Here is a 53705-nt window from a genome sequence, read left to right as displayed (position 1 = left end):
ACTTTGTCTAAAGTTGCAAATGATAAACAAGCTAAAATTGGTTGTAAAGGAGGTAATAAGTTTTGGTATGGTTATAAAAAACATGTTAGCGTTGATATTCAATCAGGGATGATTAATAAGGTTGCAGTTACCACTGCAAATGTTACTGATAGCAAAGGTTTTAAACATGTTATGCCACACTCCGGTGCTACATATGTAGATAAAGCATATTGTACAAAGCCTGTCAAAGATGCAGCCACTAGGAAAGGAGTGCATCTTTGTGCTGTAAAGAAAAATAACATGCAAGATAAGAATTTTGACCTTGATAAATATTATACAAAAATTAGAGCACCTTTTGAAAGAGTATTTTCACAAGATAATAAACGTGTCAGATATATTGGTATTATCAAAATTCAATTCTCTGAATTTATGAAGGCTATATGTTTTAATTTAAAACGATTAACCGTTTTAACGGGTAGCTAATATTATCATAGATAACACATAGATAGTAACAAAATTTCTACTAATTTTGTATATACTGACCAAAATTTATCTTAAATTTAAACACAAATTTTTCCAAAAAAATATCCTTCCTGTAATTCTCTGCTTAATTCCTTATCTCTCAACACTTCCAAAATGGAAAGATAAAGAAATCAATGAAACAGTTGCTTTACCAAAACAACCTAAAATAGGTTATAATATTGGTACCAGCGTCTTGACGGAAAAAGATAACGTAAGTGTTCTACTAGAATATAACTGCCACTTACAGAAGAAATATCAAAGCCATCAAGATTTTATAAAGTTAAAAATTAATTTGTGATTTGTGAAGGTACTGTTACAAATATAGAAGAGAAGTAATATAAGGATAGGAAAGAAATTTAAGAGTATGTCAAGAAGTCTGTGTAAGTGTTGTATTTCTTCATATTTCAAAACTTGCAACTGAAGGGTTAAAACCTTGATTACTCTCTGTGTTTCCCATTTGATATTTTTAAAAAAACAACGAATCGTACGGAATGGCTCCCCGGGCCGGACTCGAACCAGCGACCGAACGGTTAACAGCCGTTTGCTCTACCACTGAGCTACCGAGGAATAAGTGGAAGTATCTAAAAATTTTTAGATAACTTCTTATAACAAATCTTTATTATAACGTCTAGCGTTTTCTTTATATAAAATAAAAAAAGTTTACTCATCCCCAATTTTCAACGCTGCGATAAAAGCAGATTGCGGGATTTCGATATTGCCGTACTGTCTCATTCTCTTTTTACCTGCTTTTTGCTTCTCAAGAAGCTTACGTTTACGACTTATATCACCGCCGTAACATTTGGATAAAACGTCTTTACGTAAAGCTTTAATAGTCTCACGAGCAATAATACGGCTACCGATACTTGCTTGAATTGCTATATCAATCTGCTGCCTTGGAATTAAATCCTTTAACCTTACGCATAATGCCCTACCCCTCTGCTCGGCACGTGAACGATGTACGATTGTGGACAGTGCATCAACCGCCTCTGCGTTAACCAAAATCCCAAGCTTAACAAGTTCAGAAGATTCATAAACATCCATTTGCCATTCAAAACTTGCATAACCTTTAGAACAGCTTTTTAAACGATCGTAGAAATCGTAAACTATCTCATTTAGCGGTAACTTATAAATTATTTTAGCTCTATTTGCTATATAGCTATGATCGAGCTGCACACCTCTTTTTTCCGTACAAAGTGATAATACTGTACCTAAAAACTCATCAGGTACCATTATAGTTGCTTTAATCCAAGGTTCTTCCATCGATTCGATTTTTTGCAAATCAGGCAAATCTGCAGGATTATGAATCTCTAAGCTTTCGCCGTCCCGCATATGGATTTTATACACCACGCTTGGAGCGGTAGTGATTAAATCTAAATCGAATTCCCTACTTAAACGCTCTTGGATTATCTCTAAATGTAGCAACCCTAAAAAACCGCACCTAAATCCTACTCCAAGGGCTGAAGAGCTTTCCATTTCGTACTCAAAGCTGGCATCATTAAGACGTAATTTAGCTAGCGAATCCTTTAGATGTTCAAACTCTGCACTATCTGTTGGATAAAGCCCACAAAACACCACCGGCAAATTTGGTTTAAAGCCCGGCAGAGCTTGCTCACAAGGTTTCTTCTCATCAGTTATAGTATCTCCGACTTTACAATCCGCTACTTGCTTTATAGAAGCAGTAAAGAAACCGATTTCGCCTGCATGTAAAACATCCGAAATATGTTTTTTTGGAGTAAAATATCCAACATTCTCGACTGTATAAACCGAGTTAGTAGCCATCATTTTAATACGCATATTCTTACGTAGAGTTCCATCAATAATGCGTACCAAGATAACCACGCCGAGATATGGGTCATACCAACTATCAACAAGTAAAGATTTCAAAATATCAGAACTACTTTCTTTTGGTGGAGGTAATTTTTTTACTATTGCCTCTAAAACTAAATCAATACCTATACCGCTTTTTGCCGAAATCAATACAGCCTCACTTGCATCGATCCCGATTATATCCTCTATCTGCTGCTTAACCTGTTCAGGCTCTGACGCCGGTAGGTCAATCTTGTTAAGTACCGGTACAATCTCATGATCATTCTCAATTGCCTGATAAACATTGGCAAGAGTTTGTGCCTCTACTCCTTGCGTACTATCAACTACTAATAACGACCCTTCACAAGCAGCAAGTGACCTACTAACTTCATAAGCAAAATCAACATGCCCCGGAGTATCCATCAAATTCAAGTAGTAAGTATTACCGTCTTTAGCCTTATATACAAGCCGCACGGTTTGTGCTTTTATAGTTATACCTCTCTCTTTTTCGATATCCATCGAATCTAGCACTTGCTGACTCATTTCCCTAGCCTGAAGCCCGCCACAATGCTCAATTAACCTATCGGCTAACGTAGATTTACCGTGATCGATATGAGCGATTATTGAGAAGTTCCTTATATATTTTTGATTATTCATAATTATTGTGATATAATTTGTATTTGTTTATTGTCTGTCATCCCGCGACTTGATCGCAGGATCTCAGGACACAAGCTGCGATACAAGATCCCGTGGTCAAGCCACGGGATGACACTAAACCACGATAATATATAACAAAATCGAAATTTATAACAGGAAAAAATAATGCGAGCTGAAATAGAAAATTACGTAAAAAAAATTGAGCAGTCTTTAGAACTACTTTGGAGGTCACTTTGACGTTGAAGCATCAACTGAAAGACTGAAAGAGTTAGAAGAGTTAACAGCCGATCCGAGCTTATGGAATGACCAAACTAAAGCACAAACATTACTGCGAGAAAAAAATAATTTGGAAGAAAAACTAAATGCCTTTAATAAACTCAAATCTAATTTAAAAGACGCTTTAGAACTTGAAGAAATGGCTGAAGCCGAAAACGATTTAGAAACACTTTTACAAGTTGAACAGGACTTTAAAAGCTTAAGCATAATTGCTGCCAAATTCGAAACGGAATGCTTGTTTTCAGGTGAAGCAGACGGTAATAATTGCTTTTTAGAGATTAATGCCGGAGCCGGAGGAACTGAAAGTCATGACTGGGCATCTATTATGATGCGTATGTATTTGCGTTTTGCCGAAAGACTCGGCTTTAAAATCGAAATAATCAATATGATTAACGGCGAAGAAGCAGGCATTAAATCATGCACGATTAGGATAATAGGCAAGCGAGCTTACGGCTGGTTTAAGACCGAAGCTGGTGTTCACAGATTAGTGCGTATTTCCCCGTTTAATGCTGCAGGTAAAAGAATGACTAGCTTTGCAAGTAGCTGGGTATACCCCGAAATTGACGATAATATAGCAATTACTATCGAGGATAAAGATTTAAGAATCGATACTTTTAGAGCATCTGGAGCAGGCGGGCAGCACGTTAATACTACCGATTCTGCCGTACGTATCACCCATATACCGACAAATACGGTGACACAATGCCAAAGCGATAGATCACAGCATAAAAATAAGGCTCAAGCTATGAAGATGCTTCAAGCAAAACTCTATGAGCTTGAAATGCAGAAACGCACAGACAGCGTTAACGAGCAGAATGCCGCCAAAACCGATAATAGCTGGGGACATCAAATTAGGTCATATGTTTTACAGCCTTATCAGATGGTAAAAGATTTACGTACAGATTATGAAACTTCTGATACTAAAGGAGTGCTTGACGGCGACCTTGAAGAATTTGTTTCCGCAAGCCTTGCTATGAATGCGGGTGGTAAGAGATAGTTAAAATCAATGAGTAATATTTTAAATAATCAATCGTATACTGATTTAATTAAAAATTTAAAACAAGAAATTAGCAAAGCTCGTATTAGAGCCCATTTAGCAGTTAATAAAGAATTGATAGTTCTTTATTGGAATATAGGAAAATTAATTTTAGAACGTCAGAATAAAGAGAAATGGGGTTCAAAAGTTATTCAAAATATTTCTGATGATTTGCGTAAAGAGTTTCCTGAAATGAAAGGATTATCATATCAAAACCTTTCTTATATGCGTCAGTTTTTTGCAGAATATAATAATGACCAAATTCTCCAACAAGCGGTTGGAGAAATCCCATGGAGTCATAATATTTATATTTTTTCAAAACTAAAAAATATAAATCAAAGAATTTGGTATGCACAACAAACCATCGAAAATGGTTGGTCAAGAAATGTATTATCCTTACAAATTAAAAGTAATTTATATGAAAGGTCAGCAAAAGGTATAAATAACTTTTCTAATACTTTACCTGAGCTACAGTCTGATTTAGCAAGATCGATTATAAAAGACCCGTATAATTTAGAATTTTTAGATATTCAAGGTAAAATAATAGAACGAGATTTAGAAAATAAATTGATAAATAATATTAAAAACTTTTTATTAGAACTAGGACAAGGTTTTGCATTTGTTGGCAATCAATATCATATAGAACTTGAGGGAGAAGATTATTATTTGGATTTAGTTTTTTATCACATAAAACTCAAATGTTATGTTGTTATTGAATTAAAAACCGGTAAGTTTAAGGCAGAATATGCCGGCAAACTAAATTTTTATCTTAATTTAATGGATCACAAAATTAAAGATAATTCGGATAATCCTACAATTGGGTTAATTTTGTGCGAAGAAAAACAAGGTATTACCGTAGAATACGCTATAGAAGGCATCCAAAAACCAATAGGAGTATCACAATTTAAGCTTACAGAAACATTACCTAAAAAGCTTGAAAAATTCCTGCCTACCCCTCAAGAGCTAGCAAAGCTAAAAAGCGAATAAATTACTAAAAGTTATTTTTTTGCTATCATGGTCAAGATGTGATATGACCTTTTCATATTTCAACCTTATTATTTTTATCACAATATGAAAAACTGCAAAAATTTTAACGTAGCTATTTCTATAATTATTATAGGGATAGTCTCAGTTCTAGGGTTTCAAAATTACCAAAAATATTCTCAAGATAAACATTTTGAGCAAATAATTAGCAATTTAAATAATCTAGAGTTTGATCCTGCTAATGAAAAAATCCGCAAGAATTTTATCTCTGAAATACAAAATATTTATACAATCGAAAATCCTGAAATAGATAAGAATATAAAATATGTATGGGTTTTATCGGCAAGATATTCTTATACAAAAATACCGATTAATTCTGATGCTCAAAATATAGGAGATGCAGATAAAGAAGACGGTTATAATAGAATGAGGCTTGGCATAGAGATTGCAAGAGAAGTTGCAGCTAAAAAACTTGATAAGCAAATATCTAGTCTAACATCTGAAGAATTACAAAAATACGGACCGATGATTTTGTTTAATGGCGGAGCTTATGATAATAGCTTACTAAAAGAAGCACTTGATAAAAATATTATTACCGATTATCCAAAAGAAAATTTTTATATATTCACTTTACCTGAGGGACAGGTTAATACAGGCGGACAATTTAAAACTTTATATAAAGAACATGAAAACGGTAATATCGACTTAAGTAACGCTGAAATTGCTATTATTACTCATGCTTATCATTTAACAGGTATTTTGATGACAAACCAAATTTTGACTTTTTCTTTACTCACAACACTAAACCTATAATTTTCTTAGTCGATCGAAAATTTGAAGCCTCAGGAGTAGATAATGAACTAAAGCAGGAGCTAATAAAATTACCTAGCTATATAGAAAAAAGTTTTGTTTCAGAAAAATTAAATGCTAATATTTAGCAATGCTTGATTAATCAATTACTATCTCTCTTGCTTCTTGTTCTTTAATCTCAATGCGAGGTAGAATAATAGTAAGTATTCCATTCTTAAGACTTGAAGAGATATTTGCCTGGTCTACATCTTCATACAATGATATTACATAATTAAAATTTTTATTCATGTAATTATCTGAATCATCAGCTTTATTTTTTTCTTCTATATTCCCTGTAATAAATAATTTATTGCCGTTCACTTTAACCTTAATTTGACTTTTATCAAAGCCAGGTACTTCCATACTAATAATATATTGCTTATCTTTAGTAATAAAATTGCTTTTTATGCTATTAGATTCATAAAGCGGCAATCTATTTTTAAATAAATTATCAATATTTGTAATTTGATTATCTATTAAATCCGCCACTTGACGCAAAGGCGTCGCATGACCGGTGTCATAATTATTATTAGCCATTGCAATATTATTAGATAAAATAATAGCTGCTATAGACGGAATATATAATTTTGCACTCTTTAACATAAAATTACCTTTACATTTATTGCTTATATATTTAAATATATAAAATTATCTACTCAAAATTCAAGTCTTACATTTCCATAATTTGCTAAAAGTACGCTGCCCAAAATAAAAGCTAATAATTCCCGAAAAAATAGTTTGATCTTCTATACTCCATAATATATCTAGATACTCCACTAGCAGAGCAGAACTTTTTAACGATTTATATTGAACATATTTAACACCTCCATACATTGCAAAGAAACTATAAGCAAGCACCGGTCTTACCGAACCGTTTAAAGCATCAACCCAGCTAACACCTGTTTTATAGGTAGAGTAAAGAGAATATTGCTCTGCCATTTCTTATAATATGGTAAGCTCTGTAAAAGTTTTTGTTATTAGCAATTTGACGATCTAAAATATTTATCTCATATTTTTTGTCGTTAATATCTTTGTATATTTTTAAAATTTCAGGAATGATAGAACTAATAAAGCCTGTAATCGCTGCAAATAAAGTAATCATAAATACCTATCTATATAATTTAGGATAAGTATAGCAAAGATAAGTCATCATACTAAGAGAGGAACGTTATTGCATGGATACCCAAGTCGTCATGAGCTAAGCGACTGAAGGCGTTATTGCATGGACCTGTAAAATCTACTCGATGTCATTCCAGCGTGGATCGGAAAAACCCACCGTGTCACCCCGTGACTTGCTAACTAGGTCCATAAAAACAATAAAAAATACTAATAATTTTAGTATTTTTAACTGGATCCCGTGGTCAAGCCACAGGATGACAGAGGTGAAATTGATCCACGCAACAAGGCTTTCTCGCAATGACGATTTTTGAACTACTTTAAATTAGACCAAATGCGGTTTTTCGCAATATAGAAAAAGATAGTAAACACTACCAAAAACATCATAACTTTAAGACCCATAGATTTACGATGTTCCATTTCCGGCTCAGCTGCCCATTGTAGGAATACCGCAACATCATGCGACATCTGCTCTACACTTGCATTAGTACCGTCCATATAGGTTACCTGCCCGTCTGTAAGAGGCGGCGGCATTGCTATTTGCTCACCTGGGAAATACGGATTATAATGAGCCCCTTGCATTAACTTAAAATCTGCCGGCGGTTCGGTATAACCGGTAAGCAACGAATATATATAATTAGCCTCGTCATGCCGTGCTTTTATTATTAAAGATAAATCAGGAGGATGTGCTCCGTTATTAGCTGCCCTTGCTGCTTGTTCATTAGGGTAAGGAGGTACAAAACGATCGGATGGAAGAGCTGGACGGTCAAACATCTCACCATCATCATTTGGACCGTCTTTTACCGTATAGCCTTTGGCAATCTCTTTTATCTCATCATCCGAAAAGCCAATATCTTTCAAGTTACGGTAATATAAATTGTTTAAACCGTGGCAAACGCTACAAACTTCTTTATAGACCTGAAAACCTCTTTGTGCTGCTTCACGATTAACTGTGCCAAATACGCCGTCAAACGACCATTTCATCTTTTTTGGATGTAATGCTTCTTCACCTGCAAGACTCAAGCTAGAGGTTACTAATATGATGATAGAAATAAGTAGTTTAATTTTCATAGTGTTTAAAAATTTTAATTCAATCGTCCAGGTAAGAATATATTAATGTAAATAATATTGTTATTGATAAAATAGTATTTGTAAAAAAACGATGTTGATTACGATATAATATTTTTAGATTTAATTTTTTATCCCAACTTGTAGTGTTATTAAAAATAAAATATTTATAAGAAAAAAAATTTGCTAATTCTCCTATTAATGGTATTCCTAATCCTAATCCCTTTAATAAAATAATTATTTCACGCCAAAGTAATTTGAAAAAATTTGGACGTTTGTTATTATTATTTAATATTTTTACTCCTAATAATAATTTACCTATTGTACTACCTGTTAAATAAAGCAAAAAAGCATTAATAAATATTGAATAAAAATGAAATATTATGCCAAAAATTATTATATTTATTATAAAAAAAGTAAAAGAATGGTTTCCAGATCCTAAAATCCTACTCATAAAAGCTGGTATAAAAATAGATTGTAGAATTTTACCTTTTGTATAGAATATTAAAAACACTATTATTACTGTATTTATATTATAGTCTATTATTCTTGCTGCCTATCTTCGCCAAGCATGTAAAGCTGTTACTTTTTCAGGAATTTCCCAATTTGTTGATTGCATATATTGTTTGTTATTTTTTATGCTATGTTTTTTTAAGTATTACAATGTCATTCTTACAAGGTCTTGTTGCGTGGTTTTATGTCATTCCCGCATAGGCGGGAATCCGGCATAAAGCACATTAGGTGTCACCCCGTGGTCAAGCCACGGGGTCCAGAAAAAAACTAACAAAGATTGGATACCGCGATCAAGTCGCGGTATGACAATTATTACCGGATTCCCGCCGTTGCTGGAATGACATAGAACTACCTGCTCGCAATGACGATTAGCATGACAGTATTACAACTCCTCCGGTAGCGGTAGCGGCTTTTCATATTTACCGATCAGCGGCAGAGCTAATAAGAAATGGAAGAAGTAATAACAAGCAGCAAAGCGGCTAATTGTAATATACGGCTCTTCTGCCGGCTGTCCGCCTAAATAACCGAGTAATAAACAATCTGCCATAAATATCCAAAAAGCAATTCGGTATATCGGTCTATAATTGCCGCTTCTAACTTTTGAGGTATCAAGCCACGGTAATAAAAATAAAACGAATATACTCCCGAACATTAATAATACGCCGCCAAGCTTAGAAGGTACGGCTCTAAGAATCGCATAAAACGGCAGAAAATACCATTCAGGTACGATATGAGCAGGCGTAACTAAAGGATTTGCCGGAACGTAATTATCGGGATGTCCTAAATAATTAGGTTCGTAAAAAATAAAATAAGCGAATATTATGAAATAAACTCCGAAACCGACAAAATCCTTTACGGTATAATAAGGGTGGAAAGGAATAGTATCTTTATGGCTTTTAACGTCGATACCTTTCGGATTATTTGAACCATGCTGATGCAGAGCTACTAAATGCAGCATCACAAGAGCAACAATAATAAACGGCAATAAATAATGCAGTGAAAAGAATCTATTTAATGTTGGGTTATCAACGGAAAAACCGCCCCAAAGCCAAGTAACTATGGATTCTCCTATTAGCGGAATAGCCGAGAATAAATTAGTAATTACCGTAGCACCCCAGTAGCTCATCTGCCCCCAAGGAAGCACATAACCCATAAAGGCAGTAGCCATCATAGTTAGAAAAATGATAATACCGATATGCCAAAGCAGTTCTCTCGGTGCTTTATAAGAGCCGTAATACAAACCTCTTGCTATGTGTAAGTATACGGCAGCAAAAAACATCGATGCACCTACCGCATGAGTATAACGCAGTAACCAGCCGTAATTTACATTACGCATAATCCTCTCGACGCTATCGAAAGCATGATCTACATGAGGTGTATAGTGCATCGCAAGTATAACACCGGTGATTATCTGAATCACCAACGCAATACCGGCAATAGAGCCTAAATTCCATAAATAGCTAAGATTTTTTGGAGTCTGATAATGACTAAAATGCTTTAGGAAAGAGAAAATAGGTAGGCGATAATCTATCCATTCTATAATAGCATTGGGCTTTTTAGGGGTAATATCTTCATTCATAAATAACTACCCAATTCTAATTTTTTTGTCGCTAATAAAACTATAAGGCGGCACTGCTAAATTTAAAGGAGCAGGACCTCTTCTAACCCTACCTGAAGAATCATATTGTGAGCCATGGCACGGACAGAACCATCCATCATATTCACCTTGATTAGCAAGCGGCACACAACCTAAATGCGTGCAAATCCCGATTGTTACAAGCCAATTATCATGACCTGCTTTCACACGTGCTTCATCAGTCTCAGGATCAATAAGCTCCGACATCTTTACGGCTCTTGCTTCAGCTATTTTATCAGGAGTACGGTTTGTGATAAAAACCGGTTTACCTTGCCATTTAACCGTAACTGTTTGCCCTACCGCAATATTTGATAGATCAACCTCAATTGATGATAAAGCAAGCACGTCTGCGGAAGGATTTAAGGAATCAATGAGAGGCCAAAGCGTACACACAGCCCCGACTGCTGCAACACTACTAGCCGTTAGAACCATAAAATCACGACGTGTAGTTTGTTTGTTTTTATTATCTTCAGTATCCGACATATAATATTAAAGTGACATAAATTAACGATTATTATTACTACCGCTTTGGGTATTATTAAGATTATTTGGATTTTCTAGTTCTTCATAAGGGTTTATTATAGGAGGTTCAGCGTCTGCAGCACTATCTGCTTGTTTTTGCGTAAGCTTATTTATTTCATCTTCTAACACTTTTGCTCCTGTTCCTTCTTCATGCTTATATTCTCCAGGATTACTTAAGCAATTCCAAAAACTAACTAAATGATTCCAATTAGGACCGAGTTTTGTAGTACAATTTTGAGCAACTGCTTTAGTTGTATCTAATATCTCGACTGTAGTTTCAGTAAAATAATCTATAAACCCAATTTTTTTTAAGCCCAATACTGTATAATATAAAGTAATCAAGGAAGCAACTGCTATAATTAAATACCATTTAGTGATAATAGACCACAGAAAAAATCCCATAGGATTTGCTGCAATTAACCTTCGTAAAGCCTGCCACATATATTTTTCTCAAAAAAATTTATTAATAATATTCATCTTTATTTTATATCACTACATTAGTAAAAATAAAGCAAAATCACGTAATATTATAAATATTTTTAATTAAATAGGAACTCAAGAAGAATGAAATCGGTAAAAATACTAAATTAATTCCTATCATAATAAAAATTAATTGTAAGTTATTATCTTGTAATATTAAGCCCGTCATTATAATATTCGGAATTAATAACGGCATGATAAACGTACCGACAAAGTTAGCATTCTTCTTAAAATAACATTGCATGCTACCGGATAAAACTACTAAACTACTTGATAAAACTAACATCATCCATACGCTAATAAAGAAAAACATTACCTCAAATAAAGTTTGGTCGAAAAAAATATAGATAATAGGCAAGGTTAAAATCATCCCTATAGTACTACTGATAAATATAGCAAAAAATTTAGCTAATATGATTTTTTCATGACTAACAATTGATAATAATAACTCTAAGCTTCCGTCTTCCAAATCAGATTTAAATATAACAGCAGAAAAACCGATTAATGAAATTAATAAACAAATTACCGAAAAAATTAAACCGAATTTGTTAATATCCCTTTCACTGTTAATTAAAACAGTACTAATTATGCAAAATAAAAAAAATATAACTATATATTTAATTATATTATTAATGCGATTCTGCACTATAAATTCACGCTTAATTAATACAAATAGATTATTCATGATTAAATAAATTATATATTAAGTACATTATTGCAGAAACAGTTAAACCTATTCCTATTTCAACAATAACTATAGAGATATGCTGAGCAAGTAGCTTATCATCTATAAAATTTGTTAGTGAATAATAATTTAAATAATTATCATTAAAAAATAGTGATATTGTTCCTACAATTGCATATATTGCTACACCTAAAACAGCAATAGAAATTAGCACGTTAGGAGGAAAATATCTGCTTAATTTTCGATTACCGTAAACTAAATCATAAGCAATAAGGCTAGATGCAAATATAACACCTGCTTGAAACCCACCACCCGGCGAAGACTCACCGTTAAGCTGAATATATATACTATATAAAATTATATAAGGTATTATAAAACTAGTGATATATTTTATTATTATTGTCATGCCATGGCTTGACCACGGCATCCAGTCTTTTTTTATTTTTTTCTTGATACCGTGGAGGTGCCACGGTATGACATCCTCCCTTGAAAATATCAACAACACAGCAATTCCTGCAATTAAAATTACGCTAGTTTCACCTAAAGTATCATAAGCGCGGTAGCTTGCAAGAATAGCCGCAACAAAAGAAGATACACCTATATCTCTAGAGGTATTTTCGAGATAATATTTACTTGAATACATATGAATAGGAGCATTATCATCACCGTAATTCGGTAATTCTAAACCCATATAAGCAAGAGTTACTACAAACAATAAACATATTAAACTTGCGGGAACAATATTAGTTCTCTCAATATTCTTTAAATCAGGAGGTAATTTACGTAACAAATTCAAATATACGCATGTTGATAAGCAAGCTCCAAGTGCTGCCTCGGTCATTGCGACATCAGGAGCATCCATAATAAGATAAGATACACCGATTAATAAGCTAAATATTGACGCAGCAATAACTGCATTTAGTAAATCTTTAGCAAAAATTATTTTTATTGAGATTAAAATCAATAAAAAAGCAATTAAGTTAAGTAGATAATTGCCGAGATCAAAATTTAAAGCTGTTTTCATTAGTTTTACAAGGGGTTAACTGTATAGTCTAATGTCATTCCCGCGGAAGCGGGAATCCAGTCTTTTTTAATTTTTTTCTGGATTCCTGCTTTCTAAAGGATGACATTGAAAGCAAAGATGCTTTACCGAGTGCATGGGTTGCTACTGGATTTAGTAGGAAAATCAATAAAGCCGCTAAAATTAATTTACCGGAGTTAACAATATCTGCTTCAATGCACGCAAAACCTATTAAGCAAACAGGCACTCCAAAACTCTCAATAACACTTGCTGCATGTAATTTAGTATAAAAATCAGGAAATCTAAAAAAACCGATTATCCCTGAAAATATAGCAAATAATCCAATAATTACTAATAATATTCCGATATAGTATAGTGTCATTTTTGTTATTTTTTTGTTATGTTATCGTTGTCATCCCGTGGCTTGACCTATAGTACCGGACAATTTTTGTTCTATGTCATTCCTGCGTAGGCGGGAATCCAGTAAAATAAGGCTTTTAAAAAAAAGCTTTATTTTACAAAAACTATGTAATAAAAAATCTTTAATTTTAAAGATTTTTTAGTCTGGATCCCCGCTTTCGCGGGGATGATATCGGGATCTTTTAAAAAAATTTCCGGTACTATGGGCTTGACCACGGGATGACATCTCAATCCAAGAGGTGACAATAATTCATTCACCTTGAGCCAAGCTATACCCTGCCACACCATCAAACTCAAATAAATTCTCTACTTTGATAAAATCAATATTTGCTTTGCCTAAAGCTTCAAGCAACCTTGTTATATCTAAATGCTTTATTTCCGTGCCGTCTTTATTCATAAAACGACAACACCAATGATCGGAAATAGTTTCAAACCTTGTATCACGAGGCCATAATTTTAGCCCTTTTGACGAGATTGTTTTTAACTCAACATTACCAAGATCAAGCTTATTAATTTTATCAGCTATATCGTGAGCGGAAGATACATTCATATTCACAAATATATCCGTACCGACCAATTTCTTAACTTCGTTAGTATTAATTTTATAATCTATATTACTTTCTTGTTTCTCGGCAATCAACGGATAATCTGCTTTAGGTAGCTTTGTCGGTATTTGTCCTAATCTTTTCGTTACTTCTTCAGCAAATTCTTTTGTACCGACTTTTTTACTAGAATTCTGCTCATTATATATATCGGCTGTATGAACTCCATCCTCTATAGTTTTCTTCCAAGCATTTTCGATTAAACTAGCAATATCACCCTGCCCTATATGTACTAGCATCATTATTGCAGCATTTAAAAGCCCTGACGGATTAGCGATATCTTTACCCGCAATATCGGGAGCACTTCCATGTACCGCTTCAAACATCGCATAATGTTGTCCGATATTTGCAGAACCGGCAAGCCCCACAGACCCTGAAATTTCAGCAGCTACGTCGGATATGATATCACCGTATAAATTAGAAGTTACGATAACGTCAAATATTTCCGGTTTGGTAGCAAGCCTTGCAGTCCCGATATCGATAATATAATGCTCATTATTAATTTGCGGATATTCTTTTGCAATCTCATTAAATACTTTATGAAAAACCCCATCGGAAAATTTCATAATATTATCTTTACTTAAGCACGTGACTTTTTTGCGGTTATTTTTTACCGCATATTCAAAAGCATATCTAATAATTTTTTTACAACCAGTATGACTTATCAACTTCATTGATTCATACATATTATGCGTTTGGCGGTATTCTATGCCTGCATATAAATCTTCCTCATTCTCACGTATAATAGTTAGGTTCAAATTTGGATGTAAGGTTCTAGTAAAAGGATGAAACAAAACAGAAGGACGAATATTAGCAAAAAGCTGTAATGTTTTACGAATCGTGACGTTTAAACTTTTATATCCTCCACCTTGCGGAGTAGTAATCGGGGCTTTAAGTATAATGCCGGTACGTTGTATCGATTCCCAACTTTCTTCACTTATGCCTGAAGTATAATGCTTCTTGTAAAGCTTTTCACCTACTTCAATGGTTTCTAAGCGAATACAAGCCTCGGCTTTACGTAATATATAAAGCACCGCCTCCATTATTTCAGGTCCTATTCCATCCCCGTATGCGATTGTAATCGATGTAAATTCTGCCATATTAAATACTCTTGTTAAATACATAGTGTTGTTGCGTGGCTCGGTAAAATACACTGTGTCACCTAGTTCGCTTGACCACGGGGTCTAAAAAAATTAAAAAAGACTGGATACCGTGGCGGGGCCACGGTATAACAAAGAATACGTTTCCTAAACCATACAACACAATTAATAGTTTATCGTTACTTCTTTTAATCTCTCATTCAACATAAAAGTCACTTCGGAAGTTATATTCAAATTATTTTTGGCATATAAGACTTGAGCACTTGGAATTACCAAATTAAGGTTATATTTCTCGGCAAGTTCACTAATTATTGTAATAGTTGTTTCGTGGACTCTACTCATAGCCTCAGCATGTGCTTGTTCAAGCTTTGTTTTCTTAATCTGAATTTCTTTTCTAACGTGGCTAACTTTTGCATTAAATTCGTTTACTTTATGCTCAAATTCGGTTTCACTTAAATTAGAACGCTCATTTAATAATTTCTCTTCCAGCGGTTTAAATTCTGCTTCTTTTGCAGCAATATCCTCTTGGATTCTATGGTTAAGCTTTTCGATTTTATTACGCAAATCTTTTATAGCAATCGAACCTTCCAATATAGATTGTACATCAGCAACAGCTACTCTAACTTTGAAATTATCTTCTTTAATTGGTATATTTTGTGCTTTTGCTATTACTGAGAAATTTATGAATATACATAAACATAATATTCGGTATATCATCCTTGATCCTTTTAGATTAAACGGTGTCGGTTAGGATTGTCATCCCGTGGCGGGGCCGGTCTTGTTGCATGGCTCGATTTTCCTCCTGTCATCCCGTGATTTATTCACGGGATCCAGTTAAAAATATCAATAATATTGATATTTTTAGTTGTTTTTCTGGATACCGTGGTCAAGCCACGGGATGACATCGAGGGCATTTTTTGAGCCATGCAACAACGCCGGTGGGGCCACGGTATGACACCTAATCCAAGAATAAATAACATCAAGTGATTTGTCTATCATTAAAAACTTAACTGTTACCTAACGTTGGCACATTCCCCTCTCCCGATGGTGTATACTCCTCGCTATTCAAATAATAATCATTAGAACAAGGGTCAAATGGAATAGTTTTTATTGTCTCTTGCCTTACATCTTCTTCACTAAGAAGATGTTCAGTATCAAGACGATCTAACTCAACATAAATTTCATGTTGTTCATTGAATTTATATAAAAAATTACAAGCTTGATGAATATGCTCTTTTCCTTTGTTCTCAACCAAAACTGCTTTAACTCTATAGTCTTTTGCAGCATTAACATGTTTAATATCATCATCCATGAAAAATACGTTTTTTTATTAGTTACTCCGGTATTATTAATTATTTCTCTTATATATTCTTTTTTAGTACAATTTTGTATTTCTTGAAAATTATTAGAAGGTAAACCTGATTTTATATGTATATTTTTTACTATTTCTTTGTCTAATAATTGCTCTAATGCATATTTTACGGCATTGGGATAATCATTAAACGATGCTATAGCTATTTTATGACCGGATGATATGATGTTTTTAAAAAGACGTACTAATTGCTCTTCATTTTTCCAACCTAAGTTTTCATTATCTAAAAAATTTTCCATCAGCTCTATAGTGAATTTTTGTTCAAGCCTAGCCATTTCTTTAGAACGTTCGTCATCTGATCTAAAAAAGCGATTTTGTATATTACGTGCTATTAAACCTCCTAATCGCTGTCCTATATAATTATACGAATGCCCCTTAACTAAAGTTCCGTCAAAATCAAATATAAATAGTGCTATATTATCGTTCATTAATTTCTCTTATTTTAAAGTTTAAAAATTCTTAGTAATTTTTATTCTATAGTTAAATCAATTAGTTTTATTCCAATTTTTGGTATTTTAGTATATAATACGGAAAACTATTGTAAACTTGTGAGAATTTTTTAAAGATGACATCTATTCGTAATATAGCAATTATTGCCCACGTTGATCATGGGAAAACTACGCTTGTTGATAATATGCTTAAACAAAGCGGAACATTTAGAGCTAACCAAGCAGTAGCCGAGCGTGCTATGGATTCTAACGATCTTGAACGTGAGCGTGGAATAACAATACTAGCCAAATGCACTGCTCTTATGTGGAACGATATCCGTATTAATATCGTTGATACACCTGGACATGCTGATTTTGGCGGTGAAGTAGAACGCATATTAAGCATGGTTGACGGTGTTGCGTTACTTGTCGACGCTTCTGAAGGACCAATGCCGCAAACAAAATTCGTGCTTTCTAAAGCTTTAAATCTCGGCTTAAAACCTATCGTTGTTATTAATAAAATCGATAGAGATGACCAAAGAATTAAAGAAGTTATCGACGAAGTATTCGAGCTATTTGTGGCACTCGAAGCAAATAACGATCAGCTTGATTTCCCTATAGTTTACGCCTCAGGCAGAGCAGGAAAAGCTTCTTTAACATTTGATAATAAAATTAATCCTTTAGACAATTTAGCAGAGGATCTAGCACCGCTGTTTGATCTCATAGTAAAACATGTACCAAAACCCGCAGCTAACGATAAAGCACCGTTTTCTATGCTTGTTACTACTAGAGAATATAATTCTTTCTTCGGTAGGGTTTTAACGGGGCGTGTACAAAGCGGTACTGTTAAAATCAATCAAAACGTAAAAGTATTAAATCGTGAGAATAAAGTACTTGAAACCGGACGTATCACTAAAATATTAGCATTTAGAGGTTTAGAGAGAATCGCTATAGATGAGGCTACAGCCGGCGATATTATTGCCGTAGCAGGCGTCGAAAATGCCAACGTTGCCGATACTATTTGTTCACCTGAAGTAACCGAATCTGTACCGTCTCTACCTATTGACCCCCCAACTTTATCCATGACTTTTAGCGTTAATGACTCACCGCTTGCAGGAAGTGAAGGGACAAAAGTTACATCAAGCTTGATTGGAGCTAGGTTAATGCGTGAGCTTGAGAGCAACGTCGCACTAAAAGTTACCGAAGCTGCTGAAAAAAATGCTTTCCAAGTTGCAGGACGAGGAGAATTACAGCTTGGTATCTTAATCGAAACTATGCGTCGTGAAGGGTTTGAGCTATCTATCAGTAGACCAGAAGTATTATTCCAAACCGACGAGAAAGGTAATAAACAAGAACCGATGGAAGAAATTCAAGTTGACGTTGATGATGATTATGTCGGAGTGGTCGTAAAATCTTTAGCACTTAGAAAAGCCGAAATGATTGATATGAGACCGTCAGGCGGAGGTAAAAGCCGTGTTACGTTTATCGGGCCTTCTAGAGGGTTAATCGGCTATCACAGTCAGTTTTTAACCGAAACACGAGGCACGGGGATTATGAATCGTATTTTCCACGGATATGCCGATTATAAAGGAGCTATCGAGGGAAGACGCAATGGCGTACTTATCTCTAACGGTGACGGGGCAGCAGTTGCATATGCTCTATGGAATCTAGAAGAAAGGGGAAAAATGTTTATAAACCCTAGCGATAAAGTGTATAGAGGCATGATTATCGGCGAACATAATCGTGATAATGATTTAGAGGTAAATCCGCTAAAAACAAAGCAACTAAGCAACGTTAGAGCATCAGGTAAAGATGAGGCTATAAGACTAACGCCGCCGATGCTTTTAACTCTAGAGCAGGCAATCAGCTATATACAGGATGACGAAAGGGTTGAAGTAACACCGAAATCTATTCGTCTGCGTAAGGCTCTACTTGACCCTAACGACCGAAAAAGAGCTGCGAAGTAATTTACTGTCATTCCTAAATGTTTTAAGTTGTTGCATAGCTCAGTCTCACTACTGTCACCCCGTGGCTTGACCACGGGGTCCAGTTTAAAATACTAAAACTATGTGTAATGCTATCGAATCTATACTGGCAAAATAAAATGACAAAGTTAGTTAGAGATTTAATTCCAAAAATTATCTTAGAATCAGGCAGAATACCGGTTACTCATATTGCTGAATCATATGAGTATAAAGAATTATTAAAAAATAAACTACTAGAAGAAGTAGAGGAATTTTTACAAGATGAGTATATGGAAGAAGTAGCTGACATATTAGAAGTACTTGAAGCAATATGCAATATTAATGACTATAAACTAAAAGATATATTAAAAATCAAAAAACAAAAAAAGAAAGTTAATGGTGGTTTTAATAATAAGATAGTTTTAGAAAAAATAACTAATTAGCTAGTATTATGAGTTATATTCTAGAGATTGTAAAAATAAAATAATAATTAAGTTTAAGAATATTTATGTTTACTATTCTAAAACCCAAATACCGTACATTATTCTATAAAGATCTTTAATATTTAATCCATTATGTGGAAGTTTTTCATACTCTTTTAAAATATTTTGTCTAACTTCTTCTAAATTTTTTGGTTGCAATATTTTAGTATGTTCGTTACTGGTATAGGAATCTTGCACTATCTCTTCAACTACTATTTGTGGGCAGCTTGGACAATATTTTTCATATTCTATGTCGTCTAAATCACAATTCTCTCTTGCACACCACCAATCCACTGTACATTTTATTTGTTTAGAATATTCTAGCCAGTTAAAATACCAATGAATGTTATTGTAAGATATTTTAACTTCAATATTACCACGACGAGTTAAAAAAATCTCATTTTTAGATCTAAAAATGATTTTTCTTTTGTTGAAAATATATTTTGCATTTCCATTTGCATAAGATATACCAATTAATTATTTCGTATCAAACATATCAGGAAAGCTTAATTTTTGAATTTTAATCATAACAACTAGGTTTATTTTATCAAATATGTAACTTCTATATCAATTTTGAAGTTATTTTCTAGATCCCGTGGTCAAGCCACGGGATGACAGAGGTGAAATTGATCCACGCAACAATGCCTCGCGGGGATGACATAAATATCCCTAAACACTATAATAACAAACCTTTTTAACGGCTTCTATTACATCACTCTCGCTCGGCAGAGCTAATTTTTCTAAATTAATGGCATAAGGAAGCGGTACGTCTTTACCGCTGACAATCTCTATCGGTGCATCTAAATAATCAAATGCTTCTTTCATAACGATAGAGGCTATACTTGCTCCAACGCCGGCAAAAAACCAACCTTCTTCTACTATAACTAAACGATTAGTTTTTTTCACTGATTCTATTATTGTATCCGTATCAAGCTGTTTAATAGTGCGAAGATCAATAACTTCACAATCAATATTATCATTCTGCAAAACATTTGCAGCATCTAGGGCAAGTTTTACTTGAATCGAGAAAGTTACTATAGTGACACTAATACCTTCTCTTAAAATTTTTGCCTGACCAAAAGGTATAGGCTCGATTGTGTCCGGTACTTCAAAACTATGACCGTACAAAATCTCGTTTTCTAAAAAAATAACCGGATTATCATCTCTAATGGCCGTAAGCATCAGCCCTTTATGATCTTCGGCACTATAAGGGGCCACCACTTTTAACCCTGGAACATGAGAATAACAAGCTGTATAATTTTGGCTATGTTGTGCCGCTACTCTACTTGCCGCTCCGTTTGGTCCTCTAAATACTATCGGACATTTGACCTGCCCACCTGACATGTAATGCGTTTTTGCAGCTGAATTTACTATATGATCAAAGGCTTGCATAGCAAAGTTAAAGGTCATAAACTCCACAATCGGACGAAGTCCTGCAAAAGCTGCTCCAACTGCAAGCCCTGCAAAACCATATTCCGTTATCGGTGTATCAATTACCCTCTTAGGACCAAATTGCTCTAGTAATCCTTGAGTTACCTTATAAGCTCCTTGATATTCTGCAACTTCCTCGCCTATGACAAAAACCTTGTCGTCTCTTATCATCTCTTCTTGCATCGCATCACGCAATGCTTCACGTACCGTTATTTGCATTTTTCTTTTTTATTTGAATTAAAGTTTGTATCATTCCTATAGTGCCTATGTCATTCCCGCGTGAACCGAAAAATCCGTTCGGTGTCATCTAGTAGCTTGACCACGGTATCCAAAAAACAATAAAAATACTAATAATTTTAGTATTTTTAACCGGATCCCGCTACAAGTGAGCTAGGATGACAACAATGGTGGTTACTGGATACCGTGGTCAAGCCACGGGATGACAAATATTCGTATACAACTCCCCCTCATCAGGGAGTGGTGAGTTTTCTGAAAATTCTACTGCTTCTTTTACAATTTCTTTTACCGACTGTTCTATTTCTTTTAAATCTGCTTCAGTTGCATATTTATTATCGAGTATCGTTTTTCTTATTATCACTAGCGGATCACGTTCTTTATATTGTTCAACTTCTTCTTTACTACGATATTTTGCCGGATCAGACATCGAATGCCCACGATAACGATAAGTTTTTACCTCCAATATTAACGGAAAGCTATTTTCTCTAACATATTCTGCTGCTTGTTTAGCTCCATTATACATTTCTTCAAAATCCATACCGTCTAGCTGAAATCCTTTAATCCCAAATGATTCTCCTTTCTTATATAAATCACGCATAAAGGTAGAACGTGCTACAGACGTCCCCATCGAATATTCGTTATTTTCAATAATATAAACTACAGGTAAACCCCATAAAGCAGCCATATTAAAGGCTTCATATACTTGACCTTGATTAACCGCACCATCACCTAAAAAAGTAAAACAAATATTATTCGTACCATTATATTTCTCAGCAAAAGCAAGCCCTGTGCCTATAGGCACTTGAGCTCCGACTATACCGTGTCCACCGTAAAATTTGTTCGGTACGTCAAATAAATGCATCGAACCACCCTTACCTTTCGAGCAGCCTGTAGCTCGCCCCATAAGCTCGGCAAGAACATATTTAGGCCCTGTTCCTGCTAAAATAATATGAGCATGGTCACGATAGCTAGTAATTGTACTATCTCCTTTTTGTTTAACCATATCTACCGCAGAAATTACTGCTTCTTGTCCTATATATAAATGACAAAAACCGCCTATTTCTCCCATACCGTATAACTGCCCGCATTTCTCTTCAAAACGACGCAGTAGTAGCATATCTTTAAAGCTTTTTATATATTCTTCCTTTATCGGCTTATATTTTCTTGAGCTTATATTCACTAATTACTCCTTAAAACTATTGTCATCCCGTGGCTTTTTATGTCATTCCCGCGTAGTGTTGTTGCATGGATCAGTTTTACCTCTGTCAAGCCACGGGGTGACACAGTAGGTTTTACCCACTTCCGCGGGAATGACATCCAAAGTCACAAAATACGGTACATGATCCGAAGGTGGAGGCCAATCGCGTGCTTCTGGTAGTAAATGCATAGAAAATAATGCATCTTTTAAATTATCGCTAACCCAAATATGATCAAGCCTTCTACCTCTGTTAGATTTTTTCCAATCTATATTTCTATAGCTCCACCAAGTATAGAATTTTTCATCAAACGGAACAAAATGTCTACTACTGTCAATAAAACCTAACGAGTTTTGTAGCTCTACCAATAACGAGCGTTCAATATCGGTATGACTGATAACATTTCTCAACTGCTTACTAGACCATACATCATGTTCTAGCGGTGCAATATTCAAGTCCCCAACAATGATAATTTTATCGTTTTTAGTACGGTTAATAGTTAACCATTCCTGCATTAACCTTACATATTCGAGCTTATGCTTAAATTTTAAGTTTACCTCTATATCAGGTATATCACCACCGGCAGGAACATAAAAATTATGTATTTCTATATCATTAACTATAGCTGCTATATGCCTTTTATCACTATTATATAATTCCAAAGAAAAAACATTATTCAAAGGAAATTTTGAAATAATAGCAACACCGTTATATGATTTTTGTCCTGCATATATTACATGTTCATAGCCTATATTTTTAATAACTTCAAGAGGAAATAGCGAATCATCTACTTTTGTTTCCTGAAGTAAAATAATATCCGGTTGATGCTCATGTGCTAATTTTCTTAATAAATCGATCCGCAGACGCAATGAATTAATATTCCAAGTAACTATCTTCATTAGACTTGTTGTATAACCTCCTTCTAAAGGTAATTTGTATGTCAATCCGGTAACTCACATCCTCACGTACTAAATGTACGCTGCGGCGATAAGCGCTTCCGTGTTTCCTTCAAATTTCTCTTTATAAGATAGGTTATACAACAAGTCTATTTAATTCTTTATAGCTGCCCCTATTATTGCATCTCTGAAATAAATTATTCCAAGTTGATTTAAAGGATTTTTCATGTCAATTTTATCTTTTTCTTCTTCAGGAATTTTAATCATAGTATTGCTGAGTATAGCAAAATAAAGATTATCAGGCAAAACATATCCTGCTTCACTTTGTATTCCAAGGGCTTTTCCGGTATAATGAATCATTAAATGCTTAGAATCGAGATCCGTAAGGAAAATACCGTAACCCATATAAGACTTACGCCCTTCTATATCTTTTGCTAAAAAATATTTAGTAGTCATAAGTTTATACGACTTCTTAGAAAGAATTTTTCCTTCATTTTATGCCCTATACCATTTAATAAGATCAACCGGTGTTGATATTATACCGCCGTCAGCACAAGGAACTGCTAAAAAATCAGCAGTTACAGGAGTAAATATAGGTTTATTACTATTATTAGGCGTTAAAAAATATCTTACCGGATAATTAGAACTAATAACGTTCTTTTGGATTCTAGCGGCTTCACTATATGAAGCAAAGCTAGTAGATTTCATATTAAGAGGTTTAAAAAATTCATCATAAAAAAAGTTAGCTAAATCTTTTTTAGCCACCTTTTCGATAATCATACCGAGTATAACAAAATTAGTATTACTATATTTAAAAATTTCCCCTATAGATATTTCTAAAGGTTTAGAAGAAACAAATTGTAATATTTTCTTGTGAATCTCTTTTTTAGGCATATTTAAATCAAGTTTAACAAAACTAAAATATTCAGCAATACCGCTACTATGCGTTAATAAATTATGAATAGATATTTTATACGCCCAATCCGGTACTTTTCCACCCCACATTTCCGGATCAAGATATTTATAGATTTTATCGTTAATATTTAATAATTCCTGTTCTTGTAATTTTAAAATTCCTGCTGCTGTAAAAGGCTTTGTAGCAGAAGCAATAGGCATCATTTCATTTGCTTTTAATTGCTCACCGTTTAAAGCAAAGATTCCTTTAGCACCGGTTAATAAAGGTTTATAATCATCGGCAAACATAAAAACGGCATTTAAAAATCTATTACTTATATATTCTTTTTCTGCTTCATTGATTCTTTGCTGTATATCTGCAAAACAATCAATACTATTAGTAATTAAAAAAAGCAGCAATAAAAAATATCTACGAATCATAACTTCAACACTCCACAAACTTATCAGTAAACGTCTTACATAACGCAGCTAATAAAGAGGAATTTGAAGGAGACACGGAACGCAGAACCACAGCGTACACTTGGTACGTGAGGATTCGAGTACCGGATCGACGTACAAATTCCTCTTTATTAGCTGCGTTATGTAAGACGTTTAGTAAAATAAAACGGTAATTTTGCTTCTAAATTAATCTCTTTACCAAAAATCTTTTCAGATAAACATATATTATTAGCATGCAAGAACATATATTTACTATACGGCATTATTTCTTTATTACCATATTTATCATCCCCAACTATCGGGCAACCTAATAATTTAGCATGCAACCTTAATTGATGCATTCTACCTGTAACCGGTGTAAATTCAATTAAAAATAAGTTATTATCAAGTGATTTAAGTAATTTATAATAAGTAATGGCAAGTTTACCATTTTCACTATAAATATCAGTAATTTTAGGTGTACTTCCCTTACTCTTCTCTATATTACTTCTAACTTCTCCTACATTTTTAATTGGCTTTCCATAGGTTACGGCAAAATATGTTTTTACAACCAATTTTTCTTTAAAAGCATCACGAAATTTTACACTACTTAAATAATTTTTGGCTATTAAGAGCAAACCACTTGTTTCTTTATCTAACCTATGTACTAGCTTAAAATCAGCACCTTTATAATTCAAATATTTTAATGCAGAGTCAATAGATAAATTTATTTTACTGCCACCTTGAGTAGCAAGACCTGCAGGTTTATTTATAGCTATTAAATTATCATCTTCATATATCAGATAATCGGTAGTAATTTTCTTCGCTAGCTTAATTTCAGCATCGGTAAAAACTAATTTTTCGGGTTGCTTAACAGGTAAATTAAACTTATCGTTAATAAAAATTTTATCACCGCCCTTTACTCTTAAACTCGCTTCTGCTTTCTGAGAATTAACGGTAATTTGTTTTTGACGTAATGCTTTCTCTATTAATCCTTGAGTCAATAACGGATATAGACGTTTTAAATATTTATCTAATCTAGAAGAAATAGGTGTATTGACATCGATGATCATTTAGAGCTTTTTATTGTGTTGTTGTAAGGATCGGTTCTTCCACTGTTATCCCGTGATCAAGCCACGGGATGACACCGAATGCGTTTCTCGAGCCACGTAGCCAGCACCGACTTAACCACAGTAACATTTTAACTATTTTTTATTAAAAAATAGCACCAAATTATTATAGATAAAAGGATTATAGCAAAAAGCTGATGTATAGAGGCAATTATTATAGGTACAGAGTATAAAAGAGTAATTATTCCGGTAGATATCTGCATCAATAATGCAATCATTAGAAAATACGCTATCTTATTTAATTTCGGATGTTCTATTTTTAACAAGCAAATTACCAAAACCACAACAACCAAAGATACGCTATAGCCGCCTAAACGATGTATGAATTGTATAAAAACCGGATCATGCAAATTTGCAAGATTAAAGAAATTATCTTTTATCTCCATCGGGATAAAACTATCACCCATTAGCGGAAAACTATTATATATCAGCCCTGCATCAAGCCCTGCAACCATCGACCCTAAAAAAATTTGCACATATATTACAGTAATAGCAATACCGGAAAATATTAATGGTAATTTTAAATCTGTTTGTGACGGTATTAACAAAATATCACAACGATTTTTTATTAATTGATAAAAAAGTATGTGATAAATAATTACGGCAATAATTAAATGAAAAGCAAGTCGAAAATGACTAACGGACGGGCTATTCAACAAACCGCTTTTAACCATATACCACCCCATAAAGCCTTGTACGCAAAATAATAGCAAAGCAATTATATAAGGTAGTATGTCACGATTTTTTATAACATCTTTAAAATAAAAATATATTAAAGGTACAATATATATTAAAGCTGTAATTCTACCGAGTAACCGATGTATAAACTCTAACAGATAAATAAACTTAAACTGCGATAAAGTCATTCCATAATTAATGGAGTTATATTCAGGAAAAGCTTTATATTTAGCAAATTCCGCTTGCCAGCTTTCAAAACTAAAAGGCGGCAAAATACCGGTTACCGGACGCCACTCAACTATAGATAAACCAGAACCTGTAAGCCTTGTTATCCCCCCTATAACAATCATCGCTATGACCATTATACAACTTATAAACAACCATTTTGTAATTAAACTCTTCTGCACTTTTATTTTAAGTTTATGTTTTTATTTTGTTACATTGTTAGCGGGCATTGCTGCGTGGATCAAGAAAAGTGTTCAATGTCATTCCTGCTTTCGCAGGAATGACATAGGTATCCACGCAGAAATGACCTATTAATCAAGACTCTACATTCTTTTCCGTATCTTCAACGGTATTAGCAGGACGTTTCTTATTTGATTTTTTATTACGATATCTACGTTTTGTCTTTTTTGGAACAGCTTGTGCTTCTTCTAAGCCTGCATTACTTTCTACAACTTTCACCTCTTCCACAACGCTTACGGTTTGCTCTACCGGTTCTTTTACCTCTAAACTCTTATCTTTTACTTCATTAGCAATATTATTACTATTATTAGCTGTTTTCCATTTATGTTTATTTTTGCGTAACTGTTCTTTTTTCGGCTCTTCTTCAGTATAATCGGCACTATGATTCTGAATTACCGGCTTAACAGGATTAACATTATTATTATTTTTCTTCAACAGCTTCACTTTTTCAATCGAATAACTATCTGATGTAGCATTAGGATCGGAATAAAAATTAAGCTTTATATTATATTTTTCTTCAATAAATTTTATCTCAGCACGTTTATTATTAAGTAGATAAACAACTGAAACGATATTAGTAAAAACATTTATTATATCAATTATTTCTTCAAAAATTTCATTCTCTATAGTACGTAAAATTAACATAGCATTAGCGTCACTTGCTCTAATGACTCCTTTACCGTTGCAATGAGAACAAATTGCCGAATTAGTTTCTAAGAAAGAAGAACGTAATCTCTGCCTTGAGAATTCAAGTAGTCCAAACTGACTAATATTACCGGTTTGTATACGAGCACGGTCACGACTTAAAAACTCTTTAAAGGATCGTTCAATAATTTTACGATTCTTAGCTTCACTCATGTCTATAAAATCAACAACTATCAAACCTGATAGATCTCTAAGCTTTACTTGCTTCGCTACTTCTTTGGCTGCTTCTAAATTAGTTTTTAGTGCCGTTTCTTCAATATTTTTTTCAGAAGTTGATTTACCGGAATTTACATCAATTGAAATAAGAGCTTCTGTAGGATTAATAACGATATATCCCCCTGAAGGTAGCGTCACGACAGGCTGATATAATTTAACTAGCTGCTCTTCTACTTTAAACTTAGTAAATATAGGAGTTTTATTTTTATGTTCTCTAAGTTTTGAAAGCTCTGAAGGTAATAAATCCTGCATAAATTTTGAAGCGTCTTCATAAGCCTCTTGTCCTTGAATTACCACCTCTTTAACATTGTGATCGCACATATCACGTATGGTTTTACGTATTATACTATCTTCTTCATGAATAAAACACGGAGCCGGAAATTTAATAGTACTTTTACGAATTTTATTCCATAACCTTGTTAAATAATTATAGTCCTTCTTCAAATCTAAGGTGCTACTTCCTCTACCAGCGGTTCTAACAATGATGCTGTAAGCATTTTTGTCACCGCTTACTATTTTATTTAAAATATCTTTCAGTCTTTTTCTTTCTTCCCCGTTTGATATTTTACGTGATATGCCGTTTTGCGAACCTTTATTAGGCATTAAAACACAATATTTACCAGCCAAGGATATATAAGTAGTAAAAGCGGCACATTTATTTCCTCGTTCTTCCTTAGTAACCTGTACTAATAATATTTGGTTTTTTCTTATTACGTCCTGAACTTTATATTGTTTATATTGCGGAACGTTCTGCTCAACACCGCTTTGAATAATTTCAATATCGTCAGCCGCTTCTAAATTAAGTTCTGACTGGAATTTACTCTCTACTAAATCTTCTATGGTTTTTAGGTCAATTTCTTCACTATCAACCAAAGAATCATATATAGCAGCCGGTTTCTCTTTATCATCCTCAACCGTAATATTTGAAAGAGCTATTTCAGGAAAAGCATTAACTGGAAAATTTCTCTCTGAGGCAGGCAAATTGTAATAGTTAGGATGGATTTCACTAAACGGTAAAAACCCACTTTTATCCATTCCGTACTCTATAAAAACAGCTTGTAGCGATGGTTCTATTCTTGTAACTTTTGCTAAATAAATATTACCTTTATTTTGTTGTCTTACAGTTGTTTGAAATTCAATATCTTCTATATTGTTGCTTTGTCCTAATAAAACTACTCTTGTTTCGCTTGGAAAATTAGCATCAATTATAATCTTTTTATTCATTTATCTTGCTCACTAACTTGAAGAACAAATAATTAATATAATGCTTGTATCTTAAGAAAAATCATTGTTTATCTTGTATTAATTTATTTAAATAGATAATTTATCTATGATTAAAGAGCAAAAATGAAATTCTAGATAAACTTCAAATAACACCTCTTTAAAATACTAAAAAATATATTATTATTTTTCTTACATTAAAATATTTTCATATTATTTAATTCATTAATTTTTTTAAAATTAAACAATAATTATATACAAATTATAAATTAAGACTACCATACTTGATTAAAAGCTGATAATCTAATAACTATCCATATATACTTAAATAATGGAATTACGAATCTCTTTAATTTTTAAGATAATAATCTTAATCATTATAATTATGAGTTATATACCATGTATTTATGTTTAGCAAACACTTAATTTATGACTTTAAAAAACGATTATAAAACTATTTTTTTCTCGCTTTTGGGAATATTTATTTTTTCCTGTATTAATGCTATAAATTTTTATAATTTTAAAATCTTTTTACTGATAAATAAAAATTTAGGCGGAGAACAAATAAATCATATAAATCAAACTAAATTTATAGGTTCGATAATCGCAGGCTTTGCCTTAACACAGTTAATTAATAGATTAAGTAATAAAAAAATTATTTTAATTAGCTTATCTTTATTAATTATTTGTACAATAAACCTCATTTTATTAAATAATTATACTCTAATTAAAATTAATTTTATTTTAATTAATTTTGGAACATTTTCATATTTCACTTCTATAACATTAGACATTATTGAGAGTAGCAAAAAAAAGAAATATTTTTTTTTAGCTTGTATAATGTTGTTATGGGCGGGTGGAAACTTAATGGTAGATTTATTAAATCCATTTATAAAACCGACAAATAATACTATAGTAATCTGTGCATTGTTATATTGTATCAATATACTAACCGAATTTCTGCATTATAATCCCACATCTCATAAATTAAATCTAAATTCAAAATTCTCATCCTTAATAAAAAATGTCGAATTACAATTATTGACAGGCTTCGTAGTTGCTTATGTCACATTGGATATACTATGGTATTATGAAGCTTTTGCATTAAAGAAAGAATTAGCATTAATTAATTTAAGACTCATACTAAAATATATTTTCCTAGCAATATGTTTTTCTATAATTCCTATATGCTACATATTAAGCAAAGTAAATAAATATTTGGCTAATTTATCACTAACTATAATTCTGCTCATCTGCTTTATTTTACTACCGCTTCATGGAACTAGTAAAAACCTTAATATATTATATATAATACTAATCGGTAGTTGTTTAGGATCCATTTATATTTGCAATATTTTAATACTAATTGATAAATTTAGAGATTACGAACTTAGAACAGCTTTATTTTCGTATTTTTCAATGTGCAGCATCGGTATATATGCCGGAGCTTTATCATCTCATGTACCTTACGGCACCATTAACGGCAGTGATTTCTTATTTTCCGTTTTTGCCGTAGTCGGTAGTTTTGTAGCTTATCATTTTTGGTATTTTATTAAGTATAAATTGTATAGATTTTAAATTTAACTCGGTGTCACCCCGTGGTCAAGCCGGGCTTGTTGCATGGCTCTTATGTCATTCCCGCGAAAGCGGGAGTCCAGAAGAAAAGGTATAAATACAACAAATTTTTGAAATTAAAAGCTCGATTTATCTCGCTTTATGCTGGATTCCCGCTTTTAGCTAGGAATGACATCGAGCAAATTTCTTAAGCCATGCAACAACACCGGTCAAGCCACAGCATGACAAGTGTTGTCGAGTATATGCGTAATATTTTGTAACATAATATAGCTTGTATAATTCAGCATTAAATATTAATATTTAAATATATTTTTATAGCCTCGCATGCAGCAAAGTACATTATTAAAACCGGTTAGTTGTTACGGGATCGGGATTCACTCGGGAAAACGTACCCAGTTAACTATAGAGCCTGCTAAAGAAAATACCGGAATTATATTCATTAGAACCGATATATCTTCTGAAAATAATTATATTGAAGCTAGCTATTTCAATGTTTCCGATACCTTGTTATCTACCACTATAAGTAATGATCATAAAGTTCAAATTTCAACAATTGAACATTTAATGGCAGCACTTTGGGGATGCAGCATTGATAATGCAATTATTAAAATTGATGGTCCTGAAGTACCAATTATGGACGGTAGTAGTAAACCTTTTGTGTTTATGATTGAGTGTGCAGGAAAAAAATTACAAAATGCTCCTAAAAAATATCTAAAAATTTTAAAAGATATAAAAGTAGTTCACAAAGATTGTGAATTATATTGTACTCCTTCCGATCACATGACTGTAGATTTAACCATTGATTTTAGCAGTAAAGCTATAGGTAGACAAAATCTAAGTTTTAGAGTTCAAGAATCTTTTACTAAAAATATTGCGGATGCTAGAACTTTTGGATTTATAAGAGATATTGATTATTTGAAAAGCAAAGGACTTGCCCAAGGTGCCTCATTTGAGAATGCTATAGGAATAGATGAGCAGGATAAAATCTTAAACCCAAACGGCTTACGTTATGAAGATGAATTTGTTCGCCATAAATTATTAGATTTATTCGGTGATTTATATACCAGTGGCACTAGCGTTGTAAGTTCAATTAAAGGCTATAAAACCAGCCACGCTCTTAATAATGAATTATTGCATAGAATATTTAGCGATACTACTTCTTACAAATTTGTAACTAGCAGTGAGTTATAATAATCATTTCATATTGTTAAATTTCGCTTTCTTTTTTGCATCCTTTTTAAATTTTCACTTTTTGTCCTTTTTATTTCAGCATTATTACCTTTATCTTTATCCATAGCTTTAGTTAACAGACTATATCCTTCGGCTTTACTAGGATTTTCATAAAATGGATTCATTACATTTTTAATATCTTTAACATAACTCTCTTTTCTATTATCCATTGTTATTTTATTTTCTTTAAAAAATTCTTCTAAACCGTTTCTTTTTATTTCAAAATTAAAATTACCTCTTATTTCTCGAAATTTTTGTATTTTTTGGTCTTTATTCATACTCCAATAATTCTTATCCGTTATTAATTTTTTTAAAGCCAATGTTTGCAATACTTGATTCTTAGTATAATTCTCTAATTGTTCTAAATTTTCATATATAGGAGTGTCTTGTTTTTTATATTCTTCATTTATATTTAATTTAAATATTGCTTTTATTTCTATTTTTTCCTTTTCAGTAAGACCATCGATAATTAATGATGCGGTCGTAACTATACCGTAACCCGTAGCTTTTAATATATCAAGCACATTACCGCTAGCACCTTTAATAATAGAGGCAGCCAAACTTGCGGCTCCACCTAAATTATTTCCAAATATTCGTCCTGTACTTTTCAATTTATTTACATTTAACTCATACTTATCTTGAGTAGTATCCTTACCTTCCGTTTGCGGCGTATATAATTCATTTTTCAAAATATCCTTTAAACTGGGTTCTAATGATAATATATAATCTTGCTGACTTTTAGCATTTCTGTTATGTACTAATAAATTATTCTCTTTATGAAGTTTACGCAAGCCATGCACTTTCAAAGTCTCATTTATAGCTTGAATTCCTACGCTAACTCCTGAAACAACAGCTACAGCTATAATTATCGGTGATATAGGAGTAACAAGCCCAGAAACTGCTATTGCTATAGAAGCTACGGAAACTGCATAACTTAAACTATTGCTAAATAATATTTTACCGATTTTACTCTGTCTAAAACTAGTCCAATAAGATTTTAACTTATTAAATATTTTTCTAACCCTTGATTTTTTTGAATCAGACATTTATTTTTCTCTCCAAAGAACAAATATTTTTATAAATTTTTCTTTTATTTATTTAATTAACTTCTCTTACAACTTAAATTATAGTATAAATTCTAATAAAAAAACAAAATAAATGTCTGGAAAAGAATTAAATAAAATTGTTGCAGCCATCTTATTTGCTAGTTTAATTGCTATGATGGTTGGATTTGTTGTAAATATATTATACAAACCCACTCTAGAGTTACAGCATCGCGGCTACAGCGTTGCGGTTCAAGAATCATCAGAAAATCAAAATACTATCGCATTAGAGCAAGCACCGGTAAATATACCGGAATTAATGAAGACTGCTAATGCCAATAACGGTCGTGAAATAGCCAAGAAATGTTTAATATGTCATTCTCTTGATAAAGACGGTCCAAATAAACTAGGACCGCATCTTTGGGATGTAGCAGGCAGACCAAAAGCAAGCATAGCAGACTATAAATATTCCCCTGCTCTATCAAAACTCGGCGGCGTATGGGATGATGATAGTTTATTTGCTTTCTTACATAAACCAAGTAGCTATGCACCAGGAACTAAAATGTCCTTTGCCGGTATCTCAAAACTACAAGACATAGCTGACGTAATATTATTTTTAAAAACTTATGTTCATGATAAATAATTACCTCACCGAAATATGGTTAATAATCGGCATAATTTGTGTAGTCGTTGAATTTTTTGTAGTTCCAAGTATCGGATTCTTATTCTTTGGGCTTGGAGCATTATCAAACACTCTTGTGGTATATAACTATCCTCTAGTTAGCTTAACAAATCAAATAACATTTTTTGGTATATTATCTCTTATTTGGTTTTGCATATTATATTATCCTCTTAAAAAATATGTTTATAATAAAACTGATAAAACAGAAAATTACTCGGATATGATAGGCAAAACGGTAGAGGTTTATAGTTCTACCGTTTCTTCTGATACTATAGGACAAGTAAGATGGTCCGGTGCTATTATGAATGCTTATCTTGCACCAAACGAAATTGATGCAAAAACAGGCGACCGACTTTTTATTGTTGAAGTTAAAGGGAATGTACTAATTTGTTCTAAGCATAAACCTAATCATAACTAAATATACTCTTATTATCCTATATAATAATATTATTTCCTAATAAAAAATTAACTATTATCTTGTAAAAATAAAATTTTCGTGTATAATTCATAATATAAGCAATGAATATAATTCTTTAGTTATAATGAATTAGTACTCCTTATAACTATTATAAATATATTTTTATTTCAATTGCTTAATTTTTTCTAAAAATTTTAATGATTTATTTAAGGTAATAATATATACAAAAAATAGTTCTCCAAGGACCGAGAATAACAAACTTACCAAACCAAGAAACTTTAGCAAAAATTTATAAAGAAGATGAGATAAAAACATATCTTGCTTCTTCTCATAATCCTCAAGAAATATTTATATATGCTCATGGAATGGAGAATTTTGAAAAAAGTTTATTATCACAATTAAGGTTAGAGTTATTTCAAGAAAATAATACTTGCAACCTCTCTGAACAACTAGCACATAACGTTCTGACAAAAATAGCAAAAAATACTGTAGGAGATCAACTTAATATTGTACATATATTTTCCTGTCATTCCGGTGCAGCTCAGCATAATTTAAAAGATGTTGAAGGCAATGTTGTATTATGTACTTATATTCCGGCTACAAATACTACAAAGGCAGGGATAGATAATCTGTTGTTTAATAAAAACTGTAACTCAGAGAGTTTAATTGATTTTATAGTAAAAAATCTACCGTTATTAACAGTCGTCAGCTTTTCTATTAGTTACAAATTAAATAATAATATACATAGTTTGGCTTTTGATCATAAAACTATAAAAACAATGGATATGAATAGTTTTTCAGAATTCTTGCAAGAACAATATCAAAAAATAAAAGAATTTTATAAAGAACTCAAAGAACATTTTTCTCAGGAGCATCTAAATTCAGAGCTATTGCCAGATTATGATTTTTCGGAGAAGATATATACAAGTAACGAGTTAGAGGAGGCGTTTGGCACAATACTTAATTTATATAATCAGAGTTTAAGCGGTCAAGAAATGTTAACTATTTTAAATATGATAAATAATACCGATCTTACATATCTTTTTTGTGATCTTATTAGTAAAACGGTTGTGAAATTATATTACTTGCTGAAACAATACTTAATAAAATAAATGATGATCCTAGTCGATATATATCTCATGCTATTAAATCTCAGGCTCCATTTGCAGTTGAAACACTATTGAATAAAACAGGAAAAATTGAGGATATAAAGTTGAATCTATATCTAGGGAAAGCTATAGAAACAGGTTATTTGCATATAATTAAAATGATAGTCGATAAAATATCGATAATAAACGGAAATAACCTTGATATAGCTTTTAATTGTCAGTTTGGAATTCAACAGAAGAATCAAATAATTGAATTAATCTCTTCAAAAATTGATAATATTAGTGATTTAAGGGCAATAAAAGTAATTGAATCATGTAACTTACCGGCTATTAAAATGGTACTTAATAGCAAAAAAAGATAGCACATAAGGAGCTAGAATCAGCTCTTAAAACAAAAAACTCAGAAGTTATTGATTTTGTATATAGCAAATATAACGGTAATTTTGATCTAGCTTTAAACTATGTTATTAGAGAAAAAGCACAAACATCTTTTATAGATGAATTAATAAATAAAAGTAAAATTTCAATGTTAAAAATTTTTCTTGCACTAGAAGAAAATAATTTAGAAATTTTACCAAAATTGCTTACAAAGATTAATATCAAGAATATTAAACCTGAAGATCATGAACGCTGCTATGACGTAATAACCAAAAAATATGATATTGAACTAGCTAAAGAAGCTATTAAATATATAAAACAATTTAATGTTACTTCAAACATTACTTTGCCTGAATTAAATGAATCTACTGAAGTTAGTAATCTCGAAAATGATCTTATGCCTGTAATAGGAGAAGAATCGGCTTTTGGCTTTACCCCAGATGCCGGGTAATATTGGATCGTCATTGCGAGCAGGCATTATTGCGTGAATCATTTTATGTCATTCCCGCGGAGGCGGGAATCCAGCATAAAGCGAGATAAATCGAGCTTTTAATTTCAAAAATTTGCTGTATTTATACTTTTTTCTGGATCCCCGCCTACGCGGGGATGACATCGAGTAGGTTTTTCGGTCCACGCAACAATACCTCCTCGCAATGACAACTTGGGTGATCTATGCGGGCAATACCTATAGATCAACGCAACAACATCTCTAAACATTCTCCTTGAACCAATCGAAAGCTTTTTTAAAGAAGCTACTATTTTCATCAAGTCTAATATGAGCGAATTCTTTTTGCTGTTTTAGAGCATGAATTTTTAGCATTCCTATAGTTGCTGAATACATAGCAGGATTATAATCTTCTGTAAAACCGGCAATAATCTCGGGTTTACCGATTCTACTCTGTTTTTCAAAAATTTTATTTGAAAGCTCTTTAAGTCCTCTAAGCTGAGACCCACCACCGGTAATTACAACTCTAAAAACTTCAACCTGCCCTTTTGTTGCTTTATCATATTCGGCTTTTACCATTGATAATATTTCTTCGGCTCTCGCTCTTATTACCTCGGCTAATTTATAAATTGTTATGGAAGTATTTAAATTATGATGAGTATCAACCTGAAAATCATCCATATTTATAATACTATCTTTCTCAAATAAAGGTATAATTGCATTACCGTATAAAATTTTTAATTTCTCTGCCGTAACAAGATCAATACCAAAGACTTTAGCAATATCCGAGCTAATATGAAAACTACCTATATTTACATGCCACGTATATATTAATTTACCGGCAAAAAAAATGCCGAAAGAGGTAGTTTTATCGCCCATATCTATAATAAGCGAGCCTAGATTTTTTTCATCATTCGTAAGACAACTAATAGCAGAAGCATAAATTGCTAGAGTAATATTTGTGACTTCAACATGACATTTAGCGAAGCATTGTACAATATTTGATAACATATTTGAACTAGCTGCAATAATATGTAATTCACAACTAAGCTCTCTACCGTACATACCTATAGGATTCTCAACTGAATTATTATCAAGAGTAAATTCAAGAGGAAAATAATGAATAATTTCTTGGCTTTTAACTTTAAACTCAAGTAATGCTTTTTGTAGTAACTTTTTAATATCCTGCTGCGTTACGGTTTGCCCGTTAACTTTAATGGTATAATTAATATAATAAGATTTAGTATCGGCACCTGATAACGATAATATAACTTTTTTTATATTTTTACCGCAATCTTTTTCAAGTGCATAAATTGCCGAAACAATGCTAGTTTCAGCATTTTTTAAATCTGATATAACTCCTGATTTAATACCTTTAGAATGATGCAAATTTTGGCTAGCTACTTTAATTTCACCTTTTTTACTAATATAAGCAGCAATTACGGCAATCTTACTACTACCGAAATCAAGTGTCACAAAATTTGATATTTTCTCTTTCATTTTTTTATGTAAATTATTGTCACCCCGTGACTTGTTCACGGGGTCCAGTTAAAAATACTAATAACATTAGTATTTTTAGTTATTTTTCTGGATACCGTGGTCAAGCCACGGTATGACACAGTTTAGCTATATAGAAACTAATATTTCTCAATATAATACTTATTCTTATCCCTTAAATCCAAAGCCTTATAATTTTGGTTAAATAGCTTGTTTGCTTTATTAAGTGCATCAACATATTTTAATGCTTCTTCAAACTCTTTTTCAGGTAACTTAATACTTATATTACCTTTAAGATTTAAATTCCACCTTCTATCTCCGAGTCTTACGACAGCTGAAGTTTTATTCATTAATGCCGGATATTTCTGTAGCTCTAGTACTAATTTACCTGCGTAGATATTTGCCCCTTCCCCTACAACATGTAATAAATGAGGAAAAGGCTGAATATTTTTACTAATTTCATAACCTTCTTCATCGACTAAGAAAAGCTGATTATTAATTTGCCAAATAGCAATAGGTTCTCTTTCAAATAATTTTATATATACCGTATTTGGTAATCTTCTACTGACATATACTTCCTTGATCCATTTATTTTTCTTTAAATTATTTCTAATTTCGTCTAATTTAAGAGCAAAAATAGGACTGCCCTTATTCGCATTTAAAACCTTTAATATTGTAGGCTCATCGACATTTTGCTGTCCTTCGATGATAACATTCTCAAGTTTAAACCCGAGTTTTGTTGTTGTTTGATATATATTTGTTGTTAAGTAGGTTTTTATGCCGGCAAAATATTTTGTAAAAACAAATAGACATACAAAGATAATTAAAGCAATCTTAAGCCCTAATATTGCTTTTTTGTAAATTAGTCCTAATTTTCGGCGTAATGAGATATTATTAGTTTTTTTTGTTTGTTTTTTTTTATTGGAGCTTGTTTTTTTTCTCATGATTCAAAGCTTGCCGTCTTTATAATTTCTTCAATTAAGTTAGTAAAATTTATCCCTGCATAAGCTGCAATTTCCGGCACTATTGATAAAGGCGTCATACCTGGGTGAGTATTTATCTCCAAAGCATATAATTTGTTTTTCTGCTCTTCTAAAATAAATTCTGCTCTAGCAGGACCTTTACAATTCATTGTTTTATAAATTTTTTCTGATTCTATAAGTAATTTTTCATATAAATTAGCAGGTAGCGGAGCAGGACAAAGATGCTCAGCAAATCCTTCGGTATATTTAGCTTCATAATCATAGAAACGATTCTTTAGTAATTTAATTTCTAAAGCCCCAAGAGCTTTGCCGTTTAATACCGCTACTTGCAACTCTCGTCCTTTTATATACTGCTCTATTATCACCTGATCACCGTAAGGGAAATTATAATCGGCAAAGTTAAAATCATCTTCCTCAAATATCACCTCAACACCAATACTTGAACCTTGCGTAAGAGGCTTAATTACATATGGTCGTTTCATAGGATCATTTGCCATCTCTCGAAACTCTACTTCTAGAGGTAATTTGTGCGTCGATCCGGTACTCGCATCTGCGCAATCATTTTTGTACACTGCGGTGCGAGGTGAAGTGTCTCCTACAAATTCCTCTCTATAAGCGAGTTTGGAGAGATGGCTAATATTATCGTTTTTACTTACAACGATACTTTCTGCCATATTAATATTATTCGTTAAAAACCAGCTCCTAGAATGTATTTTATCGAATGCTAAAGCTGAAGATAACACGCCGCTATGAGTATAAGGAATTCGCATTATATTAAGTAACCCAGGCAAGCAACCATCTTCACCATATGTACCGTGTAGGCAGTTAAAAACAATATCAGGTTTTATTTCCTGTAATTTAACCGCAATATCCGCTCCCATATCAACAAAGGTAACTTTATATCCTAATTCAATTAAGGCTTTACTAACTCCTTCGCTTGATACTAAGGATACTTCACGCTCAGCAGACATACCGCCCGCTACTAACGCTATATGTTTTTTACCGGTACTACTTAATATTTTGACTTCAGAATGTTCCACCCAATGTATTTGATATTTCATATTATTTGTCATCCTGCGACTTATTTTTCGTCATTGCGAGGAAAAACTGTAAGTTTTGACGAAGCAATCCAGTAAAAAATGCTATAGATTAGCATTTTTTTATTATTTTTGCTGGATTGCCACGCAAGTACTACGACTGCTCGCAATGACGATTTTTAAACATACCTACCCAAACGTTTTATTTCCCACTTTAATTCAACGCCGCTATCTTCAAATACTTTCTGCCGGACAAAATCGCCTAAATCCTCTAAGTCCTTAGCGGTAGCATCGCCGTTATTGATCATAAAATTACAATGAAGTTCTGACATCGAAGCACCGCCTATTCTATAGCCTCTAAGTCCTGCTTTGTCAATAAGTTCCCAAGATTTAAGTCCTTCAGGATTTGCAAAAGTACTACCGCCTGTACGCTCTTTAATAGGCTGCGTAGCTGATCTTGCGTTATTTATTTCATTCATCCGTAATAATATATTTTCACTATCGCCTTTATTTACTTTAAAAACGGCTTTGAGAATAATTAAATCCTTTGGTAAATTATTACTGCGATATTTAAAACCGATTTCTTCATTTGTGAATACTCGAAAATTTCCTGCAAAGTCAATCGCTTCAATCTTCACTATAATATCTTTAAATTCAGAGCCGTAAGCACCGGCATTCATAACAACACCGCCACCGATAGTACCAGGAATACCTACTAAAAACTCAAAACCGGAAATAGCGTTTGCTTGACAGAATTTTGCTAAATTATAATTAAGGCAGCTACTACCTACTATTAGATGATCATCTATAAACTCAATATTACTAAAATTCTGACCGAGCTTTATTGTAACTCCTTCTATCCCCCCGTCTCTTATAATAATATTTGAGCCTGCACCAAAAGTAGTTATAGGTAATTTTTGCTTATTTTGTATTAAGAAACTTGCTAAATCTTCGCTATCAAAAGGTTTAAAGAAAATTTCGGCATTACCGCCTACTTTAAACCATGTCAGATGTTTTAAATTATAATCTTTTTTATACTCGCCTTTTACTATCGGTAAAATTAACATATTTTTACTGTCATCTTTTTTCTTGTGTGACGGATACCAAGTCGTCATTGCGAGAAGCGAAGCGACGCGGCAATCTCAAGAATTTTGTACTGCTTCATGAGATTGCCGCGTCGAGGCTTTGCCTATCCTCGCAAGGCGTTGTTGCGTGGACCAACTTCACCTCTGTCATCCCGTGGCTTGACCACGGGATCCAGTTAAAATACTAAAATTAGTATTTTTTATTGTTTTTATGGACCCCGTGGTCAAGCCACGGGGTGACACAGTGGGTTTTATCGGTCTACACAACAATGCCTCCTCGCAATGACGACTTGGTATCTATGGAATGACATCAAGTGCGGGATGATAATCTCCCATCTAATTCATTAGCAAAACTTGAAATATTACCTGCTCCCATCATAATTATCATATCACCGGAAGCTGCATTATCTATAATAACCCCGACCGCATCATCTAGCTGTGCTAGAAAATTTGCTTTATCGTGATGCTTATTCTTAGCAATTTTATCAACTAAATTTTGGCTTGTAATCCCTTCTATAGGCTCTTCTCCTGCAGCATATATATCGGTAATATAAATCATATCCGCATCATTAAAGCAAAGCATAAAATCATCAAATAAATGCTGCATTCTTGAATATCTGTGAGGCTGAAAAATAGCAATAACTTTACCGTTTTGTTTATTTGCTATATTTTTAGCCGTCGCAAGTGTTGCTTTGATTTCCTCGGGGTGATGAGCGTAATCATCGATAACCACCGCCTTATTATATTCAGCTACTTTAGTAAATCTTCTCTTTACACCCTTAAAATTATTGAAACCGTTTTTAATAGCTTTAATACCGAAATCTAATTCTATCCCAACGGCAATTGCAGCAAGACTATTTAAAATATTATGTCTTCCGGGCGTTGGAATAGTAATTTTTTCAATAATCGTTGTACCTAATACATTTGGTAGACTAATTTTTACGTCAAAAGTAGAGGAAGCAATATCAGTGTTAATATTAAACGCTATAATATGAGCATCTTCTGAATCGATTCCATAAGTAACAATCTTCCTTTCAGTAATATCATCTACTAACTTACGAACTATTTTATGATCGATACAACAAACGGCAAAACCGTAAAACGGCAAATTAGTAATAAAGCTTTTAAACGCACCAATTAATGTTTCAAAATCTTTATAATAATCTAAATGTTCAGGATCAATGTTAGTTATTATCGCAATAGTTGATGGAATATGAATAAACGTCGCATCCGATTCATCGGCCTCCGCAATTAAATAATTACTTGAACCAAGATATGCATTAGTCGATTTATTATTTATTATCCCGCCGTTAATAACTGTAGGACATAAACCGGCTGCCTCAAATAAACAAGCAATTAAAGAAGTAGTAGTGGTTTTACCGTGCGATCCCGAAACTGCTACCGAACATTTTAATCTCATAAGTTCAGCAAGCATTTCCGCACGCCTAATAATAGGAATTTTACGCTCTAATGCCTCTTTTATTTCAGGATTATTTGAATTAATTGCCGATGAAATAACAACATACGAAACATTGGTAATGTTCTGCTCGGCATGTCCTAAAAATATTTTAATGCCGTAGACTGCAAGCCTTTTAGTATTATAATTTTCTACTAGATCGGAACCTTGTACTTTATAACCTAGGTTATGTAATATCTCAGCAATACCGCTCATTCCAACGCCGCCGATACCTATAAAATGTATAGTTTCTAAGGTTTGATTAGTTTTTTTTAATTCAAGTAACAGCATCTAAGTTTAATCATTTAAAGTTGGGTTCTGCATATAGGTTTTAAGTAACATTGTCAAGCCCTAACTGTGTCATCCCGCGACTTGATCGCGGTATCCAGCTTAAAATATTAAAATCATTGATATTATAAAAGTTATTTTTTCTGGATCCCGTGGTCAAGCCACGGGATGACATCGGTTCTATCGAACTTTGCTTCGGAATAGAAGTTTCCTTGTAGCCCGCCGACTTTTAAATCAATTAAAAATTTAGCTATTTCTCCATTTTCTACAAATTCAGCTACTGTTTCAATACCTAAATCTTCTGAAATTTTAATTAATCTTTCTACGAAATACCTACTTTGTACATCACTTGTAATACTACGCACATATTTACCGTCAATTTTGATAATATCAATTGGTAAGCTTTGAAGTTGTTTAAAAGAAGTAAAACCTGAGCCAAAATCATCTAATGCAAATTTACATCCGTACTTACGTAGTTTATTAATAAATAAAGTTATTTTATCATAATTCTCATTGAAAGAAGTTTCTGTAATTTCAATAATTAAACGGTCCCGAACATTATGAGCTTTTAATAAGTTTTCTGCTATTTCCCATAAAGCTTCATCTCCTGTTCCTATATTTGAAATATTAACGGCTAACATTAAGTTTGGTTTGCTTGCAAGTTCGTTAACAGTCATTTCCAAAACAATTTGATCAATTATAAAAATTAATCCTTTATTTTCAGCAATAGGGATTATAGGACCTACGGAAATATAAATGCCGTTCTCATCAGGTATACGAAGTAGACATTCATAATAATGAACTTTCATGGTATTGCGATCTATTATAGGCTGATAAGCAAATCGCATAGTCTTTTTTGCTAAGGCTTGTCGTAATAAGTTAAGCTGAAGATTAGATTTTCTTATATTTTCCAAATCATGTTCTGTACTGCTATATTCACGGTAATAATAATTATTATTTTGTGAAAGTAACATATTTAATGTTTTTTCAATTTCTTTAGCATTATTACTTACTTTTGGAAATTTAATACTAGCAATATAACAATTCATATAAATTGCCGGCTTCTGTTCATTAATATAAAGCTGTGAAAATAAATATAATTTTCTAGCAAAATTTTTGATTAAGTCAGAATCAGTAGTATTTAGGATAAATAATATTCTATCTTTCTTTATTTTCTTAAACTTTGAAAAAATATTAAGTTCTTTGCTTACATCTTCAATGATTTGATCTAAATCTTCAATTATAAAATGCTTATCCTGCACTATAAATTCTATTTCATCACAATTAACTAATCTACAAGCAAAACATACGCCTTTTTCCAATTTATCTATCTCATCTTGTAAATCTTTATAATCCGTTATTAATTCCGACATTGCCATTTTTATCATAAAATTATATACTTAAGAATATTAGGACATTTTTACTGTAAATGAAATAAAAATATGAGCCGCATAGAAAGGATACAAGAAAAATTAAGTGTGTTAAAACCACATTTTCAAGAAATAATAGATGAAAGCTATAAACATGCTAGTCATTATGACGGGATTCACAGCCATATAAAAATAATAATTGCTGCAGAAACATTACAGGGAAAAAGCCTAATTGCCAATCATCGCACTATTAATAACTTACTTGCCGATGAATTTAATAGCGGCTTACATGCTTTATCTATAGAGGTAATATGAAAACAAATAATATTTTAAAAGTAGCCGTTGGAGCTAGCAGCGTAGCACAAAAAACCTTAAATAGTATAGCGGATAAAAGCTGTGGCATAATTGAGGATAAAATACTTAAAGGTAATTACGTCACTCGCGAAGAATTTGAAAAATTACAAACTTTAGTAATAAAACTAAAAAAAGAATTAACAGAGTTAAGCGGTAAATAATTAATCAACTAGCTTTAGAATTTTCTATTTTTGCTTTTAGCTGTTCTATTTCTTCTTTAGATAATCCTGTGAACTCTATTATTTGCTGAACAGTTTTACCTTGTTTTAGCATCATTTGTATTAATTCTGCTTTACCCTCTACTTTCCCCTCAGCTTTACCTTTTTCAAAATTTTCAGATAAAGCTATTTCTTCGGCATCTTCCATTAATTTTGCTCTTATATAGGCGTCATATTCTTCGGGGATGAGGTTGTGCATTTCAATTACATTATACGCATCTAGTACTTTCTCGCTCTTTATATTTGCAGACGGACTAGTTTCGTTTTCTGCACACTTAAATAAATGTAGCCACTCATCTATAGTATTATCAAACTTATCTTTATCAAACTTTTTAAGCTCTATAAATACATAGGAAAAATCAAATAAATATTGCTTATTTGTTTTAGTTTCAAGCATTTTATGAAGACTTATACAAGGTACTTCATCATCAAAAATTTTAGTCTTAATAAGAGAAATAACTATTACCGGTAATAAATCTTTATGCTTTATTCCTTTAGTCAGTTGCTGTACGTAAGAATGAGCAGAATAATATTGTACTCTTTTTAAATAATCGCTTTCATTTCTTTTTTGCATCTCGATTATATACCAGCTACCGGCTTCATCTTTAACCTTTAAATCAAATATGCTTTTTTCCCTTTATCAATAATAGGTACTTGCTCTACAGGTATAAATTCTATTTCTTTAATTCTAAACCCCTCAGGTAGTTCAAGAACTGCATTGATAAATTCCTTTAACCTTTCTAAATCACGAAAGATTTTTTTAAATAAACTATCATTTGTAGGATCTAAATATCTTTGCATATTAATTATTACTTTTTAGTATTACTTATATTATATAACTTTTTAAGTAATAAGTAAATAATACTAGAATGTATACTTTTAATAGGTTCTTGCGTGCGGAAAATTAAATTAATCTATTTTTTGACAAAAATTATGTCTTTTGATCAGTTCTGATTGATATTATTGCTGACATGCCGGGGACTAGATTAGCATTTGGGGATTCAAAATCTATTAAAATAGGTACACGTTGTACGATTTTAGTAAAATTACCTGTAGCATTATCGGGTGGGATTAAACTAAATTTAGAACCGGTAGCAGGAGCGATATTACGAATCTTCCCGTAAATTATTTTTTAGGCAAAGCATCAAATTCAATTTTGACTTTCATGCCGGACTTAAATTTCTTAATTTGCGTTTCTTTAAAATTAGCCTGAATATACATAGTATTATCTTGAACTATAGAAAACAACGCCCTACCCGGTACTATATAATTTCCGACTTCTAAACTACTATTACCGAATATACCTGGTACCATAGCAATAAGTTTAGTATTTTGTAAGCTCCTTAACGTTACTTTTTTGTTTTCCGTTAGCTCTTTAAGTTTTTCCTGTTCTGCTGCTTTTTCAAGCTCAAGAAGTTGTAAATTTTGCTTAGATATATCTAAATCTAACTGTGCTTGTTTATAATCCGTTTTGGCTTTTTGATATGCGTTTTTAGAATCATCTAACGTTTTAGAGCTAGCAAATTTTGCCTTATTTAATTCCTGCACTCTAGTAAAATCTGTTGAAACAATATCAAATCTTATTTTAGTAAGCTTTAATTTTTCAGACGCTTGCTCTAGGCTAATCTGCCCTATTGAGATTTTTTGCTCTATAATTTCTATATTTTTTATGCAAGCTTCAATAGATGCTTCAAGTGCTGCAAGCTTTGCCTTATAATCTCTATCGTCAATTTCTCCTATCAGATCGCCTTTATTAACTTTAGTATTATCGGTAACAAATAACTTTGTTAAAACACCGCTAACTTCAGCACTAACATTTGAAATATCTGCATCTATGTAAGCATTATCCGTGGATTGTGTATTTGCCCAAACATAAATTCTATATCCCAAATAAATAAATATTATTAAGGCTATAATAATTACATATTTAGTAAATGGATGATGTTTATATTTGTCGATAGCTTGTTGTAATACACTCGGCATAATTAACTTTACCAATACCCTCTATGTTTAAAAAAATAACAAATTGGTATAGAAAGAATATATATAACTGCAATTAACGGCAGTGAATACCATGGATATATGATAAGATTTATAATAACAATAGCAACTAAAATCATTGCAAGCGATAAATATTCAGGTTTAATACTCAAATTTTTTGTTGAGATTGTAGGAAGCCTACTAGCAAGTAGAAAAGCTATAATAGCCAAATATATATTAATTGTTATAGTGTGAGTACGGGTATTAATATTTAATAACGTACCGATTTCAAAATCTATCATTACAGGCGTTAAAGCAAGTAAAGCACCGCATGGGGCAGGTACACCGGTAAAAAAATATTCAGTTTTTTTATCTTGTTTCGGTTGATAAATACCAACGTTAAAGCGAGCTAAACGTAGTGCCATACACACTATAAATAATAGCATTACTGCTGATGAAAATACCTTATATTCATATTGCTGAAAAGACCATAAATATATTAAATAAGCAGGAGCTATACCGAAATTAGCAAAATCACATAATGAATCAAGCTCTGCACCAAATGGGCTAGCTGCATTTAGCATCCTTGCTATTCTACCATCGATACCGTCAATAATTGCCGCTACTATAATGCAATATACCGCAAGTTCCCATCTGCTATCCAAAGCAAATTTTATAGAACTCATACCGGTTACTAAACCAAGCAACGTAATAAAGTTAGGAATTAATTTTATTAGAGGTACAGGCTTAGTTATTATAGATTTACGAATTTTTAACAATTTTTATACTCAAAATGTATTTATCACGTCATTACGAGGAAAAACTATAAGTTTTATACGTCCGCAATCTCAGGATACTTGATAAGATTACAGCAAAGCTTCGCTCCTCGCAAGGCATTGTTGCGTGGATAGATTTTTCGTCATTGCAAGAAGAATTACGCAGTAATTCGACGAAGCAAGGAAGAAAAAATTCTGTATATCAGAATTTTTTTAATTATTTTTCTGGATTGCCACGTCGTTTCGCTCCTCGCAATGACGGTTTGGGCATCCACGCAACAATGCCTCCTCGCAATGACGACCTTGAAGTTACGAGACTACTTCCTCTCAAACTTAAATTCTGCCGTCTTTTTACGTCCAAAATCAGCAATGATAGTTTCACCACCTATAGCAGTCTGCCCTTTACTCACTAATAAAGCTGTTTTCAACGGTAGATAAACATCTACTCTGCTACCGAAACGAATTATACCGTATCGCTCGCCCGTTTTAACTTCATTACCCTCTTCTAAATCACAAACTATACGCCTTGCTATAAGTCCGGCTATTTGAACAAAAACAATTTTCTGCCCTTGATCAGTTTCCATTAATACTGACTGACGCTCATTATAAATACTAGCTTTATCAAGTGAAGCATTAAAAAACTTTCCGGGATTATAATGAAGTGCTAAAATTTTTCCGTTTGCCGGGATTCTATTAACATGGACATTAAAAATATTTAGAAAAATACTAACTCTAATCATTTCCACATCACCAAGACCTAATTCCGGGGGCGGCAACGCTTCCTTAATTTCTTGAATTATTCCGTCTGCAGGACTTATTACCAGATCATCACTTATAGGCACAAAGCGATCAGGATTACGGAAAAAATAAATACACCAAGCAGTAGCGATAAATCCAATACAGCCAAGTTTTTCATTAAATGATGCTAATAAAAAACTTACTAATGCAAAGCTAGCAATAAATATATATCCTTCGCGGTGAATAATTTTAAATAAATCATTATATTGTTTCATTTTAATCTCTACGAATCTCCTTATTATTTTTAACTATGCCTGCTCTGCTTTATCCTCTTGGTTCTCACTCTCATTTTTATCTTCTTCTTGAGGTGTAGTCTGGGCTTCTTGAGCAGAACCAAGAGCATATACGCATAAATCCGGAAGTGGAACACCGTTTTTTTTGGCAAGATCATTTAGCTGTGATATTGCTTTCATAACCTCATCAGGAATAGTACCGCCTCTTTCGTCAGATAACCATTTTGCTTGAAATTGTAGTGGATGATGCCCTTCTTGAGGCGTACCTATATAAAACTTAAACTTGGCTCTTTGTCCACCAAAATCGCAGTCAAATTCAAACTCTTTATAATGTGCCATAACTTTATGAATTAATAATTATATTAATATTATTATATTCTAACAATAAAAATGCAAATCTAAAATAATTTCTGTCCAAGAGGTTACTGTATCAGTTACTTTAAAGCTAATTAAATGCTTTTTTGCTACAAATTATAAGATTTTCTTGAAATAGGAACTACTATTCCTTCTAAAATCTTATTAATTTTCGCTATAAAATCTCTTTAATTATCAATTAAAATAACTGATACATATAACCTCTAATATTTTTTAAGTTTCTTAGTAATATAACGATTTGAATATATAAATTTATTGTTAGAATCTATAATTATCCCGCCTGCTTCCTTAATAAGAAGCTCAAAGGCATAATATAATGTAAAATTTAATAATGATAAACATATTAAATCCGCTTTACCTGATGCTACAAGCGTAGCTCCGTAGCAAGGAGAGCCAAAAGATCTAATATTATCTACCTCTATTTCCTCCGAATCATTATGATTTACATCTTCAATAATTGCTAAACAGTTTTTTAAATCGGCATTATCGGAAACTCTAAGTCTTAATCCTTGATAATTAGAGTTTAAATTATTTTTTTCTATCCAAGCTCCTTTACCTTTTTCAGCATAATAAATTTCATTAAGAGCAGGAAAATATATTACTGTAGAAGTAGGAGTTAAAACTTCTTGATTCCTTTTTAAATAAGTTACGGATATCGCAAAAAAAGGTATGCTTCTAGCGAAATTATTTGGACTATCTATAGGATTAATTAAAAAGACACTCTCATAGTTATTATTTAAATCAAACTGATCCTCTGGAAAAAATAAATATTGTGTATGTTTTTGTAATTCTTCACATAATAAAGTTTTTAATCTTAAATAGGATCGCTTACAAAATTCTTCGTTTCTTACAGAATTTTTTTGCAGCATTTCGAGTTCTAAAAAATCTCTATGCAAAAACTTAACTGCTTTACGCAGGGCATTAATTAATAAATTAGTTATAGGTTGCATTTTATTTTAATAGTTAATTTATTACAGCGTCATACCGTGGATAAATCGGCATTGTTGCATGGTTCGAAAAATCTACTCGATGTCATTCCTGCGAAAGCAGGAATCCATTATAAAGCGAGATAAATCGAGCTTTTAGTTTTAAAAACTTGTTATATTTATACTTTTTTTTGGATTCCTGCTTTCGCAGGAATGACATTAAACTTACTTTGCCCTTTCGACATATGTCATATCATCAGTTTTAACAACAATTTTTTCTCCTACTTCTAAATATTGCGGGACCTTAACTTTAATACCGTTTTCTAAAATTGCCGGCTTATAAGAAGCGGTAGCGGTTGCTCCTTTTATTACCGGATCAGTTTCATTAATTTCAAGTATAACAGTTGGAGGAAGCTCAATATTTAAAGGCTTTTCATTATAAAATTCGACTTTAATAATCATATTTTCAGTTAAGAAAGGTAATTTTTCTTCTAAAATTTCCTTAGGAACATTTATTTGTTCAAAATGTTTGGTGTCCATCAATACCAAATCATCACCTTCAAAATATAAAAATTGATAATCTTTTTGTTCAAGTTCGGCTTTTTCTAAATAATCGGAAGAACTGAATCTTTCGTTACGTTTTGTCCCTGTTTTTAAATTTTTCATCTCAACTTGTACATAAGCTCCACCTTTCCCTGGTTGAGTATGTTCCGGTGTTTTGCTTACAACCCATAAATCATTATTATAAACTAATATGTTACCTGTTCTAATTGAATTTGCTAAAATTTTCATATATTATACATTTAAGACTTAAAATTAAAGTATAAATATACAAATTATTTCCTTTAAAAACAAGAATTTAATCTTATGACCACAATATTAGTAGTAGATGATATAGAAACCAATATTAAGTTACTAACAGCCAAACTTTTAAAAGAGTATTATACGGTTCTTACTGCAAATAGTGGCAAAGAAACACTAGCAATTCTTAAAAAAGGAAAAATTGATATTATACTACTTGATGTTATGATGCCGGAAATGGATGGATTTGAGGTATGTAAAACGATAAAAACCGATCCGGAAACTACTCATATACCGGTCGTAATGGTAACTGCACTTTCTGATATTGATGATCGAGTTAAAGGTCTTGAGGCAGGTGCTGATGAGTTTTTAACAAAGCCGATTAACGATACTGCTCTATTTGTAAGACTTAAATCGCTATCTAGAATGAAAAGCTTAATTGATGAGTTAAAGCTTCGTAATAGCACTAATGCATTATTAGGCGTAACAAATATCGAAATGCATGACACTTTTGCAGATAAAAAAATATTACTAATTAATGATGATGTAGTACAAGCTAAAAATATAAAACAAATGTTACTTAAGATTACCCAAAACGTAAAGGTAATAAGTAATTCCGATGAATTAGATATTATAAATGAATATACACCCGATTTAGTAATTATCAGTAGTACGCTCGAAAATGAAGATCCTTTGAGAATCAGTGTTATTTTAAGAGGTAAAGCAGAAATAAGCGGCGTGGTAATAATTTTACAAATTGATGAAGACGGTATGCCTTTAGTTGTGAAAGGTATTGAACTCGGTATTAATGATTATTTCATTTATCCTATAGAGGAAAGCGAATTACTTGCTAGAATTAGAACACAATTAAGGCGTAAGCAATATCAAGATAATTTACGTAATGACCTTGAACAAAGTGTTAATTTAGCAGCTAAAGACGGCTTAACCGGCTTATTTAATCGTCGCTATTTCGATATACACCTCAAACAAATGATTGAGAAAGCTAATAAAGAAAGTATTAAATTATATTTACTTATGTGCGATATCGACAATTTTAAACACGTAAACGATACTTACGGTCATCAAGCAGGCGATAAGGTTTTAACGATTGTATCCCGTATTTTGAAGAATACTCTCAGAGTAACAGACTTAATAGCAAGATTCGGCGGTGAAGAATTTACTATACTTTTAACGGATATAGATATTTCTAAAGCAATTGAAACTGCAGAAAGAGTTAGAGTTAAAATAGAATATATGGATTTTCACATTGAAGATCAAATTGAACCTTTAAAAAAAACTATTTCAATCGGAGTTACGAAATATAAAAAAGAAGAATCAATAGAATCTTTTATTGAACGTGCTGACAAAGCTATGTATGAAGCTAAAACAACGGGTAAAAATAAAGTAGTAAAATTATAATTGATTTTTTAAAGTAAAAAAATAATGAGAAATTCTTTCAAAAAACATCTTGATTTACCATATAGACCAGGAGTCGGCATGATGATATTAAATGCCGATAACCATATATTCGTCGGTAAAAGAATAGATACAAAAATATCTGCATGGCAAATGCCGCAAGGTGGGATAGTTCCCGGCGAAACACCAAGTATTGCAGCAATGCGTGAGATGTTAGAAGAAATAGGAAGCGATAAAGGATATATTATTGCCGAAAGCAAATGCTGGTATAGTTATGATGTACCAAGCTTTTTAATACCTAAATTGTGGAACGGTAATTTTCGTGGACAAAAACAACGCTGGTTTTTAATTAGATTTACAGGAAATAACGAAGATATTAATATAAATACCTCTAATCCGGAATTCGACCAATGGCGTTGGACATCACTTGACGAACTATTATCTATTATAATTCCTTTCAAACGGAAACTTTATCAAGCAGTCGTAAAAGAATTTGAATCATTAATTCAGTAAAAATTTTATATATATCTCTCATAAATGAAGAGTTGGTAGACGAAGTTTAATTTGGAAAAGAGCAAGGCATCTTGAAGCTGATAAACGCAGCGTACATACTAGTATGTGAGGATTATCAGCAAAAGATAACGTAGCCAATTTTTCAAATTAAACGAGTATACTTAATTATTTAGAGCCTCTTGATCCTCTATTTGACCTAAACATATATTATATTGATCACTATCATCATGGTAATCAGAATTTATATGTACCTTAATTTTATTAGCCAGGTATCTTACGCCTAATATACTTAATGTTACTGCTGTTGTAATACAGATAAATATAGTATTGTAGCAGCACTATTTACCTCTCTATCACCTTCAATTAATTCATTTATAGCACTAAATAATGAAGTATCCGTATCATTGCCTAAAGTAAATACAACACATTCATTTGTTCCTCTAGACAATAAACTAATATCTTTATCGCAACTAGATTCAATCATATAATATGTACTATCATTCTTTATTAAAAGTTATAATTATTATCACCGATTATATGTGCAGTAAATACATTTACTAGGTTAGATATAGTTATATTAGCAATAAAATCTTTTACTTCTCTTATATGAAATAAGTTTATAATAAAATTACTTAGACAGTGATTTGTTGTTGTTTCAGTTTCCCAATTAACCGTATCAATTTGAGCCTCCGGCATTAAAAACCATGAATTTATATCTTCAAACGCAAATTTTAGTTCTCTAACCAATCCACATAAAATATATTTTTTATCAGCAATATGTACAAAGGTATGTTCAGGATGCTCATCTAAAAAATATGTAGAACTATTAGAAAAAGGTTTTAAATGTACAGAATATACATTATTTCTATTAAGGCTTTGGTCATAACTATTTTCACTAGAATCAGCTGATATTAAATTTGGTAATAAAATAAGTCTACAAAAATAACCGATTAAATTAACTATATTTGGTAAAAATTTAATATGATAATTTGGCATAATGTTACCTTATGTTTATTATAAACATGCCTTATTATTAAATATTATTAAGATTATTGTTATAATTCAATTAATTTAATAAGAAATCATCGTTTAGCTGTTGATACTTGTGTGATTTTTGCTATTATTCTTTTTACTTAAGAATTAATACTTTCTATCAATATAAAGTCACTTTCCGTAAGACCGTCGATTTTATGAGTCCATATTTCCACACTACATGCTCCTCAAGATATAGTTAAATCGGGATGATGTGCTTCCTGCTCTGCAATTTCAGTTATCTTATTTGCAAATTCCATAGCTTTTACAAAATTAGAAAATTTATATTTTTTATAAAGATACCCTAATGGAAGTGTTGAGAGATAAGGAATTAAACAGAGAATTACAGGAAGGATATTTTTTTAGAAAAATTTGTGTTTAAATTTAAGATAAATTTTGGTCAGTATATACAAAATTAGTAGAAATTTTGTTACTATCTATGTGTTATCTATGATAATATTAGCTAACCGTTAAAACGGTTAATCGTTTCAAATTAAAACATATAGCCTTCATAAATTCAAAGAATTGATTTTTGACAATACCAATATATCTGACACGTTTATTATCTTGTGAAAATACTCTTTCAAAAGGTGCTCTAATTTTTGTATAATATTTATCAAGGTCAAAATTCTTATCTTGCATGTTATTTCTCTTTACAGCAC

General features: G+C 32.2%; 59 protein-coding genes, 1 tRNA gene and 7 pseudogenes. 22 read left to right on the top strand and 45 right to left on the bottom strand.

The features are described 5' to 3' along the window. Positions 1–462: transposase (locus tag SB78_RS01145; RefSeq protein WP_146624989.1), on the top strand; the 462-nt coding region annotated here is incomplete at its 5' end. A 46-nt stretch (positions 463–508) separates the two neighbouring features. Continuing rightward, positions 509–799, top strand: a complete 291-nt coding sequence (locus tag SB78_RS01140) for a hypothetical protein (RefSeq protein WP_241773640.1) — start codon at positions 509–511, stop codon at positions 797–799. Between the two features lie 194 nt (positions 800–993). Here the strand turns inward: SB78_RS01140 and SB78_RS01135 are convergent. Together SB78_RS01135 and lepA are read right to left on the bottom strand one after the other, a co-directional pair. Next, a tRNA-Asn gene (locus SB78_RS01135) sits at positions 994–1068 on the bottom strand. Positions 1069–1161: 93 nt separating this feature from the next. Continuing rightward, positions 1162–2964 carry a translation elongation factor 4 gene (gene lepA, locus SB78_RS01130; protein WP_041077844.1) on the bottom strand — a complete coding sequence of 601 codons (1803 nt, stop codon included), beginning with the start codon at positions 2962–2964 and terminating at the stop codon, positions 1162–1164. On the opposite strand from lepA, the gene SB78_RS09550 reads away from it, so the two are divergent. From SB78_RS09550 to SB78_RS11635, 4 genes and pseudogenes are all read left to right on the top strand, one after another. Further along, positions 2953–3099, top strand: coding sequence for a hypothetical protein (locus SB78_RS09550; protein WP_158510071.1), 147 nt, complete (start codon positions 2953–2955; stop codon positions 3097–3099). The genes lepA and SB78_RS09550 overlap by 12 nt on opposite strands. Before the next feature lie 30 nt (positions 3100–3129). Next, a protein-coding gene (gene prfB, locus SB78_RS01125) for a peptide chain release factor 2 (protein WP_096334728.1) occupies positions 3130–4237 on the top strand; the annotation gives its coding sequence in 2 pieces (ribosomal slippage) (positions 3130–3198 and positions 3200–4237; 1107 coding nt in all). A 9-nt stretch (positions 4238–4246) separates the two neighbouring features. Beyond that, positions 4247–5263, top strand: coding sequence for a PDDEXK nuclease domain-containing protein (locus tag SB78_RS01120; protein ID WP_041077840.1), 1017 nt, complete (start codon positions 4247–4249; stop codon positions 5261–5263). A gap of 522 nt (positions 5264–5785) precedes the next feature. Further along, positions 5786–5969 (top strand): annotated as a pseudogene (locus tag SB78_RS11635) (hypothetical protein). A gap of 239 nt (positions 5970–6208) precedes the next feature. Here the strand turns inward: SB78_RS11635 and SB78_RS01110 are convergent. From SB78_RS01110 to SB78_RS08720, 3 genes are read right to left on the bottom strand one after another with little or no spacing between them, the layout of a single operon-like run. Continuing rightward, entirely contained in the window at positions 6209–6712 is a 504-nt protein-coding gene (locus tag SB78_RS01110) for an Hsp20/alpha crystallin family protein (protein ID WP_041077839.1), read from the bottom strand. Positions 6713–6772: 60 nt separating this feature from the next. Next, positions 6773–7048 carry a hypothetical protein gene (locus SB78_RS01105; RefSeq protein WP_041077836.1) on the bottom strand — a complete coding sequence of 92 codons (276 nt, stop codon included), beginning with the start codon at positions 7046–7048 and terminating at the stop codon, positions 6773–6775. Then, the gene (locus SB78_RS08720; protein WP_096334727.1) at positions 7014–7211 is read right to left on the bottom strand and encodes a hypothetical protein; all 198 of its coding nucleotides are present in this window, start codon (positions 7209–7211) and stop codon (positions 7014–7016) included. Before SB78_RS08720 ends, SB78_RS01105 begins: the two co-directional genes overlap by 35 nt. A gap of 142 nt (positions 7212–7353) precedes the next feature. On the opposite strand from SB78_RS08720, the gene SB78_RS07495 reads away from it, so the two are divergent. After that, positions 7354–7539 (top strand): hypothetical protein, encoded by a 186-nt coding sequence (locus SB78_RS07495; RefSeq protein ID WP_081420884.1) that lies wholly within the window; start codon positions 7354–7356, stop codon positions 7537–7539. A gap of 1 nt (position 7540) precedes the next feature. Here SB78_RS07495 and SB78_RS01100 read toward each other — a convergent pair whose 3' ends face one another. The 12 genes from SB78_RS01100 to SB78_RS10470 form a co-directional block, all read right to left on the bottom strand. Then, the gene (locus SB78_RS01100) at positions 7541–8296 is read right to left on the bottom strand and encodes a cytochrome c1 (RefSeq protein ID WP_041077835.1); all 756 of its coding nucleotides are present in this window, start codon (positions 8294–8296) and stop codon (positions 7541–7543) included. A 19-nt stretch (positions 8297–8315) separates the two neighbouring features. Next, entirely contained in the window at positions 8316–8837 is a 522-nt protein-coding gene (locus SB78_RS01095) for an RDD family protein (protein WP_277813934.1), read from the bottom strand. 351 nt (positions 8838–9188) lie between these two features. Beyond that, positions 9189–10385, bottom strand: a complete 1197-nt coding sequence (locus SB78_RS01090; RefSeq protein WP_041077831.1) for a cytochrome b — start codon at positions 10383–10385, stop codon at positions 9189–9191. Positions 10386–10391: 6 nt separating this feature from the next. Then, on the bottom strand, positions 10392–10925 hold the full coding sequence (gene petA / locus SB78_RS01085; RefSeq protein WP_041077829.1) for a ubiquinol-cytochrome c reductase iron-sulfur subunit: 534 nt from the start codon (positions 10923–10925) through the stop codon (positions 10392–10394). 21 nt (positions 10926–10946) lie between these two features. Beyond that, the gene (locus SB78_RS01080; RefSeq protein ID WP_041077827.1) at positions 10947–11405 is read right to left on the bottom strand and encodes a DUF2670 domain-containing protein; all 459 of its coding nucleotides are present in this window, start codon (positions 11403–11405) and stop codon (positions 10947–10949) included. A gap of 76 nt (positions 11406–11481) precedes the next feature. Then, positions 11482–12129: a heme exporter protein CcmB gene (locus SB78_RS01075; protein ID WP_041077825.1), complete on the bottom strand. Its 648-nt coding sequence runs from the start codon at positions 12127–12129 to the stop codon at positions 11482–11484. Continuing rightward, positions 12122–13153 (bottom strand): DUF4040 domain-containing protein, encoded by a 1032-nt coding sequence (locus SB78_RS01070; RefSeq protein WP_041077824.1) that lies wholly within the window; start codon positions 13151–13153, stop codon positions 12122–12124. The genes SB78_RS01075 and SB78_RS01070 overlap by 8 nt, the downstream gene beginning before the upstream one ends. Before the next feature lie 34 nt (positions 13154–13187). After that, positions 13188–13532, bottom strand: coding sequence for a Na+/H+ antiporter subunit G (locus SB78_RS01065; protein WP_041077822.1), 345 nt, complete (start codon positions 13530–13532; stop codon positions 13188–13190). 288 nt (positions 13533–13820) lie between these two features. Next, positions 13821–15272, bottom strand: coding sequence for an NADP-dependent isocitrate dehydrogenase (locus SB78_RS01060; RefSeq protein ID WP_041077863.1), 1452 nt, complete (start codon positions 15270–15272; stop codon positions 13821–13823). 165 nt (positions 15273–15437) lie between these two features. After that, on the bottom strand, positions 15438–15989 hold the full coding sequence (locus tag SB78_RS01055; RefSeq protein ID WP_041077820.1) for an OmpH family outer membrane protein: 552 nt from the start codon (positions 15987–15989) through the stop codon (positions 15438–15440). A gap of 104 nt (positions 15990–16093) precedes the next feature. Next, a complete protein-coding gene (locus SB78_RS10475; RefSeq protein WP_241773638.1) occupies positions 16094–16252 on the bottom strand; it encodes a palindromic element RPE4 domain-containing protein in 159 nt (52 codons plus the stop codon). 184 nt (positions 16253–16436) lie between these two features. Next, positions 16437–17072: an HAD family hydrolase gene (locus SB78_RS10470; RefSeq protein ID WP_241773637.1), complete on the bottom strand. Its 636-nt coding sequence runs from the start codon at positions 17070–17072 to the stop codon at positions 16437–16439. Between the two features lie 137 nt (positions 17073–17209). Between SB78_RS10470 and typA the strand changes: the two genes are divergently transcribed. Next, positions 17210–19039: a translational GTPase TypA gene (gene typA, locus SB78_RS01040; RefSeq protein ID WP_041077818.1), complete on the top strand. Its 1830-nt coding sequence runs from the start codon at positions 17210–17212 to the stop codon at positions 19037–19039. Positions 19040–19176: 137 nt separating this feature from the next. After that, positions 19177–19338: pseudogene (locus SB78_RS12060) on the top strand (nucleoside triphosphate pyrophosphohydrolase family protein); the annotation flags it as partial. A 213-nt stretch (positions 19339–19551) separates the two neighbouring features. On the opposite strand, the gene SB78_RS01030 reads toward SB78_RS12060, so the two are convergent. The 5 genes and pseudogenes from SB78_RS01030 to SB78_RS01010 all read right to left on the bottom strand — a co-directional run bounded on the left by SB78_RS01030 (position 19552) and on the right by SB78_RS01010 (position 24613). Beyond that, positions 19552–19812: a hypothetical protein gene (locus tag SB78_RS01030; protein ID WP_041077814.1), complete on the bottom strand. Its 261-nt coding sequence runs from the start codon at positions 19810–19812 to the stop codon at positions 19552–19554. A gap of 375 nt (positions 19813–20187) precedes the next feature. After that, positions 20188–21168 carry a pyruvate dehydrogenase complex E1 component subunit beta gene (locus tag SB78_RS01025; RefSeq protein ID WP_041077812.1) on the bottom strand — a complete coding sequence of 327 codons (981 nt, stop codon included), beginning with the start codon at positions 21166–21168 and terminating at the stop codon, positions 20188–20190. Positions 21169–21376: 208 nt separating this feature from the next. Next, the gene (gene pdhA / locus SB78_RS01020; protein ID WP_041077810.1) at positions 21377–22366 is read right to left on the bottom strand and encodes a pyruvate dehydrogenase (acetyl-transferring) E1 component subunit alpha; all 990 of its coding nucleotides are present in this window, start codon (positions 22364–22366) and stop codon (positions 21377–21379) included. Between the two features lie 42 nt (positions 22367–22408). Next, positions 22409–23281: an exodeoxyribonuclease III gene (xth, locus tag SB78_RS01015; protein ID WP_052458454.1), complete on the bottom strand. Its 873-nt coding sequence runs from the start codon at positions 23279–23281 to the stop codon at positions 22409–22411. Between the two features lie 150 nt (positions 23282–23431). After that, a pseudogene (locus SB78_RS01010) lies at positions 23432–24613 on the bottom strand (serine hydrolase domain-containing protein). 35 nt (positions 24614–24648) lie between these two features. Here SB78_RS01010 and SB78_RS07480 point away from each other — a divergent pair. Then, a pseudogene (locus tag SB78_RS07480) lies at positions 24649–24752 on the top strand (palindromic element RPE1 domain-containing protein); the annotation flags it as partial. Positions 24753–24771: 19 nt separating this feature from the next. Here the strand turns inward: SB78_RS07480 and SB78_RS01005 are convergent. From SB78_RS01005 to SB78_RS00995, 3 genes are all read right to left on the bottom strand, one after another. Next, a complete protein-coding gene (locus tag SB78_RS01005; RefSeq protein WP_041077808.1) occupies positions 24772–25683 on the bottom strand; it encodes an RluA family pseudouridine synthase in 912 nt (303 codons plus the stop codon). A 128-nt stretch (positions 25684–25811) separates the two neighbouring features. Next, positions 25812–26825 (bottom strand): COX15/CtaA family protein, encoded by a 1014-nt coding sequence (locus SB78_RS01000; protein WP_041077806.1) that lies wholly within the window; start codon positions 26823–26825, stop codon positions 25812–25814. A 133-nt stretch (positions 26826–26958) separates the two neighbouring features. Beyond that, entirely contained in the window at positions 26959–29028 is a 2070-nt protein-coding gene (locus SB78_RS00995; protein WP_041077804.1) for an Rne/Rng family ribonuclease, read from the bottom strand. Positions 29029–29454: 426 nt separating this feature from the next. On the opposite strand from SB78_RS00995, the gene SB78_RS00990 reads away from it, so the two are divergent. The 3 genes from SB78_RS00990 to lpxC all read left to right on the top strand — a co-directional run bounded on the left by SB78_RS00990 (position 29455) and on the right by lpxC (position 31791). Continuing rightward, positions 29455–30603: an MFS transporter gene (locus tag SB78_RS00990; protein WP_041077802.1), complete on the top strand. Its 1149-nt coding sequence runs from the start codon at positions 29455–29457 to the stop codon at positions 30601–30603. 38 nt (positions 30604–30641) lie between these two features. Further along, positions 30642–30791, top strand: a complete 150-nt coding sequence (locus SB78_RS09880) for a hypothetical protein (protein WP_199402680.1) — start codon at positions 30642–30644, stop codon at positions 30789–30791. Positions 30792–30924: 133 nt separating this feature from the next. Next, positions 30925–31791 (top strand): UDP-3-O-acyl-N-acetylglucosamine deacetylase, encoded by an 867-nt coding sequence (gene lpxC, locus SB78_RS00985; protein ID WP_041077800.1) that lies wholly within the window; start codon positions 30925–30927, stop codon positions 31789–31791. An 8-nt stretch (positions 31792–31799) separates the two neighbouring features. On the opposite strand, the gene SB78_RS00980 is transcribed toward lpxC, so the two are convergent. Continuing rightward, the gene (locus tag SB78_RS00980; protein WP_041077798.1) at positions 31800–32876 is read right to left on the bottom strand and encodes a hypothetical protein; all 1077 of its coding nucleotides are present in this window, start codon (positions 32874–32876) and stop codon (positions 31800–31802) included. Between the two features lie 112 nt (positions 32877–32988). On the opposite strand from SB78_RS00980, the gene SB78_RS00975 reads away from it, so the two are divergent. The 5 genes from SB78_RS00975 to SB78_RS00955 all read left to right on the top strand — a co-directional run bounded on the left by SB78_RS00975 (position 32989) and on the right by SB78_RS00955 (position 35911). Then, positions 32989–33516, top strand: coding sequence for a c-type cytochrome (locus SB78_RS00975; protein WP_041077795.1), 528 nt, complete (start codon positions 32989–32991; stop codon positions 33514–33516). Further along, positions 33500–33973, top strand: coding sequence for an NfeD family protein (locus SB78_RS00970; RefSeq protein ID WP_041077793.1), 474 nt, complete (start codon positions 33500–33502; stop codon positions 33971–33973). Before SB78_RS00975 ends, SB78_RS00970 begins: the two co-directional genes overlap by 17 nt. 365 nt (positions 33974–34338) lie before the next feature. After that, the gene (locus SB78_RS00965; protein WP_052458453.1) at positions 34339–35085 is read left to right on the top strand and encodes a hypothetical protein; all 747 of its coding nucleotides are present in this window, start codon (positions 34339–34341) and stop codon (positions 35083–35085) included. Positions 35086–35186: 101 nt separating this feature from the next. Continuing rightward, positions 35187–35444, top strand: a complete 258-nt coding sequence (locus tag SB78_RS00960) for a hypothetical protein (RefSeq protein ID WP_146624988.1) — start codon at positions 35187–35189, stop codon at positions 35442–35444. A gap of 164 nt (positions 35445–35608) precedes the next feature. Beyond that, positions 35609–35911: a hypothetical protein gene (locus SB78_RS00955; protein WP_041077789.1), complete on the top strand. Its 303-nt coding sequence runs from the start codon at positions 35609–35611 to the stop codon at positions 35909–35911. 258 nt (positions 35912–36169) lie between these two features. On the opposite strand, the gene ftsA is transcribed toward SB78_RS00955, so the two are convergent. From ftsA to SB78_RS00925, 7 genes are all read right to left on the bottom strand, one after another. Next, the gene (gene ftsA / locus SB78_RS00950; RefSeq protein ID WP_041077787.1) at positions 36170–37405 is read right to left on the bottom strand and encodes a cell division protein FtsA; all 1236 of its coding nucleotides are present in this window, start codon (positions 37403–37405) and stop codon (positions 36170–36172) included. 137 nt (positions 37406–37542) lie between these two features. Continuing rightward, a complete protein-coding gene (locus SB78_RS00945; RefSeq protein ID WP_041077785.1) occupies positions 37543–38346 on the bottom strand; it encodes a cell division protein FtsQ/DivIB in 804 nt (267 codons plus the stop codon). Next, positions 38343–39446: a palindromic element RPE1 domain-containing protein gene (locus tag SB78_RS09545; RefSeq protein ID WP_041077855.1), complete on the bottom strand. Its 1104-nt coding sequence runs from the start codon at positions 39444–39446 to the stop codon at positions 38343–38345. The genes SB78_RS00945 and SB78_RS09545 overlap by 4 nt, the downstream gene beginning before the upstream one ends. A gap of 155 nt (positions 39447–39601) precedes the next feature. After that, positions 39602–40489, bottom strand: a complete 888-nt coding sequence (gene murB / locus SB78_RS00935) for a UDP-N-acetylmuramate dehydrogenase (protein WP_041077783.1) — start codon at positions 40487–40489, stop codon at positions 39602–39604. A 328-nt stretch (positions 40490–40817) separates the two neighbouring features. Continuing rightward, entirely contained in the window at positions 40818–42254 is a 1437-nt protein-coding gene (gene murC, locus SB78_RS00930) for a UDP-N-acetylmuramate--L-alanine ligase (protein ID WP_041077781.1), read from the bottom strand. A 40-nt stretch (positions 42255–42294) separates the two neighbouring features. Continuing rightward, on the bottom strand, positions 42295–42426 hold the full coding sequence (locus SB78_RS09005; RefSeq protein WP_146624987.1) for a palindromic element RPE4 domain-containing protein: 132 nt from the start codon (positions 42424–42426) through the stop codon (positions 42295–42297). Then, positions 42386–43639, bottom strand: coding sequence for an EAL domain-containing protein (locus SB78_RS00925; RefSeq protein WP_041077780.1), 1254 nt, complete (start codon positions 43637–43639; stop codon positions 42386–42388). The genes SB78_RS09005 and SB78_RS00925 overlap by 41 nt, the downstream gene beginning before the upstream one ends. A gap of 54 nt (positions 43640–43693) precedes the next feature. Here SB78_RS00925 and SB78_RS00920 point away from each other — a divergent pair, with 54 nt between their 5' ends. Then, entirely contained in the window at positions 43694–43936 is a 243-nt protein-coding gene (locus SB78_RS00920) for a BolA family protein (RefSeq protein ID WP_041077778.1), read from the top strand. Then, complete coding sequence (locus SB78_RS00915; protein ID WP_041077776.1) at positions 43933–44136, top strand: hypothetical protein; 204 nt, start codon at positions 43933–43935, stop codon at positions 44134–44136. Before SB78_RS00920 ends, SB78_RS00915 begins: the two co-directional genes overlap by 4 nt. Positions 44137–44140: 4 nt before the next feature. Here the strand turns inward: SB78_RS00915 and SB78_RS07465 are convergent, their stop codons facing one another. The 8 genes and pseudogenes from SB78_RS07465 to efp form a co-directional block, all read right to left on the bottom strand. Further along, positions 44141–44767, bottom strand: coding sequence for an Rpn family recombination-promoting nuclease/putative transposase (locus SB78_RS07465; RefSeq protein ID WP_081420881.1), 627 nt, complete (start codon positions 44765–44767; stop codon positions 44141–44143). A gap of 38 nt (positions 44768–44805) precedes the next feature. Continuing rightward, on the bottom strand, positions 44806–44994 hold the full coding sequence (locus tag SB78_RS00900; RefSeq protein WP_041077773.1) for a hypothetical protein: 189 nt from the start codon (positions 44992–44994) through the stop codon (positions 44806–44808). 130 nt (positions 44995–45124) lie between these two features. Beyond that, positions 45125–46176 (bottom strand): annotated as a pseudogene (locus SB78_RS00895) (HlyD family secretion protein). An 8-nt stretch (positions 46177–46184) separates the two neighbouring features. Next, entirely contained in the window at positions 46185–46952 is a 768-nt protein-coding gene (locus SB78_RS00890; protein ID WP_008580317.1) for a CDP-alcohol phosphatidyltransferase family protein, read from the bottom strand. A 314-nt stretch (positions 46953–47266) separates the two neighbouring features. Further along, positions 47267–47962 carry a phosphatidylserine decarboxylase gene (locus tag SB78_RS00885; RefSeq protein ID WP_011271361.1) on the bottom strand — a complete coding sequence of 232 codons (696 nt, stop codon included), beginning with the start codon at positions 47960–47962 and terminating at the stop codon, positions 47267–47269. A 33-nt stretch (positions 47963–47995) separates the two neighbouring features. Next, positions 47996–48319 (bottom strand): DUF2610 domain-containing protein, encoded by a 324-nt coding sequence (locus tag SB78_RS00880; RefSeq protein WP_041077769.1) that lies wholly within the window; start codon positions 48317–48319, stop codon positions 47996–47998. Between the two features lie 239 nt (positions 48320–48558). Continuing rightward, the gene (locus tag SB78_RS00875; RefSeq protein ID WP_041077767.1) at positions 48559–49305 is read right to left on the bottom strand and encodes an inositol monophosphatase family protein; all 747 of its coding nucleotides are present in this window, start codon (positions 49303–49305) and stop codon (positions 48559–48561) included. Between the two features lie 201 nt (positions 49306–49506). Next, the gene (gene efp, locus SB78_RS00870) at positions 49507–50073 is read right to left on the bottom strand and encodes an elongation factor P (protein ID WP_041077764.1); all 567 of its coding nucleotides are present in this window, start codon (positions 50071–50073) and stop codon (positions 49507–49509) included. 75 nt (positions 50074–50148) lie between these two features. Here efp and SB78_RS00865 point away from each other — a divergent pair, with 75 nt between their 5' ends. Together SB78_RS00865 and SB78_RS00860 are read left to right on the top strand one after the other, a co-directional pair. Further along, positions 50149–51501, top strand: a complete 1353-nt coding sequence (locus SB78_RS00865; protein WP_041077762.1) for a PleD family two-component system response regulator — start codon at positions 50149–50151, stop codon at positions 51499–51501. A gap of 24 nt (positions 51502–51525) precedes the next feature. After that, a complete protein-coding gene (locus SB78_RS00860; protein WP_041077760.1) occupies positions 51526–52011 on the top strand; it encodes an RNA pyrophosphohydrolase in 486 nt (161 codons plus the stop codon). Positions 52012–52306: 295 nt separating this feature from the next. Here the strand turns inward: SB78_RS00860 and SB78_RS09870 are convergent, their stop codons facing one another. From SB78_RS09870 to SB78_RS00845, 4 genes and pseudogenes are all read right to left on the bottom strand, one after another. Further along, positions 52307–52495 carry a hypothetical protein gene (locus SB78_RS09870; protein ID WP_199402682.1) on the bottom strand — a complete coding sequence of 63 codons (189 nt, stop codon included), beginning with the start codon at positions 52493–52495 and terminating at the stop codon, positions 52307–52309. A gap of 221 nt (positions 52496–52716) precedes the next feature. Continuing rightward, positions 52717–53007: pseudogene (locus tag SB78_RS00850) on the bottom strand (hypothetical protein); the annotation flags it as partial. A 137-nt stretch (positions 53008–53144) separates the two neighbouring features. Then, positions 53145–53348: pseudogene (locus SB78_RS07460) on the bottom strand (4a-hydroxytetrahydrobiopterin dehydratase); the annotation flags it as partial. 154 nt (positions 53349–53502) lie between these two features. Beyond that, positions 53503–53705, bottom strand: a 203-nt coding sequence (locus tag SB78_RS00845) for a hypothetical protein (RefSeq protein WP_041077758.1), incomplete at its 5' end; no start/stop codon positions are given.

Origin of the sequence: Rickettsia asembonensis, assembly GCF_000828125.2 — a bacterium.
Lineage (GTDB): Bacteria > Pseudomonadota > Alphaproteobacteria > Rickettsiales > Rickettsiaceae > Rickettsia > Rickettsia asembonensis.
The sequence above is the reverse complement of the archived record's forward strand: the minus strand, read 5'-3'. Positions and strand labels throughout refer to the sequence as shown.

Coding starts and splice junctions, on each gene's coding strand:
- lepA (WP_041077844.1), bottom strand. CDS start 2,964: ATGAATAATCAAAAATATATAAGGAACTTCTCAATAATCGCTCATATC.
- SB78_RS01120 (WP_041077840.1), top strand. CDS start 4,247: ATGAGTAATATTTTAAATAATCAATCGTATACTGATTTAATTAAAAAT.
- SB78_RS01110 (WP_041077839.1), bottom strand. CDS start 6,712: ATGTTAAAGAGTGCAAAATTATATATTCCGTCTATAGCAGCTATTATT.
- SB78_RS01105 (WP_041077836.1), bottom strand. CDS start 7,048: ATGGCAGAGCAATATTCTCTTTACTCTACCTATAAAACAGGTGTTAGC.
- SB78_RS08720 (WP_096334727.1), bottom strand. CDS start 7,211: ATGATTACTTTATTTGCAGCGATTACAGGCTTTATTAGTTCTATCATT.
- SB78_RS07495 (WP_081420884.1), top strand. CDS start 7,354: ATGTCATTCCAGCGTGGATCGGAAAAACCCACCGTGTCACCCCGTGAC.
- SB78_RS01100 (WP_041077835.1), bottom strand. CDS start 8,296: ATGAAAATTAAACTACTTATTTCTATCATCATATTAGTAACCTCTAGC.
- SB78_RS01090 (WP_041077831.1), bottom strand. CDS start 10,385: ATGAATGAAGATATTACCCCTAAAAAGCCCAATGCTATTATAGAATGG.
- petA (WP_041077829.1), bottom strand. CDS start 10,925: ATGTCGGATACTGAAGATAATAAAAACAAACAAACTACACGTCGTGAT.
- SB78_RS01080 (WP_041077827.1), bottom strand. CDS start 11,405: ATGTGGCAGGCTTTACGAAGGTTAATTGCAGCAAATCCTATGGGATTT.
- SB78_RS01075 (WP_041077825.1), bottom strand. CDS start 12,129: ATGAATAATCTATTTGTATTAATTAAGCGTGAATTTATAGTGCAGAAT.
- SB78_RS01070 (WP_041077824.1), bottom strand. CDS start 13,153: ATGAAAACAGCTTTAAATTTTGATCTCGGCAATTATCTACTTAACTTA.
- SB78_RS01065 (WP_041077822.1), bottom strand. CDS start 13,532: ATGACACTATACTATATCGGAATATTATTAGTAATTATTGGATTATTT.
- SB78_RS01060 (WP_041077863.1), bottom strand. CDS start 15,272: ATGGCAGAATTTACATCGATTACAATCGCATACGGGGATGGAATAGGA.
- SB78_RS01055 (WP_041077820.1), bottom strand. CDS start 15,989: ATGATATACCGAATATTATGTTTATGTATATTCATAAATTTCTCAGTA.
- SB78_RS10475 (WP_241773638.1), bottom strand. CDS start 16,252: ATGTTATTTATTCTTGGATTAGGTGTCATACCGTGGCCCCACCGGCGT.
- SB78_RS10470 (WP_241773637.1), bottom strand. CDS start 17,072: ATGAACGATAATATAGCACTATTTATATTTGATTTTGACGGAACTTTA.
- typA (WP_041077818.1), top strand. CDS start 17,210: ATGACATCTATTCGTAATATAGCAATTATTGCCCACGTTGATCATGGG.
- SB78_RS01025 (WP_041077812.1), bottom strand. CDS start 21,168: ATGCAAATAACGGTACGTGAAGCATTGCGTGATGCGATGCAAGAAGAG.
- xth (WP_052458454.1), bottom strand. CDS start 23,281: ATGAAGATAGTTACTTGGAATATTAATTCATTGCGTCTGCGGATCGAT.
- SB78_RS01005 (WP_041077808.1), bottom strand. CDS start 25,683: ATGATCATCGATGTCAATACACCTATTTCTTCTAGATTAGATAAATAT.
- SB78_RS00995 (WP_041077804.1), bottom strand. CDS start 29,028: ATGAATAAAAAGATTATAATTGATGCTAATTTTCCAAGCGAAACAAGA.
- SB78_RS00990 (WP_041077802.1), top strand. CDS start 29,455: ATGACTTTAAAAAACGATTATAAAACTATTTTTTTCTCGCTTTTGGGA.
- lpxC (WP_041077800.1), top strand. CDS start 30,925: ATGCAGCAAAGTACATTATTAAAACCGGTTAGTTGTTACGGGATCGGG.
- SB78_RS00980 (WP_041077798.1), bottom strand. CDS start 32,876: ATGTCTGATTCAAAAAAATCAAGGGTTAGAAAAATATTTAATAAGTTA.
- SB78_RS00975 (WP_041077795.1), top strand. CDS start 32,989: ATGTCTGGAAAAGAATTAAATAAAATTGTTGCAGCCATCTTATTTGCT.
- SB78_RS00970 (WP_041077793.1), top strand. CDS start 33,500: ATGTTCATGATAAATAATTACCTCACCGAAATATGGTTAATAATCGGC.
- SB78_RS00965 (WP_052458453.1), top strand. CDS start 34,339: ATGGAGAATTTTGAAAAAAGTTTATTATCACAATTAAGGTTAGAGTTA.
- SB78_RS00955 (WP_041077789.1), top strand. CDS start 35,609: ATGTTAAAAATTTTTCTTGCACTAGAAGAAAATAATTTAGAAATTTTA.
- ftsA (WP_041077787.1), bottom strand. CDS start 37,405: ATGAAAGAGAAAATATCAAATTTTGTGACACTTGATTTCGGTAGTAGT.
- SB78_RS00945 (WP_041077785.1), bottom strand. CDS start 38,346: ATGAGAAAAAAAACAAGCTCCAATAAAAAAAAACAAACAAAAAAAACT.
- SB78_RS09545 (WP_041077855.1), bottom strand. CDS start 39,446: ATGAAATATCAAATACATTGGGTGGAACATTCTGAAGTCAAAATATTA.
- murB (WP_041077783.1), bottom strand. CDS start 40,489: ATGTTAATTTTACCGATAGTAAAAGGCGAGTATAAAAAAGATTATAAT.
- murC (WP_041077781.1), bottom strand. CDS start 42,254: ATGCTGTTACTTGAATTAAAAAAAACTAATCAAACCTTAGAAACTATA.
- SB78_RS09005 (WP_146624987.1), bottom strand. CDS start 42,426: ATGTCATCCCGTGGCTTGACCACGGGATCCAGAAAAAATAACTTTTAT.
- SB78_RS00925 (WP_041077780.1), bottom strand. CDS start 43,639: ATGATAAAAATGGCAATGTCGGAATTAATAACGGATTATAAAGATTTA.
- SB78_RS00920 (WP_041077778.1), top strand. CDS start 43,694: ATGAGCCGCATAGAAAGGATACAAGAAAAATTAAGTGTGTTAAAACCA.
- SB78_RS00915 (WP_041077776.1), top strand. CDS start 43,933: ATGAAAACAAATAATATTTTAAAAGTAGCCGTTGGAGCTAGCAGCGTA.
- SB78_RS07465 (WP_081420881.1), bottom strand. CDS start 44,767: ATGCAAAAAAGAAATGAAAGCGATTATTTAAAAAGAGTACAATATTAT.
- SB78_RS00900 (WP_041077773.1), bottom strand. CDS start 44,994: ATGCAAAGATATTTAGATCCTACAAATGATAGTTTATTTAAAAAAATC.
- SB78_RS00885 (WP_011271361.1), bottom strand. CDS start 47,962: ATGAAACAATATAATGATTTATTTAAAATTATTCACCGCGAAGGATAT.
- SB78_RS00880 (WP_041077769.1), bottom strand. CDS start 48,319: ATGGCACATTATAAAGAGTTTGAATTTGACTGCGATTTTGGTGGACAA.
- SB78_RS00875 (WP_041077767.1), bottom strand. CDS start 49,305: ATGCAACCTATAACTAATTTATTAATTAATGCCCTGCGTAAAGCAGTT.
- efp (WP_041077764.1), bottom strand. CDS start 50,073: ATGAAAATTTTAGCAAATTCAATTAGAACAGGTAACATATTAGTTTAT.
- SB78_RS00865 (WP_041077762.1), top strand. CDS start 50,149: ATGACCACAATATTAGTAGTAGATGATATAGAAACCAATATTAAGTTA.
- SB78_RS00860 (WP_041077760.1), top strand. CDS start 51,526: ATGAGAAATTCTTTCAAAAAACATCTTGATTTACCATATAGACCAGGA.
- SB78_RS09870 (WP_199402682.1), bottom strand. CDS start 52,495: ATGATTGAATCTAGTTGCGATAAAGATATTAGTTTATTGTCTAGAGGA.